Origin of the sequence: Nonomuraea ferruginea (assembly GCF_039540635.1) — a bacterium.
In the GTDB taxonomy this organism is placed as follows: domain Bacteria; phylum Actinomycetota; class Actinomycetes; order Streptosporangiales; family Streptosporangiaceae; genus Nonomuraea; species Nonomuraea ferruginea.
In genome coordinates this window covers 1-57,671 of the sequence record NZ_BAABFD010000021.1, presented here as the reverse complement: position 1 = coordinate 57,671, position 57,671 = coordinate 1, and the positions used below count along the sequence as shown (strand labels likewise).

The 57,671-nt window shown below is 72.4% G+C and carries 50 protein-coding genes (1 of these 50 running past the window's edge); 15 read left to right on the top strand and 35 right to left on the bottom strand.

Annotated features, from left to right (window positions below; genetic code table 11):
- The 7 genes in view from priA to hisD are tightly spaced (each overlapping or abutting the next) and all read right to left on the bottom strand, a layout consistent with a single transcriptional unit that may run on beyond the window.
- Positions 1-117, bottom strand: the beginning of a protein-coding gene (priA, locus tag ABD999_RS33850; RefSeq protein ID WP_148032641.1) for a bifunctional 1-(5-phosphoribosyl)-5-((5-phosphoribosylamino)methylideneamino)imidazole-4-carboxamide isomerase/phosphoribosylanthranilate isomerase PriA. 606 nt of this gene lie to the left of the window's left edge; only the first 117 of its 723 coding nucleotides appear in the window; it begins with the start codon at positions 115-117; the stop codon falls past the left edge of the window.
- Entirely contained in the window at positions 117-446 is a 330-nt protein-coding gene (locus ABD999_RS33845) for a hypothetical protein (protein ID WP_148032642.1), read from the bottom strand. Before ABD999_RS33845 ends, priA begins: the two co-directional genes overlap by 1 nt.
- Positions 439-1,074 (bottom strand): imidazole glycerol phosphate synthase subunit HisH, encoded by a 636-nt coding sequence (gene hisH, locus ABD999_RS33840; protein ID WP_187281248.1) that lies wholly within the window; start codon positions 1,072-1,074, stop codon positions 439-441. Before hisH ends, ABD999_RS33845 begins: the two co-directional genes overlap by 8 nt.
- Entirely contained in the window at positions 1,071-1,226 is a 156-nt protein-coding gene (locus ABD999_RS33835) for a hypothetical protein (RefSeq protein WP_187281249.1), read from the bottom strand. Before ABD999_RS33835 ends, hisH begins: the two co-directional genes overlap by 4 nt.
- Entirely contained in the window at positions 1,223-1,816 is a 594-nt protein-coding gene (hisB, locus tag ABD999_RS33830) for an imidazoleglycerol-phosphate dehydratase HisB (RefSeq protein WP_148032644.1), read from the bottom strand. Before hisB ends, ABD999_RS33835 begins: the two co-directional genes overlap by 4 nt.
- On the bottom strand, positions 1,813-2,883 hold the full coding sequence (locus ABD999_RS33825; protein WP_271280438.1) for a histidinol-phosphate transaminase: 1,071 nt from the start codon (positions 2,881-2,883) through the stop codon (positions 1,813-1,815). Before ABD999_RS33825 ends, hisB begins: the two co-directional genes overlap by 4 nt.
- Positions 2,880-4,187, bottom strand: a complete 1,308-nt coding sequence (hisD, locus tag ABD999_RS33820; protein ID WP_148032646.1) for a histidinol dehydrogenase — start codon at positions 4,185-4,187, stop codon at positions 2,880-2,882. Before hisD ends, ABD999_RS33825 begins: the two co-directional genes overlap by 4 nt.
- A gap of 226 nt (positions 4,188-4,413) precedes the next feature.
- On the opposite strand from hisD, the gene ABD999_RS33815 reads away from it, so the two are divergent.
- Both ABD999_RS33815 and ligD read left to right on the top strand, forming a co-directional pair.
- Complete coding sequence (locus ABD999_RS33815; RefSeq protein WP_148032647.1) at positions 4,414-4,605, top strand: hypothetical protein; 192 nt, start codon at positions 4,414-4,416, stop codon at positions 4,603-4,605.
- A 59-nt stretch (positions 4,606-4,664) separates the two neighbouring features.
- Positions 4,665-5,669: a non-homologous end-joining DNA ligase gene (ligD, locus tag ABD999_RS33810; protein ID WP_148032648.1), complete on the top strand. Its 1,005-nt coding sequence runs from the start codon at positions 4,665-4,667 to the stop codon at positions 5,667-5,669.
- Positions 5,670-5,681: 12 nt separating this feature from the next.
- Here ligD and ABD999_RS33805 read toward each other — a convergent pair whose 3' ends face one another.
- Complete coding sequence (locus ABD999_RS33805; protein ID WP_345483068.1) at positions 5,682-6,821, bottom strand: MFS transporter; 1,140 nt, start codon at positions 6,819-6,821, stop codon at positions 5,682-5,684.
- A gap of 58 nt (positions 6,822-6,879) precedes the next feature.
- Between ABD999_RS33805 and ABD999_RS33800 the strand changes: the two genes are divergently transcribed.
- Together ABD999_RS33800 and ybaK are read left to right on the top strand one after the other, a co-directional pair.
- Positions 6,880-7,623 carry an AraC family transcriptional regulator gene (locus ABD999_RS33800; protein ID WP_148032649.1) on the top strand — a complete coding sequence of 248 codons (744 nt, stop codon included), beginning with the start codon at positions 6,880-6,882 and terminating at the stop codon, positions 7,621-7,623.
- A gap of 18 nt (positions 7,624-7,641) precedes the next feature.
- Positions 7,642-8,136, top strand: a complete 495-nt coding sequence (gene ybaK, locus ABD999_RS33795) for a Cys-tRNA(Pro) deacylase (protein ID WP_148032650.1) — start codon at positions 7,642-7,644, stop codon at positions 8,134-8,136.
- Positions 8,137-8,140: 4 nt separating this feature from the next.
- Here ybaK and ABD999_RS33790 read toward each other — a convergent pair whose 3' ends face one another.
- Both ABD999_RS33790 and murA read right to left on the bottom strand, forming a co-directional pair.
- Positions 8,141-10,351, bottom strand: coding sequence for a transglycosylase domain-containing protein (locus ABD999_RS33790; RefSeq protein WP_271279072.1), 2,211 nt, complete (start codon positions 10,349-10,351; stop codon positions 8,141-8,143).
- 55 nt (positions 10,352-10,406) lie between these two features.
- A complete protein-coding gene (gene murA / locus ABD999_RS33785; protein WP_271279071.1) occupies positions 10,407-11,714 on the bottom strand; it encodes a UDP-N-acetylglucosamine 1-carboxyvinyltransferase in 1,308 nt (435 codons plus the stop codon).
- Positions 11,715-11,776: 62 nt separating this feature from the next.
- On the opposite strand from murA, the gene ABD999_RS33780 reads away from it, so the two are divergent.
- Positions 11,777-12,310 carry a hypothetical protein gene (locus tag ABD999_RS33780; RefSeq protein WP_271279070.1) on the top strand — a complete coding sequence of 178 codons (534 nt, stop codon included), beginning with the start codon at positions 11,777-11,779 and terminating at the stop codon, positions 12,308-12,310.
- Positions 12,311-12,315: 5 nt separating this feature from the next.
- Here the strand turns inward: ABD999_RS33780 and ABD999_RS33775 are convergent, their stop codons facing one another.
- Entirely contained in the window at positions 12,316-13,686 is a 1,371-nt protein-coding gene (locus ABD999_RS33775; protein WP_271279069.1) for an amidase, read from the bottom strand.
- A gap of 94 nt (positions 13,687-13,780) precedes the next feature.
- Entirely contained in the window at positions 13,781-17,308 is a 3,528-nt protein-coding gene (gene dnaE / locus ABD999_RS33770; RefSeq protein ID WP_271279068.1) for a DNA polymerase III subunit alpha, read from the bottom strand.
- A gap of 158 nt (positions 17,309-17,466) precedes the next feature.
- Here dnaE and ABD999_RS33765 point away from each other — a divergent pair, with 158 nt between their 5' ends.
- Entirely contained in the window at positions 17,467-18,855 is a 1,389-nt protein-coding gene (locus tag ABD999_RS33765; protein WP_222709019.1) for an amino acid permease, read from the top strand.
- Here the strand turns inward: ABD999_RS33765 and ABD999_RS33760 are convergent.
- Positions 18,839-19,735, bottom strand: coding sequence for an oxidoreductase (locus ABD999_RS33760; protein WP_271279067.1), 897 nt, complete (start codon positions 19,733-19,735; stop codon positions 18,839-18,841). The two genes, ABD999_RS33765 and ABD999_RS33760, sit on opposite strands and share 17 nt — an antisense overlap.
- A gap of 220 nt (positions 19,736-19,955) precedes the next feature.
- Here ABD999_RS33760 and ABD999_RS33755 point away from each other — a divergent pair, with 220 nt between their 5' ends.
- Positions 19,956-20,984, top strand: coding sequence for an SGNH/GDSL hydrolase family protein (locus ABD999_RS33755; RefSeq protein ID WP_187281250.1), 1,029 nt, complete (start codon positions 19,956-19,958; stop codon positions 20,982-20,984).
- Positions 20,985-21,097: 113 nt separating this feature from the next.
- Here ABD999_RS33755 and ABD999_RS33750 read toward each other — a convergent pair whose 3' ends face one another.
- Entirely contained in the window at positions 21,098-21,916 is an 819-nt protein-coding gene (locus ABD999_RS33750) for a chorismate mutase (protein ID WP_148032655.1), read from the bottom strand.
- Positions 21,917-22,205: 289 nt separating this feature from the next.
- On the opposite strand from ABD999_RS33750, the gene ABD999_RS33745 reads away from it, so the two are divergent.
- The 6 genes from ABD999_RS33745 to ABD999_RS33720 are packed head-to-tail and all read left to right on the top strand — an operon-like array spanning position 22,206 to position 29,246.
- Positions 22,206-23,999: a serine/threonine-protein kinase gene (locus tag ABD999_RS33745; protein ID WP_271279066.1), complete on the top strand. Its 1,794-nt coding sequence runs from the start codon at positions 22,206-22,208 to the stop codon at positions 23,997-23,999.
- A gap of 10 nt (positions 24,000-24,009) precedes the next feature.
- Entirely contained in the window at positions 24,010-26,019 is a 2,010-nt protein-coding gene (locus ABD999_RS33740) for a serine/threonine-protein kinase (RefSeq protein ID WP_271279065.1), read from the top strand.
- Positions 26,016-26,855, top strand: a complete 840-nt coding sequence (locus tag ABD999_RS33735) for an AraC family transcriptional regulator (RefSeq protein ID WP_271279064.1) — start codon at positions 26,016-26,018, stop codon at positions 26,853-26,855. The genes ABD999_RS33740 and ABD999_RS33735 overlap by 4 nt, the downstream gene beginning before the upstream one ends.
- Positions 26,856-26,880: 25 nt before the next feature.
- Positions 26,881-27,543 (top strand): AzlC family ABC transporter permease, encoded by a 663-nt coding sequence (locus ABD999_RS33730; protein ID WP_148032658.1) that lies wholly within the window; start codon positions 26,881-26,883, stop codon positions 27,541-27,543.
- Positions 27,540-27,854, top strand: a complete 315-nt coding sequence (locus tag ABD999_RS33725) for an AzlD domain-containing protein (protein WP_271279063.1) — start codon at positions 27,540-27,542, stop codon at positions 27,852-27,854. The genes ABD999_RS33730 and ABD999_RS33725 overlap by 4 nt, the downstream gene beginning before the upstream one ends.
- Before the next feature lie 9 nt (positions 27,855-27,863).
- Complete coding sequence (locus ABD999_RS33720; RefSeq protein WP_345483067.1) at positions 27,864-29,246, top strand: serine/threonine-protein kinase; 1,383 nt, start codon at positions 27,864-27,866, stop codon at positions 29,244-29,246.
- Positions 29,247-29,250: 4 nt separating this feature from the next.
- On the opposite strand, the gene ABD999_RS33715 is transcribed toward ABD999_RS33720, so the two are convergent.
- The 3 genes from ABD999_RS33715 to ABD999_RS33705 are packed head-to-tail and all read right to left on the bottom strand — an operon-like array spanning position 29,251 to position 31,122.
- The gene (locus tag ABD999_RS33715; RefSeq protein WP_148032661.1) at positions 29,251-30,180 is read right to left on the bottom strand and encodes an RluA family pseudouridine synthase; all 930 of its coding nucleotides are present in this window, start codon (positions 30,178-30,180) and stop codon (positions 29,251-29,253) included.
- Positions 30,164-30,757 carry a signal peptidase II gene (locus ABD999_RS33710; protein WP_378525093.1) on the bottom strand — a complete coding sequence of 198 codons (594 nt, stop codon included), beginning with the start codon at positions 30,755-30,757 and terminating at the stop codon, positions 30,164-30,166. The genes ABD999_RS33715 and ABD999_RS33710 overlap by 17 nt, the downstream gene beginning before the upstream one ends.
- Complete coding sequence (locus tag ABD999_RS33705) at positions 30,721-31,122, bottom strand: TraR/DksA family transcriptional regulator (protein ID WP_148032663.1); 402 nt, start codon at positions 31,120-31,122, stop codon at positions 30,721-30,723. The genes ABD999_RS33710 and ABD999_RS33705 overlap by 37 nt, the downstream gene beginning before the upstream one ends.
- Before the next feature lie 465 nt (positions 31,123-31,587).
- On the opposite strand from ABD999_RS33705, the gene ileS reads away from it, so the two are divergent.
- Complete coding sequence (gene ileS, locus ABD999_RS33700; protein ID WP_271279025.1) at positions 31,588-34,737, top strand: isoleucine--tRNA ligase; 3,150 nt, start codon at positions 31,588-31,590, stop codon at positions 34,735-34,737.
- A 50-nt stretch (positions 34,738-34,787) separates the two neighbouring features.
- On the opposite strand, the gene ABD999_RS33695 is transcribed toward ileS, so the two are convergent.
- Both ABD999_RS33695 and ABD999_RS33690 read right to left on the bottom strand, forming a co-directional pair.
- Entirely contained in the window at positions 34,788-35,411 is a 624-nt protein-coding gene (locus ABD999_RS33695; RefSeq protein WP_271279026.1) for an MBL fold metallo-hydrolase, read from the bottom strand.
- Positions 35,412-35,449: 38 nt separating this feature from the next.
- The gene (locus ABD999_RS33690; RefSeq protein WP_271279027.1) at positions 35,450-36,346 is read right to left on the bottom strand and encodes a LysR family transcriptional regulator; all 897 of its coding nucleotides are present in this window, start codon (positions 36,344-36,346) and stop codon (positions 35,450-35,452) included.
- Between the two features lie 199 nt (positions 36,347-36,545).
- On the opposite strand from ABD999_RS33690, the gene ABD999_RS33685 reads away from it, so the two are divergent.
- Entirely contained in the window at positions 36,546-37,607 is a 1,062-nt protein-coding gene (locus ABD999_RS33685) for an SDR family oxidoreductase (RefSeq protein WP_148034741.1), read from the top strand.
- 381 nt (positions 37,608-37,988) lie between these two features.
- On the opposite strand, the gene ABD999_RS33680 is transcribed toward ABD999_RS33685, so the two are convergent.
- The 16 genes from ABD999_RS33680 to ftsL form a co-directional block, all read right to left on the bottom strand.
- Positions 37,989-39,932: a hypothetical protein gene (locus ABD999_RS33680; protein ID WP_271279028.1), complete on the bottom strand. Its 1,944-nt coding sequence runs from the start codon at positions 39,930-39,932 to the stop codon at positions 37,989-37,991.
- Positions 39,933-40,014: 82 nt separating this feature from the next.
- Entirely contained in the window at positions 40,015-40,890 is an 876-nt protein-coding gene (locus tag ABD999_RS33675) for a DivIVA domain-containing protein (protein WP_148032668.1), read from the bottom strand.
- Positions 40,891-40,994: 104 nt separating this feature from the next.
- Positions 40,995-41,285 (bottom strand): YggT family protein, encoded by a 291-nt coding sequence (locus ABD999_RS33670; protein WP_148032669.1) that lies wholly within the window; start codon positions 41,283-41,285, stop codon positions 40,995-40,997.
- An 81-nt stretch (positions 41,286-41,366) separates the two neighbouring features.
- Positions 41,367-41,867 (bottom strand): cell division protein SepF, encoded by a 501-nt coding sequence (locus ABD999_RS33665; protein ID WP_148032670.1) that lies wholly within the window; start codon positions 41,865-41,867, stop codon positions 41,367-41,369.
- Between the two features lie 138 nt (positions 41,868-42,005).
- On the bottom strand, positions 42,006-42,698 hold the full coding sequence (locus ABD999_RS33660) for a YggS family pyridoxal phosphate-dependent enzyme (RefSeq protein ID WP_271279029.1): 693 nt from the start codon (positions 42,696-42,698) through the stop codon (positions 42,006-42,008).
- A gap of 187 nt (positions 42,699-42,885) precedes the next feature.
- On the bottom strand, positions 42,886-44,388 hold the full coding sequence (gene ftsZ / locus ABD999_RS33655; RefSeq protein ID WP_271279030.1) for a cell division protein FtsZ: 1,503 nt from the start codon (positions 44,386-44,388) through the stop codon (positions 42,886-42,888).
- Positions 44,389-44,755: 367 nt separating this feature from the next.
- Positions 44,756-45,418: a cell division protein FtsQ/DivIB gene (locus ABD999_RS33650; protein WP_148032673.1), complete on the bottom strand. Its 663-nt coding sequence runs from the start codon at positions 45,416-45,418 to the stop codon at positions 44,756-44,758.
- A gap of 12 nt (positions 45,419-45,430) precedes the next feature.
- Positions 45,431-46,840, bottom strand: coding sequence for a UDP-N-acetylmuramate--L-alanine ligase (murC, locus tag ABD999_RS33645; RefSeq protein WP_271279031.1), 1,410 nt, complete (start codon positions 46,838-46,840; stop codon positions 45,431-45,433).
- On the bottom strand, positions 46,837-47,913 hold the full coding sequence (gene murG, locus ABD999_RS33640) for an undecaprenyldiphospho-muramoylpentapeptide beta-N-acetylglucosaminyltransferase (protein WP_148032675.1): 1,077 nt from the start codon (positions 47,911-47,913) through the stop codon (positions 46,837-46,839). Before murG ends, murC begins: the two co-directional genes overlap by 4 nt.
- A gap of 12 nt (positions 47,914-47,925) precedes the next feature.
- The gene (gene ftsW / locus ABD999_RS33635) at positions 47,926-49,218 is read right to left on the bottom strand and encodes a putative lipid II flippase FtsW (protein ID WP_219543413.1); all 1,293 of its coding nucleotides are present in this window, start codon (positions 49,216-49,218) and stop codon (positions 47,926-47,928) included.
- The gene (gene murD, locus ABD999_RS33630) at positions 49,215-50,579 is read right to left on the bottom strand and encodes a UDP-N-acetylmuramoyl-L-alanine--D-glutamate ligase (protein WP_271279032.1); all 1,365 of its coding nucleotides are present in this window, start codon (positions 50,577-50,579) and stop codon (positions 49,215-49,217) included. Before murD ends, ftsW begins: the two co-directional genes overlap by 4 nt.
- Positions 50,579-51,634, bottom strand: coding sequence for a phospho-N-acetylmuramoyl-pentapeptide-transferase (gene mraY / locus ABD999_RS33625; RefSeq protein WP_148032678.1), 1,056 nt, complete (start codon positions 51,632-51,634; stop codon positions 50,579-50,581). Before mraY ends, murD begins: the two co-directional genes overlap by 1 nt.
- Positions 51,631-53,049, bottom strand: coding sequence for a UDP-N-acetylmuramoyl-tripeptide--D-alanyl-D-alanine ligase (locus tag ABD999_RS33620; RefSeq protein ID WP_345483066.1), 1,419 nt, complete (start codon positions 53,047-53,049; stop codon positions 51,631-51,633). The genes mraY and ABD999_RS33620 overlap by 4 nt, the downstream gene beginning before the upstream one ends.
- Positions 53,046-54,578, bottom strand: a complete 1,533-nt coding sequence (locus tag ABD999_RS33615) for a UDP-N-acetylmuramoyl-L-alanyl-D-glutamate--2,6-diaminopimelate ligase (protein ID WP_271280481.1) — start codon at positions 54,576-54,578, stop codon at positions 53,046-53,048. Before ABD999_RS33615 ends, ABD999_RS33620 begins: the two co-directional genes overlap by 4 nt.
- A 37-nt stretch (positions 54,579-54,615) precedes the next feature.
- Complete coding sequence (locus ABD999_RS33610; RefSeq protein WP_449289669.1) at positions 54,616-56,346, bottom strand: peptidoglycan D,D-transpeptidase FtsI family protein; 1,731 nt, start codon at positions 56,344-56,346, stop codon at positions 54,616-54,618.
- Between the two features lie 902 nt (positions 56,347-57,248).
- A partial coding sequence (ftsL, locus tag ABD999_RS33605) for a cell division protein FtsL (protein ID WP_486348712.1) occupies positions 57,249-57,671 on the bottom strand: 423 nt, incomplete at its 5' end.

The following is a 57,671-nucleotide window of genomic DNA, read 5'->3' as shown; positions in this document are numbered from 1 at the left end:
GGCCAGCGCGGCGGCCAGCGGCTCGCCGTAGCCGGTCTCGGTCCCGGCCTCACCCTGGACGAGGCGTACGGCCTCGCCGTACGCGACGTCCACGGCGGGGAGCAAAACGAGCGACATCAGGTCCTCCGGTCGAAAGCGAGTGTGACGAGTACGGGGAGCAGGAGCAGGGAGCAGACGAACACGCCGAAGGTCACCAGCGGCGAGCCCCACATCAGCCAGGCCAGCACCTGCACGAGGAGGAAGCCCAGCGCGACCGCGGCGTTCTGGGCGCGGTGGCGGCGGGCCAGCAGCCCGCCCTGCCGCGCGACCCGGACCGGGCGCGGCACCAGGCGGGCCAGTGCCGCCCTGCGACGGGCGCGGCGGGCCTGGCGCTCCTCGTTGAGGCGGATGGCCCGCGCCCGCGCGGCCTCGCGCTCGGCGCGGCGGCGCGCCCGCTCCTTACTCAAGGGTGCCGAGCCAGTTGCTCAGCAGCGCGGCGCCGGCGTCGCCGGACTTCTCCGGGTGGAACTGGGTGGCCATCAGCGGGCCGTTCTCGACCGCGGCCACGAACGGCACGCCGTGCTCGGCCCAGGTGACCACCGGCTCGGCGAAGCCGTCGCCGGTGCGCAGCTCCCACTCGCGCACCCCGTAGGAGTGCACGAAGTAGAAGCGGGTGGCGGGGTCGATCCCGGCGAACAGCACGCTGCCCGCCGGCGCCTTGACGGTGTTCCAGCCCATGTGCGGCAGCACCGGCGCGTCGAGCCGCTCGACCGTGCCCGGCCACTCGTCGCAGCCGGCGGTCTGCACGCCGTGCTCGACGCCGCGGGCGAACAGGATCTGCATGCCGACGCAGATGCCCAGCACCGGCCGGCCGCCGGCCAGCCGCCTGCCGACGATCTGGTCGCCGCGCACGCCTTTGAGACCGGCCATGCACGCGGCGAACGCGCCGACGCCCGGCACCACCAGGCCGTCGCACTCCAGCGCGGCGTCGAAGTCGGAGGTGACGGTCACATCGGCGCCGACCCTGGCCAGCGCCCGCTCGGCCGAGCGGAGGTTGCCGGACCCGTAGTCGAGCACCACGACGTTCTTGCTCACCACCACATCACCCCCGCGAACAGTGCCATCGCCGCGCCCAGCCCGCACACGGCGGCCCCGACCTTCATGCCCTGCTTGATCAGCGAGACCACGCCGCCGATGAGGAACAGGCCGAGGAACACCATGATGACGGCGATCGCGTTTTCGGTCATAGCACGCCCTTGGTGCTCGGCACCCCGGTCGACCGCGGGTCACGCTCCGACGCCGCGCGCAGCGCCCTGGCCAGCGCCTTGAACTGCGCCTCCACGATGTGGTGGGCGTTGCGGCCGTACGGGACGCGGACGTGCAGGCAGATGGCGGCCTGGGCGACGATCGACTCCAGGATGTGGCGCGTCATCGTGGTGTCGTAGTCGGGGCCGATCATCGGGGCCATGCCCTCGGGCTCGGAGTGGACCAGGTAGGGGCGGCCGGACAGGTCGACGGTGACCTCGGCGAGCGCCTCGTCGAGCGGGCACGACGCGCTACCGAACCGCCTGATGCCCGACTTGTCGCCCAGCGCCTCGCGGAGCGCGGCGCCCAGCGCGAGCGCGGTGTCCTCGATCGTGTGGTGGGAGTCGATGTGCAGGTCGCCCTCGGTCTTGACGGTCAGGTCGATCAGCCCGTGCTTGCCGATCTGCGCCAGCATGTGGTCGAAGAAGCCGACCCCGGTGGACACGTCCACGGCGCCCGTGCCGTCGAGGTTGACCTCGACCAGGACGGACGTCTCCTTCGTCGTGCGCTCGACGCGGCCTACGCGACTCACAGAACTCCCTCCATGGCGGCGCGGAACGCCGCCATTTCCTCACCGGTGCCGATCGACACCCTCAGCCATTCGGGCGGGCCCACCTCGCGGATGAGCACGCCCCTCGCCAGCAGTCCCTCCCACACCGCGCGCCGGTCGGGGAAGCGCCCGAACAGCACGAAGTTGGCGTCGGAGTCGGCGACCGCCAGCCCCTTGGACCGCAGCCAGTCAACCGTAGCGTCACGCTCCCGCCGCAGCGCGTCGACGGTGCCCAGCAGCTCCGCGCGGTGGCGCAGCGCCACCAGCGCCGCCGTCTGGGTGAGCGTCGACAGATGGTACGGCAGCCGCACCAGCAGCAGCGCCTCCACCACGGCGGGGTGGGCGGCCAGGTAGCCCAGCCGGGTGCCGGCCATGGCGAACGCCTTGGACATGGTGCGGGTGACGATCAGCCTGGGGTGGCTCGGCAGCAGGGTGAGCGCCGACGGCGTGCCCTCGCGGGCGAACTCGGCGTAGGCCTCGTCGACCACGACCATGCCGGGCGCCGCGTCCAGGATCGCCTCGATCGTCTCCAGCGGCTGGGCGGTGCCCGTCGGGTTGTTGGGCGAGGCCACGAACACGACGTCGGGCCGGTGCTCGCCGATCGCCGCCACGACCTTGCCCGGGTCGAGCGAGAAGTCCTCCTCGCGGGCGGCGTGGATCCACTCGGTGCTGGTGCCGGTCGTGATGATCGGGTGCATCGAGTAGGAAGGCTCGAACCCCAGCGCGCTGCGGCCGTGGCCGCCGAACGCCTGCAGGATCTGCTGGATGATCTCGTTGGAGCCGTTGGCCGCCCACACCTGCGCGGTGGTCAGGCCGTGGCCCAGGTAGTCGGCCAGCGCGGCGCGCAGCTCGACGGCGTCTCTGTCGGGGTAGCGGTTGAGCTCGCCCGAGACCCTGCCGACCGCCTCGGCCAGGTCGGCGACCAGCTCGGCGGACGGAGGATGCGGGTTCTCGTTGGTGTTGAGCCGCACGGGGACGTCGATCTGCGGCGCCCCGTAGGGGCTCTTGCCGCGCAGGTCGTCGCGGATGGGCAGGTCGTCCAGGTTCATGACGGCACCTGCCAGTCGAAGCGGGCGCGGATCGCGGCGCCGTGGGCGGGCAGGTCCTCGGCGTCGGCCAGCACCGACACGTGGGCGGCCGCCTCGGCCAGGGCCTCACGGGTGTAGTCGACGACGTGGATGCCGCGCAGGAAGGTCTGCACCGACAGCCCGCCGGAGTGGCACGCGCAGCCGCCGGTGGGCAGCACGTGGTTGGACCCCGCGAGGTAGTCGCCCAGCGAGACCGGGGCGTACGGGCCGACGAAGACCGCGCCGGCGTTGCGTACCCGGGCGGCCACGGCGGCGGCGTCGGCGGTCTGGATCTCCAGGTGCTCGGCGGCGTAGGCGTCGACCACCTTCAGGCCGGCGTCGAGGTCGTCGACCAGCACGATCGCGGACTGGCGGCCGCGCAGCGCCTCGGCGATGCGCTCGCTGTGGCGGGTGGCGGCCACCTGGGCGGGCAGCTCCTTCTCCACGCCCTCGGCCAGCTCCTCGCTGTCGGTGACGAGGACGGCGGCGGCGATGACGTCGTGCTCGGCCTGGCTGATCAGGTCGGCGGCGACGTGCACCGGGTCGGCGGTGGCGTCGGCCAGGATCGCGATCTCGGTGGGGCCGGCCTCGCTGTCGATGCCGATGCGGCCCTTGAGCAGCCGCTTGGCCGCGGCCACCCAGATGTTGCCGGGGCCGGTGACCATGGTGGCGGGCGGGCACTCCTCGGTGCCGTAGGCGAACATGGCCACGGCCTGGGCGCCGCCCGCGGAGTAGACCTCGTCGACGCCGAGCAGCGCGCAGGCGGCCAGGATCGACGGGTGCGGCAGGCCGCCGAACTCTCGCTGGGCGGGGCTGGTCACCGCCAGCGAGGGCACCCCGGCCTCCTGGGCCGGGACGACGTTCATCACCACCGACGACGGGTAGACGGCGCGCCCGCCGGGCACGTAGAGGCCCACGCGGTCGACCGGCACCCACCGCTCGGTGACGGTGCCGCCGGGCACCACCTGGGTGGTGACCTCGGTGCGGCGCTGGTCGCGGTGGACCAGCCTGGCGCGGCGGATGGACTCCTCCAGCGCGGCCCTGACCTTCGGGTCGAGCCCGGCGAGCGCCCCGGCGATCGCCTCGGCGGGCACCCGGGTGGTGGAGATCTCGACACCGTCGAACCTGGCGGTCAGCTCCCGTACGGCTGCCGCCCCGCGATGGCGCACGTCCTCGCAGATGGGCCGCACCTTCTCCAGGGCGGCCTCGACGTCGAGCTCGGCGCGGGGCAGCACGTCGCGCAGGTCCGCAGGAAGGGACCCGCGCATGTCGATACGGGAAATCACCCCCACAGTCTACGGAGTCCAACCCCTGAATCCGCTTCCGTCCAGCATGCGGACACTCCGGGCGAGCCCAAGAGGGACGGCCGGGTAAAACCCGGCGCTGACGCCTCCCCATGATCCGAGGGAACTGACACACCCGCCCTTTGACGAGCCTTTCCCTCCGGCCATCGGACTTTATGTCTACTTTGTCATTACTTGTGCTTTACCTACATCTTTGTACGATCCTGGCATGGCGATCTGGCGTGCCCCGGGCGGCATCGTGGTGGAGGCCATCGTGCTCGACGACCGGCCGCTCCTCCGCATCTCACACGACATCGGCGGCCGCCTCTACCTGCAGGGATACTGCGCCAGCGTGACCGAGCTCGCCCTGCACGGGGTCGACCTGGGCCAGCTCGTCGAGGACGGCCACGCCCCGGCTTGACCGAACTGTCAGGTTATTTCGGGTTACGTCCACGACCCAGCCGGGGTATGGCACCGGTCATGGCGCCGCTGCCCACCTATGCGCCGATGCTGGCCCAGGCCGGCGCGCTGCCCTCCGCCGACCAGGACGAATGGGCCGTCGAGATGAAATGGGACGGCGTCCGCGCGATCGCCTACATCGCCGGCGGCACCGTCCGGCTGATGTCGCGCAACGCCAAGGACATCACCTCCGCCTATCCCGAGCTCCAGCTCATGGCCGGCGCCACCGGACGCCGCCAGGCCGTCGTCGACGGCGAGATCGTCGCCTTCGACGAGGCCGGCCGCCCCAGCTTCGGCGCGCTCCAGCCGCGCATGCACCAGCGCAACCCGGTCAGCGTCGCCGAGCTCGCCCGTACCGTGCCCGTGACCTTCATGGCCTTCGACCTGCTGCACCTCGACGACGACCCCGTCATCCAGCTGCCCTACACCGAACGCCGCGAGCTGCTGGAGACCGTCTTCACCCCCGGCTACCGCTGGCAGGTACCCGTCCGCTTCCACGACCACGCCGAGGACGCCTTCGCCTCCTCCCGCCGCCTCGGCCTCGAAGGCGTCGTCTGCAAGCGGCTCGCCTCCCCCTACCGGCCCGGCAGGCGGACCGGCGAGTGGACCAAGGTCAAGAACGTCAGCGCCGTCGAGGTCGTCATCGGCGGCTGGAAGCCCGGCTCCGGGCGGCGCTCAGGCACCATCGGCTCCCTGCTGCTCGGCTCGTACGACGACGCCGGGCGCCTGCTGTTCATCGGGCACGTCGGCACCGGCTTCACCGAGTCCATGCTGGGCGACCTGCGCCGGCGCCTGGCCCCGCTGGAGCAGGACGACCCGCCCTTCGCCGAACCGGTCCCGCGCGAGCACGCCCGCGACGCCCACTGGGTGCGGCCCGTCATGGTCGGCGAGGTCCAGTACGCCGAGGTGACCGGCGACCACCGGCTGCGCCACCCTTCCTGGCGCGGCCTGCGCCCCGACCGGCGGCCGGGCGAGGTCCGCCTGATCGGCCCCGGCTCGCCGGGCGGCGCCTCCGCCGTCGGCTGACCGCGGCGGCCGTCAGGTCTCGCTCGTGACGGCGGGCCTGGCCGGCTCCGCCAGCGTGCGCGACAGCAGCCAGGCCGGTATCGCGACCAGCGCCAGACAGCCCAGCGCCACCCGCAGCGACACCGTCTCCGCCACCCAGCCGACCAGCGGGCTGGCCAGCCCGCCCGCGCTCACCGCCAGCCCCAGCGTCACCCCGCCCGCCGTGCCCACCCGCCGCGGCAGATAGTCCTGGCCCAGCGTCACGTGCAGCGAGAACGGCGCGTACAGGGTGATCGCCGCCGCCGCGACGAACACGTACATCAGCGGCCCCGGCGCCAGCACCACCCCGGCCACCGCCGGCACGCTCGCCGCGTACGCCGCCCGCATCGCCCGCACCCGGCCCCACCGCGCGGCCAGCCTGCCGCCCAGCACCGTGCCCACGGCCCCGCCCCCGAACAGCACGAACAGCGCCACCACCCCCGCCGCCCCGCCCCCGGCGTACAGGGCCACGAAAGCGCTCAGCCCCACGTACACCACCGACCGGAAGACGATCACCAGCGTCAGCCGGGCGAACGACGCCCAGTCGTCGCGCCCCGACGCCTCCGCCGCCGCGCCGCGCGCCGCGCCGCGCCCCGACAGCGCCCGGATCACCGGCAGCGTCACCAGCGCGCCCACCACCCCCGGCACCACCAGCCACGGCGAGGCGCCCAGCCCGCCCACCGCCAGCAGCGGCGTCACCAGCACCGGCGCCGACGCGAACCCCAGTGTCCCGCCCAGCGAGAACCAGCTCATCCGCACGTGGCTGCCCGCGCTGGCGATCCTCGCCAGCCGCGCCGACTCCGGGTGGTACGCGGCCACGCCCAGCCCCGACAGCGCCACCGCCAGCCAGGTCAGCGCGTACGAGTCCGTCACCCCGCTCAGCGCCACCCCGAGCCCCGCCGTCACCATGCTGGCCGGGATCAGCCACGGCATCCGCCACCGGTCCGCCAGCGCCCCGAACACCGGCTGCACCACCGACGACAGCAACGTCGCGGCCAGCACCACGCCCGACACCGCCACGTACCCGTAACCCCGCTCGGCCACCAGGAACGGCACCAGCGCCGGCACCGCCCCCTGGTAGACGTCCACCCCGGCGTGGCCGGCCGCCAGCATCCCCACCTTGTTCGCCCGCACGCCCCCGATCATCGCCGGGGCCCGGGATGGCGCGCTTCCGATAAAGTGCCAACTTGTCATGGAAATCCGCCATCTGCCGCAGGCGCCCACCGGCCTCCGCCCCCTGGCGCCGGGAAGCGGCATCGACGCCCACCGCCACGACACCCACCAGATCGTCTACGCCCGCCACGGCGTCCTCTCCGTCACCACCGGCGCCGGCACCTGGGTCGCCCCGGCCAACCGCGCCATCTGGATCCCGGCCGGCACCGTGCACGAGCACCGCGCCCACGGCGCCACCGAGGTGCGGCTGGTCGGCCTCACCGCCAACCCGCTGGGCCTGGGCCGCCCCGCCGTCCTCGCCGTCGGCCCGCTGCTCCGCGAGCTGATCATCGCCTACACCGGCGAGGCGGCACAGGCCGGCCCGGACGGCGGGGAGCGCGGGCGGCTGCTCGCCGTGCTCCTCGACCGGTTGCGCCGCTCCCCCGAGCAGCCGCTGCACCTGCCCACGCCGCGCGACCCGCGCCTGGCGGCCGTCTGCGCCGCGCTGCACGCCGACCCGGCGGACCCGCGGACGCTCGCCCGGCACGCCGCCGACGCGGGCACCAGCGACCGGACCCTGGCCAGGCTCTGCCGGGCCGAGCTCGGCATGACGTTCCCGCAGTGGCGCACCCAGCTCAGGCTGCACCACGCGCTGCTGCTCCTGGCCGAGGGCGGCGCCGTCACCCAGGTGGCGCACCGGTGCGGCTGGTCGTCGGCGAGCGCGTTCATCGACGCGTTCCGGCGGGCGCTCGGGTACACCCCCGGCCGCGCTTTTACATTGTAGATTCGCTACACTCGTCCTGTGGGCAAGTCGAAGACCAAGGGCGGCACCCCCGCCACCGTCGCGCTGGAGCGGGCCAAGGCGGAGTTCACGCTCCACCCGTACGATCACGACCCCGCCGCGCAGGCCTATGGCGAGGAGGCCGCCGACGCGCTCGGCGTCCCCTACGAGCGGATCTTCAAGACCCTGGTGGCCGAGACCGAGGGCGGCCTGGCCGTCGCGGTGGTGCCGGTGGCGGGCAAGCTCGACCTCAAGGCGCTGGCCTCGGCGCTCGGCGGCAAGCGCGCGGCGATGGCCGACGCGGCCAAGGTGGAGCGGGTGACGGGCTACGTGGTGGGCGGCATCAGCCCGCTCGGGCAGCGCAAGCGGCTGCCGACCGTGGTCGACTCCTCGGCACTGGAGTTCGAGACGGTCTACTTCTCGGCCGGCAAGCGCGGGCTGCAGATCGAGACCGCGCCGGCCAGCCTGATCGAGCTGACCGGGGCCGTGACGGCGCCCATCGGCAAGCCCGCCTGACGCCTCACCACCGGTCGCGCGGCGGGTGCCGCCGCTCGCCGAGCAGCCATTCGATGATCTTGCGGTGCCGCTTGGAGATCGGGTGGTCGCGACCGCGGCGGTCGCCCCTCTCGCGCGTCTCCCCCAGCTCCTCCGCCAGCGCCTCCTCCAGGCCCGGCGTGTGACCGCCGCCGAAGCGCGACATGTCGGGGCCGTGGAAGCCCCGGTTCTCCTCGCCCCGCAGCGCCCGCCGCATCGAGTCCACCCAGATCGGGCCCGGCAGCGAGGCGCCCTGCACCGAGCCGTAGTACTGGCCGCCGATCTCCACGTTCCTCAGCGGGTGGCGGTAGGAGCCGCGGATGTCGCCGACGCTGACCGCGGCGGCGAGCCGGGGCGTGTAGCCGGCGAACCAGGCCGAGGTGTAGCCGTTGTTGGTGCCGGTCTTGCCGGCGGCGGGCATGCCGGGGTCCTGGCCGCGCATCGTGCCCTTGTCGAACACGCCGGTCAGCACGTGGCTGACCGCGTCGGCGACGGGCCGCTCGATCGCCTGGTGGCAGTCGGGCCGCACGCGGGTGCGCCGGTCGTTCCTGTCGGCGATCTCCACGATGGCGAGCGGGCGGCAGTACCGGCCGCGGGCCCCGAGCGCGGCGAACGAGGCCGCGACCGTGAGCGGGTCCATCTCGTTGACGCCCAGCGTGAACGTCGGCACCTCGCGCAGCGGCCGCCCGTCGGCCCTGACGACGCCGAGCTCCCTGGCGGTCTTGACCACGTCGCACAGGCCGACCTTGCGCTCCAGCATCATGTAGAAGATGTTGACCGACTTCCAGGTGCCGGTCTCCAGGCTGTGCGGGCCGCCGTCGCTGCCCTCGCCGCCGGCGTTGAACACCTGCGCCGACGGGTCGTTGACCGGCTTGCCCGCGCAGTCCCGGTAACCCTTCGAGGGCACCAGCGACCCCGGGGTGTCGAACCCGTCGCCGAACCGCCAGCCCTCCTTGAGCGCGGTGACCAGCGTGAACACCTTGAACGTGGAGCCCGCCTGCAGCCCCTGCCCGCCGCCGTGCCGGACGTCGGCGACCAGGTTGTAGGTGGTGCGCGGGCCGCCCTTCTTGCCCGGCCCGACCTTCTTGCTGGCGGCCATCGCCCGGATCCAGCCGGTGCCGGGCTCCACCATCGCCTCGGCGGCCACCTCGGTGTCGTCGGGGTTCACCCGTTCCCTGATGGCCCGCTCCGCGGCCTTCTGCGCCTTCGGGTTCAGGCTGGTCCTGATCACCAGCCCGCCGCGTTCCATGCGGGCCCGCCGTACCGCCGCCGTGCTGCCGAAGACCTCGTTCGTCAGCAGCTCGCGGTGCACGTACATGCAGAAGTACGGATGCTCGCTCTGCGAGCAGCCGCCGGGCTCGGGCTTCAGCTTCAGCCCGAGCGGGCTGGCCTTGGCCTCGGACGCCTGTTCGCGGGTGATCAGCTTGAGTCCCGCCATGCGGTCGAGCACCAGGTCGCGGCGCTCCTTGAGGCGCGCGCGCTGCGCGCGGCCGATGGACGGGTCGGTCGAGTACGGGGTACGCACGGCGCCGGCCAGGGTGGCCGCCTCGGTGAGGGTCAGCTCGGCGGCGGAGGTGGAGAAGAAGCGCCTGGCCGCCGCCTCGACGCCGTGCGCGCCGGCGCCGAAGTAGGCGATGTTCAGGTACTTCTCCAGGATTTCGCCCTTGCGGTACTTGCGTTCCATCGCCAGCGCCAGCCGCAGCTCGTGGATCTTGCGGGAGACGCTGGGGGCGCGGGCCCGGTCCCGTTCCTCCTCGGTCTTGGCGCTCTCCACCAGGATGTTCTTCACCAGCTGCTGGGTGAGCGAGGAACCGCCCTGCTTGATGGAGCCCGCCCGGGTGTTGGCGATGAGCGCCCGGAGGGTGCCGATGACGTCCATGCCGCCGTGCTCGTAGAAGCGGGCGTCCTCGATCGCCACGATGGCCTGCCGCATCACCGGCGCCACCTGGTCCAGCCGCACCGTGGTCCGGTTGGCCTGGTAGAACTGGGCGAAGGTGTGCCCGCTCGCGTCCACCAGCCGCGTCACCTCGCTGAGCGGCTCCTCGCGCGGCGCCGGCGGCAGGTGCGTGAAGGTGTCGGCGGTGCCCTTCGCGGCCAGGCCCGCCCCGGCGACGACGGGCGCGGCGAACGCCGCGACCAGCACCCCGCCGAGGGCGCCCACCATGCCGAGCGTGGCGATGGATGTGCGGACAGTCACGACATTGATGTGCGACCGCCCGATCCCCGGCAAACGCCCGATTCCTGTCTCTTTACTAACCTCTGCTGATGTTCAGACCAAGTGACTGGAACTGCTCGAACGGGTGGTGGTAGCCGCGCTCGATGTGGTGCACGCCGCGCAGCGTCGAGCGCCCGTCGGCCACGGCTGCGGCCAGCACCGCGGAGAACCCGGCCCGGATGTCGGGCAGCGTCACGTCGGCGCCCCGCAGCTGGGACACCCCGCGCACGACGGCCGAGTGGCGCGCGTTGGTGTCGTGGTAGCGGCAGGCGGGGCCGCCGAGGCACTGGTCGAACACCTCGATCTCGCAGCCCATGCTCTTCAGCGCCGGCACGTACACCAGACGGTTCTCGAACACCGTCTCGTGCAGCACCGACATCCCCTGGCTCTGCGTGAACAGCACCATGAGCGGCGTCTGCCAGTCGGTCATGAACCCCGGATGGGTGTCGGTCTGCACGGCCGCCGCCCGCAGCCCTTCCGGCGGCGCGGTGGCGCACAGGTACTCGTCGTTGATGTCGAACCGGGCGCCCATCCTGGCCAGCGTGGTGATCGCGGTGACCAGCCGGTCCTGCGGGCAGCCGTGCACGCGCACCTCGCCGCCGGTGATCAGTCCCGCCGCGAGGTACGAGAACGCCTCGATGCGGTCGCCGGCCAGCCAGGTCGAGGCGCCGCGCAGCCGCTCCACGCCCTCGATGACGATCCGGCGGTCCGGCGACAGCTCGATCATGGCGCCCATCCGCTGCAGGAACAGCGCCAGCTCCACCACCTCGGGCTCGGTGGCCGCGTTCTTCAGCACGGTCTTGCCCTCGGCCAGGACCGCGGACATGAGGATCGTCTCGGTCGCGCCCACGCTCGGGTACGGCAGCTCCAGGCGAGTGCCGTGCAGCCGTCCCGCCTTGGCGAACACGCCGGTGTCACCGACCTCCACCTCGGCGCCCATCGCGCGCAGCGCCTCCACGTGGAAGTTGATCGGCCGCCGCCCGATCGGGTCACCGCCGACCAGCGGCACGAACGCCTCCCCCGCCAGGTGCAGCAGCGGGCCCAGCATGAGGATCGGGATACGGTTCAGCCCGGTGAACGCGTCGGGCACCCGCGGCCTGATCTCTTGACCCCGCCCGATGCGGATCTCCGTCTTGCTGATCTCGACGTGGATGCCGAGCGCCTCCAGCATGGCGGCGGTGATGCCGACCTCGCCCACCTCGGGGGCGTTGTGGATGGTGCTCTCGCCGCCGCCGAGCATGGCGGCGACCATGTGCTTGGAGACCCCGTTCTTCGACCCGCGCACCACGACATCGCCGCGAAGCGGGCCAGAGGGTTCTATCACCCAGACCTTCTCTTCAATCACGAAGTGAGCCTAACCGGGAGATACCATCGATCTGGTCCTGCCGGCGATTGAAGGGGCGTGGCGTGACGAGGGAAGTACGCGCGTTCGCGATCACTGTCCTCGCACTCGCCGCCCTCGGGCTTCCCGCCGGCCTCCTGTGGTCCGCCCTGTCGCCGCGGCCCCCGTACCGGGTCTTCGACCAGGCGCCGGCGCTGGCGGACCCGTCCACGCAGGCGCTCATAGCGGCGGACGGCTGGTTCGCCACGATCACCGGCGGGCTGGGGCTGGCGTGCGGGGCGCTGGCCTGGTTCCTCAGCCGCCGCGTCCAGCTGCCGGTCCTCCTGGGGCTCTGCCTGGGCGGGGCCGCGGGCGCCCTGGCCGCCTGGTGGATCGGCACGACCGTCACCGTGGGCGTCGTCACCGTCGAGGCCTCGGCCTTCCCCGGGGTCACGTTCGTCCCCGGCCCGCTGGACCTGACGGCCAAGGGCGTCCTGGTGTCGTGGCCGATGCTCGCGGTGGGGCTCTTCGGGTTCCTGGAGGGCATGCACGGCTACCGCGAGTCCCCCCTCCGCAAGCCCCACCCGCCCACCGGGGACGGCGCTCCCCCGCCCGGCTGAGGCCGTCAGAGGGGCGGGTGGTGCGAGGCGTGGCCGGTGGCCTGTTCGAAGGCGCGGGCCACCCGCAGGACGCGGGCGTCGGCGAACGGACGGCCGATGATCTGGACCCCCACCGGCAGCCCCGACGGCGTGAACCCGGCGGGGACGGACGCGGCCGGGGCGTGCAGCACGCTGACCCAGTAGGCGGACCGCATCCACGCCAGGTAGTCGGGCAGCTCCACGCCGTCGATCGCGCGCACGTACGGCTCCTCCGCCGGGAACGGCGGCACCTGGCTGACCGGGGCGATGAGCACGTCGTAGGAGTCGAAGAAGTCCGCCATCCGCTGGTAGAGACGGCTGCGGGCGCGCTCGGCGCGGGCCAGGTCGGCGCCGGTGACCTCGCGCCCCCGCTCGACGTTCCACGCGGTGTTGGCCCCGAGCCCGTCGAGTTCGCCGTAGGCCAGCGCGTAGAACCACGCGCGGTAGGTGCGGAAGGCCACCTCGGCGTCCTCCAGGTCCAGCTCGACCTCCTCCACGCGGGCGCCGAGCCGCTCGAACACCGCGGGCGCGGTCGCGGTGACCGCCGCCGTCGCGGCGTCGACCGGCAGCCCGCCGAGGTCGGGGCTCCACGCCACGCGCAGCCCGGCCACCCCCTCCTCCGGCTCGGGCGCGTACGCCTCCTTGATCGCGTACGGCGAGCGCGGGTCGAACCCGGAGATGACCGACAGCATCAGGCTCAGGTCGTCGACGTTCCTGGCCATCGGCCCCTGCACCGAGAGCGTGTACCAGGCCGCGATCTCGGAGACCGCCGGCACCCGCCCCGGCGTGGGCCGCAGCCCGGCCACGTTGCAGAACGACGCGGGGTTGCGCAGCGACCCGCCCATGTCGGAGCCGTCGGCCAGGGGCACCATCCCGGTGGCCAGCGCCGCCGCCGCGCCGCCGCTGCTGCCGCCGGCGGACCTGGTCAGGTCGTACGGGTTGCGGGTGAGGCCGAACACGTCGTTGACGGTGTGGGAGCCGGTGCCGAACTCGGGCGTGTTCGTCTTGCCCACGGTGATCGCGCCCGCCGCCTTCAGCCGCCGCACCACCAGGTCGTCGCGCTCCGGCACGTGGCCGGCGAACAGCGGCGAGCCGTAGGTGGTCCGGATCCCCGCGGTGTCGGTGAGGTCCTTGTGCGCGACCGGGACGCCGTGCAGCGGGCCGACCGGCTCGACGGCGTCGGCGGCCTTGGCGGCGTCCATGGCCTGTTCGGCGACGAGGGTGACGACGGCGTTGACCCGGGGGTTGACCTGCTCGATGCGGTCGAGGTGGGCCTGGAGCACCTCGACCGCGCTCACCTGGCGGGTACGGATCAGATGGCTGAGCTCGGTGGCGCTCAGGTAGTGCAGTTCGCTCACCCCGTGATCCTCCCCCACCCGGGGGCGGCCCACGATGGCGAGGTCTGCCCAGGCAGCGGCCCCGGCCTGGTCGAACTCCGCCACCGGGGACGGGTCAGGCCCCCAGGCAGGCCGGGCCGAGCAGCTGCTTCAGATCGCCCATCAGCGCCGGTGACGGCGCCACCCGCAGCCGGTCGTCGACCCGCAGGACGGTCGTCTTGGGGCCGTTGTGGACCTGGAGGTGGACCTCGGAGGTGCCGGGGTGGGTGGTCAGGATCTCCTTGAGCCTGCTCACCACGGGGGCGGTGCAGCGGTTGAGCGGCAGGCTCACCAGCAGCGGCCCGCCGGCCTCCTGGGTGAGGTCGGGCGCCGTCACCTCCATCGCGATGATCTTGCCGATGTCCTCGCGCTTGTCGATGCGGCCCTTGACGAACACGATCGCATCCTCGGCCAGGATCGTCGAGCAGAGCTGGTAGGCCGACGGGAAGATCATCACCTCGATGGCGCCCTCCAGGTCCTCAAGCTGGGTGAGCACCCACGTGTCGCCCTTCTTGGTGACCTTGCGCTGCACGCCCGACAGGATGCCGCCGACGGTGACCACCTGGCCGTCGGGACGGCTGTCGTCCTGCAGCGCCGCGATCGAGCAGTCGGCCCCGGCGGCGAGGATGTGCTCGACGCCGAACAGCGGGTGGTCGGACACGTACAGGCCGAGCATCTCCCGCTCGAACTGCAGCAGCGTGGTCTTGTCCCACTCGCCCACCGGGATCTGCACGTCGAAGGTCTGGTCCTCGCCGCCCTCGATCGCGCCGAACAGCGAGTCCTGGCCGATGGCCTCGTTCTTCTTGATGTCGATGATCGCGTCGACGGCCTGCTCGTGCACCATGACCAGGCCCTTGCGGACATGGCCGAGCGAGTCGAACGCGCCGGCCTTGATCAGCGACTCGATGACGCGCTTGTTGCAGACGAGCGCCGGCACCTTGCGCAGGAAGTCCTTGAAGTCGGCGAAGCGGCCCTTCTCCTTGCGCGCGTTGATGATGCCGTCGACGACGTTGGCGCCCACGTTGCGGATCGCCGACAGGCCGAAGCGGATGTCGGTGCCGCGCGGGGTGAAGTCGAAGTCGGAGTCGTTGACGTCCGGCGGGAACACCTTGATGCCCATCCGGCGGCACTCGTTGAGGTAGAGGGCCGACTTGTCCTTGTCGTCCTTGACCGACGACAGCAGCGCGGCCATGTAGGCGGCGGGGTGGTTGGCCTTGAGGTAGGCCGTCCAGTAGGACACCAGGCCGTAGCCGGCGGTGTGGGCCTTGTTGAAGGCGTAGTCGGAGAACGGCAGCAGGATGTCCCACAGCGCCTTGATGGCGGCGGCGGAGAAGCCGTTGTCCTTCATGCCCTGCTCGAAGGTCACGAACTGCTTGTCGAGCTCGGACTTCTTCTTCTTGCCCATCGCGCGCCGCAGCAGGTCGGCGCCGCCCAGCGAGTAGTTGGCGACCTTCTGCGCGATGGCCATGACCTGCTCCTGATAGACGATCAGGCCGTGGGTCGTGGACAGGATCTCCTTGAGCGGCTCTTCGAGCTCAGGATGGATCGGCGTGATCTCCTGCTGGCCGTTCTTGCGCAGGGCGTAGTTGGTGTGGGAGTTGGCGCCCATCGGGCCGGGGCGGTAGAGCGCGAGGGCGGCGGAGATGTCTTCGAAGTTGTCGGGGCGCATGAGCCGCAGCAGCGAGCGCATGCCGCCGCCGTCGAGCTGGAAGATGCCCAGCGTGTCACCGCGGGCCAGCAGCTCGTAGGCCTTGCGGTTGTCGAGCGGCAGCGCCAGCAGGTCGATCTGCTCGCCGGTGGTGGCCTCGATCATCTTCAGGCAGTCGTCGATGATCGTGAGGTTGCGCAGGCCCAGGAAGTCCATCTTCAGCAGGCCGAGCGTCTCGCAGGTCGGGTAGTCGAACTGCGTGATGATCACACCGTCGGAGTCGCGGCGCATGATCGGGATGTGGTCGGTCAGCACCTCGGCGGACATGATCACACCGGCGGCGTGCACGCCGGTCTGCCTGATCAGGCCCTCCAGGCCCTTGCCGAGGTCGATCGTCGCCTTGACGTCGACGTCCTCCTCGTAGAGCCTGCGCAGCTCGCCCGCCTCGGCGTAGCGGGGGTGGTCGCTGTCGAAGATGCCCGACAGCGGGATGTCCTTGCCCATCACGGCGGGCGGGAACGCCTTGGAGACCTTGTCGCCGAGGGCGTACGGATAGCCCAGGACGCGGCCGGCGTCCTTGATGGCGGCCTTGGCCTTGATGGTGCCGAACGTGGCGATCATCGCGACCTTGTCGGCGCCCCACTTCTCCGTGACGTAGCGGATCACGTCGCCGCGCCTGCGCTCGTCGAAGTCGATGTCGACGTCGGGCATGGAGACGCGCTCGGGGTTGAGGAACCGCTCGAAGATCAGGCCGTGCGGGATCGGGTCGAGGTCGGTGATGCCGAGCGCGTACGCCACCAGGGAGCCGGCCGCGGAGCCACGGCCGGGACCGACGCGGATGCCGTTGTTCTTCGCCCACATGATGAAGTCGGCGACCACGAGGAAGTAGCTCGGGAAGCCCATCTGGACGATGACCCGCAGCTCGTTCTCGACCCAGGCGCGGTGCTCCTCGTCGACGCCCTCGGGGAAGCGGCGCTCAAGCCCTCTCCAGACCTCCTGGCGGAAGAACTCCTCCTCGGTCAGGCCGTCGGGCACGGGGAAGGTCGGCATGAGGTTCTTGTGCTCGAAGAACCCGGCGGGGTCGACCTTCTCGGCCACCAGCAGCGTGTTGCGGCAGCCCTCGGCCCACAGGTCGGAGGAGTCGACGGCGCGCATCTCGTCGGCGGTCTTGATGTAGTAGCCGCTGCCGTCGAACCGGAACCGGTCGGGGTCGGACAGCTGCTTGCCGGTCTGGATGCAGAGCAGGGCGTCGTGGGAGGAGGCGTCGGACTCGTAGGTGTAGTGGGAGTCGTTGGTGACCAGCGGCGGGATGCCCAGCTCCTTGCTGATGCGGGTCAGCCCGTCGCGGACGCGGCGCTCGATGTCGAGGCCGTGGTCCATGACCTCCAGGAAGAAGTTGTCCTTGCCGAAGATGTCCTGGAACTTGGCGGCGGCCTTGACCGCCTCGTCGTACTGGCCGAGCCTGAGCCTGGTCTGCACCTCGCCGGAGGGGCAGCCGGTGGTGGCCATCAGCCCGTCGGCGTGCTCGGCGAGGATCTCGGAGTCCATTCGCGCCCACTTGCGGACGAAACCCTCGGTGTAGGCGCGCGAGGACAGCCGCATCAGGTTGTGCAGGCCGGTCTTGTTGCGCGCCCAGATCGTCATGTGGGTGTAGTAGCCGCCCGCGGAGACGTCGTCCTTCTTCTGGTGCGGCTCGCCCCACAGCACCGGCTTCTTGTTGAAGCGCGAGGCGGGGGCGACGTAGGCCTCGATGCCGATGATCGGCTTGACGCCCGCGCCGGTCGCCTGCCGGTAGAAGTCGTAGGCGCCGTGCATGTTGCCGTGGTCGGTGATCGCGATCGCCGGCATGCCCAGCTCGCCGACCTGCTTGAACATCTGCTTGAGCCGCGCGGCCCCGTCGAGCATGGAGTATTCGGTGTGCACGTGCAGATGGACGAACGAGTCGCTGGACGACATGGAGCGGCGCCTCCCGGTCTGAACGTGTGGTGTGCGCTCCGACTCTAGTGGTCCGCACCGACACTCCGGGGCGTGGCAGGGGACGGCGTGCCGGATCCCTCTCCCTCGATCAGCGCCTATACCCTCTCCGTGACGGAAAGTCACGAAGGAGACACTCAGTGCACACGGAGTCCGACGAGGGATACCGGCCCGCCCTGGGCAACCGCCAGGTGCAGATGATCGCCATCGGCGGCGCGATCGGCGTGGGGCTGTTCCTGGGCGCCGGCGGGCGGCTGGCCGCCGCGGGGCCGGCCCTGGTGCTGTCGTTCGCGGCCGCGGGGGTGGCGGCGTTCTTCGTCATGCGGGCGCTCGGGGAGCTGGCGCTCTACCGGCCCGCCTCGGGCTCCTTCGTGGTGTACGCGCACGAGTTCATCGGGCCGTGGGCCGCCTTCGCCAGCGGGTGGATGTACTGGTTCAACTGGGCGTTCACCGGCGTCGCCGAGCTGGTCGCGATCGCCACCTACGTCCACTACTGGGCGCCGGCGTTCCCGCAGTGGCTGACGGCGCTGCTCGCGCTGGCCTTCGTGCTCGTGGTGAACCTCCTGTCGGTGAAGCTCTTCGGTGAGCTGGAGTTCTGGTTCGCGCTGCTGAAGGTGCTGGCCATCGTCACGTTCCTGGTGGTCGGGCTGGTGCTGGTGGTGTTCACCGTCGGCCAGGCGACGCCGGCGAACGCGGTGGCCCACGGCGGGTTCTTCCCGACCGGGTTCCCGCTGGTGCTGATGAGCCTGCAGTCGGTGGTGTTCGCGTACGCGTCGATCGAGCTGGTCGGCATCGCCGCGGGCGAGACGGCCCGGCCCGAGAAGGTGATGCCGAAGGCGGTCAACGGCGTGGTGTGGCGGATCGCGCTGTTCTACGTGGGCTCGGTGCTGCTGCTGTCGATGGTGCTGCCGTGGACCGCCTACGAGGCCGGCACGTCCCCGTTCGTCACGGTGTTCGCCGGTCTGGGCGTGCCGTGGGCGGCCGACGCCATGAACCTCATCGTGATCACCGCCGCGCTCTCGTCGTGCAACTCCGGCCTGTACGCGACGGGCCGCATCGTCCGGTCGATGGGACTCAAGGGCGAGGCGCCCGGCTTCACCGCCGCGCTCAGCCGGCGCCGCATCCCGATCGGCGGGGTGCTGTTCACCGCGTCGATGTTCCTGGCGGGCATCGCCCTGTTCTCCTTCGTGCCGGAGCGCGCCTTCAACATCGCCACCGCGTGCGCCTCGCTGGGCGTGGTCACCACCTGGGGCACGCTGGTCTACTGCCAGCTCCGCCTGCGGCGCACCGGGCACCGCTCCGCCTTCCCGATGCCCGGCACCCCCTACACCAACTGGCTCACCCTGGCCTTCCTCGCCCTGGTGGTCTTCCTGATGCCGTTCGCCGACCAGGACCAGCGGGTCGCCTTCTACCTGCTCCCGGTCGTCGCCGCCGGCATCGCAGCCGGGTGGTTCCTGCTCCGCCTCCGCAGGAAGCGCCTCGCGGCCGCGGCCGATCCGGCCTCCCCCGCGGTCAGTCCAGCCGAGTGACACCGGCCAGGCGTGCCAGGTCCTCGCCGGACAGCCGCAGCGCCCCCGCCGCCACGTTCTCGGCGAGGTGGTCCGGGTTCCCGGTGCCGGGGATGGCCAGCACGTGCGGCCCCTGCGCCAGCGTCCAGGCCAGCCGGACCTGCGCGGGCGTCGCACCGTGGGCGCTCGCGACGGCCCGCACGGACTCCTGCTCCCCGGCGACCGCTCCCCGCTCGCGCCCCGCGCCGGCGATCGCGAAGAACGGCACGTACGCGATGCCCTGCTCGCCGCAGGCCCGCAGGAACTGCTGCTCGGCGGCCGGCGCCCCCACGGTGTAGGCGTTCTGCACGCAGACCACCGGCGCGATGGCCACGGCCTCCGCCAGCTGGGCCGGTGTGGCGTTGGACAGGCCCAGATGGCGTACGAGCCCGGCGTCGCGGAGCTCGGCCAGCGCGCCGAAGTGCTCGGCGATCGAGCCGGTCGCGCGGCTCCGCGGGATGCGCAGGTTCACCACGTCCATGTGGTCCCGGCCGAGCTGGCGCAGGTTCTCCTCCACCTGGCCGCGCAGCTGTCCGGGCGTGGCCCAGATCCACTCGCCCGACGGGTCCCTGCCCGCCCAGACCTTGGTGGCGATGACCAGGCCCTCCGGGTAAGGAGACAGCGCCCGGTTGATCAGCTCGTTGGCGGACCGCGTCGAGGAGAAGTAGAACGCGGCGGTGTCGATGTGGTCGACCCCGAGGTCGATCGCGCGGCGCAGCACGGCGATCGGACGGTCGCGATCGCTCGGCGCGCCGAGGCCGAAGTCGGCGCCGCCCGTGAGCCGCATCGCGCCGAAGCCGATGCGGTTGACGGTCAGGTCGCCGAGCTTCCAGGTGCCGGCGGCGGGGGTCTGCGTGGTCATGCGGGGCCTCACGTCGTCGAAAGGGGATCCGGACATGAAAAAAGCCTCCCCGGCGGACGTGGTCCGCGCCGGGAAGGCTCAGGCGATCACCGGAATCTTAGCAGTCCGGGCGGCCGAAGATCACCGCGGGGCCGGAACGTACGCAAAACGACCGTGACCGTAAGCCGTCCCCTGATCTACCCTCGAAGGCGGAGTCTCGGGGGAGGTCGCGCTGACTGGGGTGAGGAAGGCGGCGGGCGTCGTCGCGGCGGTGCTGCTCGGCGTGGCGCTGGCCGTCGCGGGGCTGCCGGCGGGTGTCTACACGGGGCTCGCGTGCGCGCTGCTGGACGCCGGCTGTCCGGCGACCGGGGAGCCGGCGGGCCGGCTCCCGCAGGTGACCAGGCTGACCGCCGCCGAGGTCGCGCTCGGCGGGGCCTACGTGGCGCTGGGCGACTCGTACTCGTCCGGCGAGGGCGTCTACCGGCGCGGAGAGGCGCCGTTGGACGGCGGCGCCGACCGTTGCCACCGCGCCGGCGGCTCGTACGTGCCGCTCGTGGCGGGCGCCCACGCGTTCGGCGGCGAGACGGGGTTCTGGGCGTGCAGCGGCGCGACCACCGGCAACCTGCTGCGGGGCCAGCACGGCCAGCAGCCGCAGATCGAGCGCGTCGGCGCCGGCACGAGCCTGGTGACGCTGAGCATCGGCGGCAACGACGCGGGGTTCGCGCCGGTGCTCACCGAGTGCATCGTCAAGTTCCCGTGGTCGTCGGCCTGCGTCGACCAGGACGCCGAGGTGCGGCGCCGGATCGGGGAGCTTCGCGGCAGCATGCGGGCCGTGCTGGCCGAGATCAGGACGCGCGCGCCCGAGGCGAGGGTGGTGCTGCTGGGCTACCCGCGGCCGTTCCCCGCCTCGCCGCCGGGGCGGATCGACAACCTCGGCGTCGCCGACCAGCGCTGGCTCAACTCGATGACCGAGCGGCTGAACGGCGTCGTGCGCGAGGTGGCCGGCGAGTTCGACCGGGCGATCGTCGCCTTCGGCGGGCCCGGCAGCGTCGAGTACGTGGACGCGTACGAGGCGTTCGACGGCCACGAGGTGGGCCGGCCGCGCCCGTACCTCAACGGGGTGATCGTGGACATGGAGCAGCTCACCGTGGACCCGCGCAGCTTCCACCCGACGGCCGACGGCTACCGCCGCTTCGCCGAACTCATCAACGCCCAGATCACGACCGGCCCCGGCCGCCCGCTGAACAACTTCCACCTCACCACCCCCTGAGGGAAGACCCTCCCGGCATCGCCCACCGGAGGTCCTCCCCTCCTGGCGCTCGGCGGCCGGGGTCTCCCCGGGAGCGTCGCGGACCGTCTGCGGGGAGCGGGCCGGGCGGCTGCTCATCCGGCCGCGCGTTCCTCCGCGAGGTGCAGCCCGGCCTCGATGACCGCGTTCATGACGGGAGCCAGCCTGGCCTCGCCCAGGCTGGGGGCGCGTTCGGCCATCCGGGCCACCAGGGCGCGCTCGCGGCCGGGGTCGCGGCCCGCGAAGCCGCCGACCGGCTTGAGCCGCTGGACGCGGCCCGCGAGGGCGGCGCGGCGCTCCAGGAGGGTGGCCAGGGCGGCGTCCACGCGGTCGATCGCCTGACGGCACTCGGCCAGCGTGGCCGGGTCCTCCGGCCGGAGCAGGGCGCCGACGAGGGCGGCCGCCTCCTCCGCCTCGTGCCGCCCGTCGGCGGACACGATCAGGCCGTCGGCGCCCGCCGCGACGGCGGCCGTCGACAGGCCGGGGTCGGCGGTGACGTCCGCCAGCACCGGGCGGCCCGACACGGCGCGCGCCTCGCGCAGCAGCCCCAGGTCGGCGTGCTCGCACAGGATCACCTGGACGCCGCCCTCCGCCTCGCAGTAGTCGGCCACGCCCAGCCACTCCTCCAGGGTGGCCGTGCGGCGGCGTTCCACCACCACCGGCAGCCCCAGCCCCGCCACCGCGCGCACCAGCGGGATGTCCCTGGTCCACGCGCCGCCGATGACCACGCCCTGCGCGCTGGCCGCGATGGCGGGCAGGTCGGCGGCGCTCGCGGGCTCGGCGAGCGTGACGGCGGCGGGCAGCACCGCGTCAGGCTCGCGCAGGCTCACCCGGTCACTGATCACCACGGCGGGCCCTTCGCCCACGGGATGGCCGCCCAGCGGGACCACGTGGCGTTCCAAGGTCGATGACATCTCGGCTCCCCACTCGGCCGGCTCACCGGGAGCCGGCAAAGAACGTGAAAAGGCAGAGACGAGGCGTCTCTGCCTTTGTTGCCGGCTCCAGGTGGTCGCTAGCTGACGACCGGCCCTCCCGGAGCCGGCTCGGTAAACACGTAGCGACGAGTCATGTTCGCACTTTACACGGCTCACTCCACCTAGTGGGACGGGCTTCTCGAATAGCGGACTGTCCTCGCGGCGAGTCGCCGTTGATCCCCGGCTATGGGAGTATTTCTTGGCCTAGAGGGAGGGTTTGAGGCCGTTGATGTCGGATCACAAGCCGGGCGGACGCCGCATCGCCGGTCGTTACCACCTGCAAGAACCCATTGGCAAGGGTGGCATGGGCATCGTGTGGCGAGCCCATGACGAACTGCTCGACCGCACCGTCGCGGTCAAGGAGGTCAGATACGCGGCCGCTCTGGGCGACGAGGTGCAACTGCTGAACCGGCGCACGATGCGTGAGGCGCGGGCCGCGGCCAGGTTCGAGCATCCCAACGTGATCGTCGTGCACGACGTGATCGAGGAGGACGGCCGGCCCTGGATCGTCATGCAGCTCGTGCAGTCACGGTCGCTCGGCGCCGTGATCAAGAACGACGGGCCGCTCCCTCCCAAGCGGGTGGCCGAGATCGGCCTGGCGGTGCTCGACGCGCTGCACCGCGCCCACGAGGCGGGGGTGCTCCACCGCGACGTCAAACCGGAGAACGTCCTGCTGGCCGACGACGGCCGCGTGGTGCTGACCGACTTCGGCATCGCCACGCTGGAGACCGAGACGCAGCTGACGGTGACCGGGCTGGCGGGCACGCCGGCGTTCATCGCCCCCGAGCGGCTGAAAGGGCTGCCCGCGCGGCGCGAGTCCGACCTGTGGGCGCTGGGCGCGACGCTCTACACCGCCGTCGAGGGCCGCTCGCCGCACGAACGCGGCAACGCCCTGGCCACCATGCACGCCGTGCTCACCGACGAGCCCGACCCGGCCACGCACGCCGGGCCGCTGGCGCCGGTGATCGACGGGCTGCTGGCCAAGGAGCCGGTGCAGCGGCTCATGTACGAGGAGACGGAGCGGCTGCTGCGGCAGACGATCGCCGCGTCGAGCGAGCCACCGGCCGTGCGGACGGCGAAGATGCCGAAGGTGCCGCCGGTCGAGGACGACATGCCGACCGACCCCAACCTGATGCCGGTGCCCCCGCCCCGTCCCGCTCCTCAGCCGGTGTCCAAGCCCGCGCCCCGGCCCGCCGTGGCGCCGCCGCCCGAGACCGGCGCGCGGATCACGCCGGCGACCGAGCACCCACCGACGCCGCCTTACGACGCCGAGTCCACGATGAACGCCGACTCGGCCGGCAGGCGCCAGGCGCTGCCCGTGATCGCGGCCGTGACGGCCGTGCTCCTGGTCGCGGGCGTCGGCGGCTACCTCGGCCTGCGGGCCACCCCGGAGGACCCGTCCGGCGGCCCCGGCCCCACGACGGCGGCCAGCACCGCCGCCACCTCCGAGCCGACCGGCGCGGCGACCACGGACGCGGCCGAGCCGTCGTCGAGCCCTTCCCCCACGGTCAGCGAGTCCCCGTCGGCCACGCCCTCCCCCACGCCCACCGAGGAGGAGACGGCACAGGCCGCCACCCTGCCCTCGGGCTGGAAGTGGTACAAGGACAAGCAGCTCGACTTCACCATAGGGCTGCCCAAGGGCTGGGACGTCTACAAGCGTGAGGGTTCCCAGGTGTTCTTCCGCGGCCCCGGCGCGGGCTCCAACGCGTTCGTGTCGGTCGACCGGGCCTCTAAGCCTGGCAGCGACCCGGTCAAGGACTGGCGGAAGCAGGAGAAGACGGCCAAGTACGGGTTCGGCGGCTACCAGCTGATCGACATCAAGGCGGTCGACTACCAGAAGGCCGCCGCCGACTGGGACTTCACCTGGAACACCAACACCGGCAAGACGAGGGTGCGCAACCGGGGATTCATCACCGACAACGGCCGTGGTTACGCCATCTACTGGCACAACCTCGCAAGTCGCTGGAAGAAGGACTACCACTTCTTCGAGACGTTCTGCGCGACCTTCAAACCCGACCAGTAGGCTGCCCCGCGTGGACAGGCAGGTCGGCAATCGCTACCGCCTCGTCGAGCCGCTCGGTGAGGGCGGCATGGGCGTGGTGTGGCGTGCCTACGACGAGCTGCTCGACCGTACGGTCGCGATCAAGGAGGTCCGCTACAGCGGGGTCGGCGAGCGGCAGCGGGCCGAGCTCAACCGCAGGACCATCCGCGAGGCCAGGGCCGCGGGCCGTCTGGACCACCCTTCGGTGGTGGTCATCCACGACGTCGTCGAGGAGGACGGGCGGCCGTGGATCGTCATGCAGCTCGTCCGTTCCCGCTCCCTGGCGGAGGCGATCCGCGCGGACGGGCCGCTGCCGGTGGCGCGGGCGGCGGCGATCGGCGCGCGGGTGCTCGACGCGCTCCGCGCCGCGCACGCCACCGGGGTGCTGCACCGCGACGTCAAGCCGGAGAACGTGCTGCTGGCCGACGACGGGCGGGTGGTGCTGACGGACTTCGGCATCGCCACCATGGAGTCCGAGGCGGGGCTGACGGCGACGGGCAGTCTCGTGGGCACGCCAGCGTACATGCCTCCCGAGCGGCTGAACGGCGAGCCCGCCAGGCCTGAGTCCGACCTGTGGTCGCTGGGGGCGACCCTGTACGCGGCGGTGGAGGGCGGGCCGCCGTTCCGGCGCGACTCGTGGGCGGCGACGGTGGCGGCGGTGCTCCGCGACGCGGTCGAGCCGCCCCGCCGGGCCGGGGCGCTGACACCGGTGATCATGGGCTGGCTCCAGCGGGACCCGGGCACCCGCCTGCCCGCCGGCCAGGCCGCCCAGCTCCTCGACGCCGCGTCCATGGACCGGCCCTTCCCCGGCCACGGACACCAGCCGCCCAGCCCGTACGGCGCATTCCACCAGCAACCGGCACCCCTCACCCCCGACAACCGATACGCAAGCCCACCGGCAGACCCCGCACCCCACGCCCCCGCAGCCCAACATGGCGCGGGCCCAGCGCCCCACCACGCCAGCACCCCGTACGGAACCTCGGGCCCTCACGACGTGGGCTCGGGACCCCACCACGCCGGCGCCTCGGGGCCCCACGGCGCGGGCCCAGCGCCTCATCACGCCGGCGTCCCGCACGGGCATTCGGGTCCGGGCGGAGGGGGTCCCGCCCTGCTCGACTCTCACGGAGGCTCTGGCTCGTACGGGACGCCACCGCAGGGGACGGGCCCGCAGAGGTCCCCGCATGGGACGGTGACCGGCGGTGGGCGGTCGGGCGGGAAGCGGTGGGTCGTGGTGGCGGCGGCCGTGGCCGCGCTCGTGGTGGTCGGCGGCGGAGGCGTGGTGCTCGTCAATCTGCTGGGGAGCGAACCGGGCATCGGTGCCGTCGGGCCGACGGAGAGCACCCACGGGCCGTCCGGAGAGCCTCCGCGCCAGCCGACCCGGGAACCTGGTGGGGACCCGACAGCGGGCGGTACAGGGGAGCCGACGGGCGAGCCCACCGGGAATGCGAGCGGCGAGCCGACCGGGAACACGACCGGAGAGCCCACCGGGAACGCGACCGGAGAGCCCACCGGGAACGCGACCGGCGAGCCCACCGGGAACCCGGTCCCCGCCGGTTGGCGGGCGTATCGGAACGCGGCCGGCGGGTTCTCGGTCGCCGTGCCGCGCGGCTGGCGCGCCGTCAAGAACCCGCAGCGCGACAGCGTCACCTTCAGCGGCCCCGGCACCCCCGGCGTGATGATCGTCGAATGGACCGTCCCCGAGGGCGACCACGCGACCCCGGCCGACCACTGGCGGGCGCTGGAGCGGGAGATCCTCCGCAAGGGCGAGTTCCCCGGCTACGAACGCGTCGCCATCCGCGCGATCGAGTACCAGGGCCGCCCCGCCGCCGACTGGGAGTTCACCCGCTCCCGCGACGGCACCGCGATCCACGTGATCAACCGCGGTTTCACCACCGCCGGCGGCCGCCCGTTCGCGCTCTACTGGGAGACCACCGGCGCCCGCTGGGAGCGCGACAGGCGCTTCTTCGAGACGTTCACCGCCACGTTCCGGCCGGCGCGATGAGCGGCCGGCCACAGGAGCGGGCCCGCTTCTGGCGTCATCCGACGGTGCCCGAGGTGGACCTGCTCAAGGCCCGCTACGTCACCCACCGCTTCTCCCGCCATGTGCACGAGGGGTACGCGATCGGGATCATCCTCGACGGCGTGGAGGAGTTCGAGTACCGGGGCGACCTGCACCGGGCCGCGGCGGGCGAGGTGGTCCTGGTGAACCCGGACTCGGTGCACACGGGCCAGGCCGGTGTGGACGGCGGGTGGGCGTACCGGATGCTCTATCCGTCGGTCGCGGCGGTCGGCGAGGTGGCGGCCGAGCTGGGCCTGCCGAAGGGCACTCCGTACTTCCCCGAGCAGGTGGTGCGCGACCCCGAGGTGGCGGCGCTGATGGCGCGCGCGCACCAGGCGACCGAGCGCGGCGACGACCTGGCGGCGTCCACGCTGACCCGCACGCTGTTCGGGCGGCTGCTCGCCCGGTACGCGGTGCCGCGCCCGGCGGTGACGCTGTCGCCCGAGGGGCGGCGGGCGGTGCGGCAGGCGATGGAGGTGCTGCACGAGCGGCTGACCGACCCGCCGGCGCTGGACGACCTGGCGCGGATGGTCGGCGCGCGGCCGTTCCCGCTGCTGCGGGCGTTCAAGGCGGCGACCGGGCTGCCGCCGCACGCCTACCTGAACTCGCTGCGGGTGCGGCAGGCCCGGCACCTGCTGCGCGCCGGCGTGCGGCCCGCGGACGTGGCCGCCGAGGTGGGCTTCACCGACCAGGCACACCTGAACCGTCACTTCAAACGCGTGGTAGGGGTACCACCGGCTGCCTATCAACGCACCGCAGGAACGTACAAGAAACGGTAGTGACCTGCGCATATCCTCATATCCCATGGAACAGACGACACTCCGTTCCGCCGCCATCCGGGACGGTCTGGGTGTGGGTCTGGCCGTCGGGCTGTCCGGGGTCGCCTTCGGCGCCGCGGCGGTCACGGCCGGGCTCACCGTGCCGCAGGCGTGCGTGCTGAGCCTGCTGGCGTTCACGGGCGCCTCGCAGTTCGCGTTCGCGGGCGCGGTGGGGGCGGGCGGCGACCTGGTCTCGGCCGCGTCGGGCGCGCTGCTGCTCGGCGCCAGGAACACGCTGTACGGGCTGCGCATGGCCGACGTGCTGCGGGTGCGCGGAGCACGCAAGCTGGGCACCGCGCAGGGGGTCATCGACGAGACGACCGCCGTCGCCCTGGCCCAGCCGACCCCCGAGGCGGCCAGGGCGGGCTTCTTCACCACCTTCGCCGCGGTCTACGTGGGCTGGAACGTGACAACGCTGCTCGGGGCGATCGGCACGAGCTCGCTCGGCGACCCGGGGATGCTCGGGCTGGACGTGGTGGGGCCCGCCACGTTCCTGGCGATCCTGTGGCCGCGGCTGAAGGAGCGCGCCGAGCTGCGCGCGCTGGCGGCCGGCGGCATGGCCATCGCGCTGGCGGCGACTCCGTTCTTCCCGCCGGGCGTGCCGGTGCTGCTGGCGGCCGTGGCGGTGCTGGTGGTGATGCTGCGATGACCGCGCTGTGGTGGGCGATCGCCGGGGTGTGCCTGGGGTGTTACGCGCTCAAGCTGGCCGGGCTGGCCGCGCCGCGCCAGGTGCTCGACCACCCGGTGGTGAGCCGCTTCGCCGAGCTGGTGCCGGTGGCGCTGCTCGCGGCGCTCATCGGGGTGCAGATGTTCACGCAGGACGGCGCGCTGGCGTTCGACCTGGCCCGCACGGCCGGTCTGGGGGCGGCGGTCGTCGCGTTGCTGCTGCGTGCTCCGTTCCTGGTGGTTCTGGCGGCGGCCGCCGCCGTGACAGCGGTTGCCCGGGTCTTTCTGGGGTAGTCGCCCCGCATGTCCGATTCTGTGGGGATTGTTGGGGGCCGTTACCGGCTGGTCAGGACGATCGGGCGTGGCGGCATGGGTACCGTCTGGCAGGCCCACGACGAGGTGCTCGGCAGGGACGTGGCCGTCAAGGAGGTCCTCCCGCCCCCCGATCTGACAGGACCGGAACGCGACCTGTTCACCGTGCGCACCTTCAGGGAGGCGCGCGCGGCCGGCCGGGTCGCGCACCCGTGCGTGGCCGCCGTGTACGACGTGCTGGAGGAGCACGGGCACCCGTGGATCGTCATGCAGCTCGTCCGGTCGCGGACGCTGGGCGAGCTGGTGCGCGAGAACGGGCCGATGCGGCCGGCCGAGGCCGCGAACGTCGGTCTGCAGCTGCTGGAGGCGCTGCGCGCGGCGCACGCGGCCGGGGTGCTGCACCGGGACGTCAAGCCGGACAACGTGCTGCTGACGGACGACGGCAGGGCCGTCCTGACCGATTTCGGCATCGCCACCACCGAGGACGAGGCGCCGGTCACCAGGACCGGGATCCTGATCGGCACCCCCGCCTTCATGGCTCCCGAGCGGGCGGCGGGCGGCCCCGCCGAGACGGCCTCGGACCTGTGGTCGCTGGGCGTGACCCTGTACGTGGCGGTCGAGGGCCATTCGCCTTTCCACCGGTCGAACGCGCTGGCCACGCTGGGCGCGGTCATGCACGCCGAGCCCGCCCCGCTGTCGCGGGCGGGCGTGCTGGGGCCGGTGCTGCTGGGGCTGTTGCGGAAGAACCCGGCCGACCGGATGACGGTGGACGAGGCGGAGCAACGGCTGACCGCGATCATCAGGGGCATCGGGCCGGAGCCGACCGGGCCGGTGCCGATCGCGGAGGTGACCGGCGGCGACGCGGCGGCGATCGCGCCGGCGGCGCGGACGCCGCCCGGCAGGCGCAGGCAGCCGCTGCTCGCCCTGGGCCTCGGCGCGCTGGTCACGGCCCTGGTCACGGGCGGCGCGGCGTGGTGGTCGCACCGGCCGCCCGAGACGTCGGGCCCGCCGGCCGTGGTGCACACGCCGCAGCAGACCGCGACCGTCTCCGGCCCGCCGCCCAGCACCGGGTCCAAGGACGGCGACGGGCGCGAGGCCGGGGACCCGCCCGGCCGCTCCGAGGCCCGCCGTGACGACTCACCGCCCGCCACGTACGAGACGTCGCGCCCCGACCGGGACTCTGGCCCCGACCGCCGCGCCCAGAGGCGGGCCGACCCCACGCCCGAGGAGAGGCCCACCAGGTCGGCCGCGCCCACCCGATCCGCGGAACCGGAGCCGGAGCCGGAGCCCGAGCCGGACGAGGACGGGCCCGGCGAGGTGGAGCCGTCGCGCGGCGGCGGCGCGCAGGCCGAGCACTGGCACGCCTGGGAGTAGCCGGTCAGGACTCGGCGCGGACCAGGTCCAGCGCCTTCTGCAGGTCCTCGGGATAGTCGGTGCCGAACGACATCCACTCCCCCGTCGACGGGTGCTCGAAGGCGAGCGAGACCGCGTGCAGCCACTGGCGGGTGATGCCCAGCCGGGCGGCGAGCGTCGGGTCGGCGCCGTACAGCATGTCGCCCACGCACGGGTGACGCAGCGCGGACATGTGGACCCGGATCTGGTGGGTCCGGCCGGTCTCCAGGTTGATGTCGAGCAGCGACGCCGCCCGGAACGCCTCGATGGTGTCGTAGTGGGTGACGGACGGCTTGCCGCCCGCGACCACCGCGAACCTGCCGTCGCCCGACGGGTGGCGGTCGATGGGGGCGTCGACCGTGCCCCTGAACGGGTCGGGGTGGCCCTGAACCAGCGCGTGGTAGCGCTTGTCGACGGTGCGCTCCTTGAAGGCGCGCTTGAGGTGGGAGTAGGCGTGCTCGCTCTTGGCGACGGCCATCGCGCCCGTGGTGTTGGCGTCGAGCCGGTGCACGATGCCCTGCCGCTCGGCGGCGCCGCTGGTGGCGATCGTGTGGCCGGCGCCGAGCAGCCCGCCGATCACGGTGGGGCCGGTCCAGCCCACGGTCGGGTGGGCGGCCACCCCGATGGGCTTGTTGACCACGATGATGTCGTCGTCCTCGTAGACCACCCGCATGCCGGGCACCGGCTCGGCGACCGGCATCGGCGTGACGACCGGCGGCGGGAGCGTCACGTCCAGCCAGGATCCGCCGCGCACGCGGTCGGACTTGGCCGGTTGCCTGCCGTCGACCATCACCTCCCCGGCGGCGATCAGCTCGGCCGCGCGGGTGCGCGAGAATCCGAACAGCCGGGAGAGCGCGGCGTCGAGCCGCTCTCCCTCCAGCCCGTCGGGCACGGGCAGGCTACGCTGCTCGGCCACTCTTGCCCTCCCTCGTTCCGTCGATCTGGTAGCCGCGCCAGGCCAGGATCACCGCCAGGATGCCGCCGCACACGATGGCCGAGTCGGCCACGTTGAACACCGGGAAGTAGTCGATGACCGGGAAGTTGCCCGGCAGCACCTCGACGAAGTCGACCACGTGCCCCTGCAGCTGGGTCGGCCGGCCGAAGCCGGACGGGTAGCGCAGCAGCCGGTCGGTGAGGTTGCCGAGCGCCCCGCCGAGCAGCAGCCCCAGCGTGATCGCCCACGGCATGCTCACCAGCTTGCGCGCGGTGCGGATGATGGCGGCGACCACACCGGCGGCGATCAGGGTGAAGACGAACGTCATCCCGGTGCCGATGCTGAAGGCGGCTCCGGAATTGAAGATCACCCTGAACTGGAGGACGCCGGGGATCACCACCAGCGGCGGCTCCCCCTCCAGCGCCTCCAGCACCACGGTCTTGGTGACGAGGTCGGCCACGTAGATGACGGCCGCGAGTGAGGTGAGGACGGCGAGGACCCGGCCCCGCCGTCCGCCCGCCGCTACCGGCGTTCCTCCCTCTGCTTGCACGTCACGCACAGCGTCGCCCTCGGGAACGCCTGAAGGCGTTCCTTGCCGATCGGCTTGTGGCACGATTCGCACACTCCATAGGTCCCTGCGTCGATCCTGGCGATCGCACGTTCGTTCTGCGCGACCAGGTCGCGTGCATTCAGGGTAAGGGCGATCTCGCGTTCCCGCTCATACGTCTTGGCGCCGGCGTCCGCCGTATCGTCGCCGGCGCCCTGGGTGACGTCTCCGGACGCGATCTCGCTCTCGTGGCGCAGGATGTCCGCGTTCAGCTCGTCTATCTCGGTTCGCAGGCTGCCGCGTACCTCGGCCAGCTCCTCGTCCGACCACATCGACGGGGTCGCGGTCTGCGTGACTGCCGCCATGGTTGCCTCCATGCTGTTGGGCGATGCCGATCTCGGGCTGGTCAAGGCCGTGATTGGTGCGGGCAGCCTAGGTTCCTCATAACGGAACGGCAAACGACCCGCCGGACGGATTACCCCTCCCGTACTATCCCGCCTCGCCCTTCTAACTCCTGCCCAGGCGACTCCATTCCCACAAATTTGTCACTTCCAGGACTTCTCCCCCTTGCCTGGTGCGCAGCCTCGAAACCCGGAAGCTTCCGTCTCCGCTCTGCGTTATGGTGTGAACCTGCAAGGCGTTGATGGGGCCCTCTCGCGAGGGGCATCACCCCGGAGCCGCCGGAAGAACGGCTCGATCGAGCTCACTAGACCCGGCAGCAGCCAGAAAGAAGAGGGTCTCACCGAGCGTGAGGCCAAGAAGGGTGGTACCGCGGGGCCGTCGGCCTCGTCCCTTCACGCAACCTGTCTGCAGATCAGAGACGCGTGGAGGTCCCGCCCGACATGTCTTCGCCACCGTTCCGCTCCCTTCCCGCGCAGGTCGACCTGCCCGCGCTTGAGCGTGAGGTCCTGGACCGCTGGCGCGATGGGAAGATCTTCGAGCGCTCCGTCCAGCAGAACGAGGGCAACCCCGCGTGGGTGTTCTACGAGGGCCCGCCCACCGCCAACGGCCTGCCCGGTGTCCACCACGTCGAGGCCCGCGTCTTCAAGGACATCTTCCCCCGCTACAAGTCGATGCGCGGCTTCAGCGTGCCGCGCAAGGCCGGCTGGGACTGCCACGGCCTGCCGGTCGAGGTCGGCGTGGAGAAGGAGCTCGGCCTCTCCGGCAAGCGTGACATCGAGTCCTACGGCATCGCCGAGTTCAACGCCCGCTGCCGCGAGTCCGTGCTGCGGCACGTCGACGCGTTCGAGCAGCTCACCGAGCGGATGGGCTACTGGATCGACCTGTCGACCGCCTACCGGACGATGGACCCCGACTACGTCGAGGCCGTCTGGTGGTCGCTCAAGGTCATCTTCGACAAGGGGCTGCTGTTCCGCGACTTCCGGATCACCCCCTACTGCCCGCGCTGCGGCACCGGCCTGTCCGACCACGAGCTGGGCCAGCCGGGCGGCTACGAGACCGTGACCAGCCCGTCGGTGTTCGTGCGGATGCCGGTCACCTCAGGGCCGCTGGCCGAGCTGGGCGCCAAGCTGCTCATCTGGACGACCACGCCATGGACGCTGGTGTCCAACACGGCCGTGGCGGTCCACCCCGACGTGACCTACGTCGCCGCCCGCACCGGCGACGGCGAGGTGCTGGTGGTGGCCGAGCCGCTGCTGGCCGCGGTGCTGGGCGACGACGTCACCGAGGTGGCCCGCTTCACCGGCCGCGAGCTGGAGCGCACCCCGTACGAGCGCCCGTTCGAGCTGGTCGACATCCCCGGCGCCCACTACGTGGTGCTCGGCGACTACGTGACCGTCGAGGACGGCACCGGCCTGGTCCACCAGGCGCCCGCGTTCGGCGCCGACGACCTGGCGGTGACCAAGAAGTACGCGATGCCGGTGGTCAACCCGATCGGCCCCGACGGGCGCTTCCTGGACGACGTGCCCATGGTGGGCGGGGTGTTCTTCAAGGACGCCGACGAGCGGCTCACCGACGACCTGCGCGAGCGCGGGCTGCTGTTCCGCGGCGGCCACTTCGACCACAGCTACCCCCACTGCTGGCGCTGCCACACGCCGCTGCTCTACTACGCGCTGCCGTCGTGGTACATCCGCACCACCGCGGTCAAGGACCAGATGCTGGAGGAGAACTCCAAGACCAACTGGTTCCCCGACACGATCAAGTGGGGCCGCTACGGCGAGTGGCTGCGCAACAACGTCGACTGGTCGCTGTCGCGCTCCCGCTACTGGGGCACGCCGCTGCCGCTCTGGGTCTGCTCGGCCGACGAGTCCCACGTGACCTGCGTCGGCTCGCTGGCGGAGCTGGGCGAGCTGGCGGGCCGGAACCTCTCGTCGCTCGACCCGCACCGGCCGTTCGTCGACGACGTGACCTTCCCCTGCCCGTCCTGCTCGGCCGAGGCGCGCCGGGTGCCCGACGTGATCGACGCCTGGTACGACTCGGGCTCGATGCCGTTCGCCCAGTGGGGCGAGGCGGGCAAGCCCGAGGGCGTCTACCCGGCGCAGTTCATCTGCGAGGCGACCGACCAGACGCGCGGCTGGTTCTACTCGCTGATGGCCGTGGGCACGCTCGTGTTCGGGCAGTCCTCGTACGAGAACGTGCTCTGCCTCGGGCTCATCCTGGCCGAGGACGGCCGCAAGATGAGCAAGCACCTCGGCAACGTGCTGGAGCCGATGCCGCTGATGGACCAGCACGGCGCCGACGCGCTGCGCTGGTTCATGGCCTGCGCGGGCTCGCCCTGGTCGGCCCGCCGGGTGGGGCACGGCGCGCTGGAGGAGATCGTCCGCAAGGTCCTGCTGACCTACTGGAACACCGCCTCCTTCTTCACGCTCTACGCCAACGCCGAGGAGTGGTCGCCGGCCGATCTGGCCTCGGCGCCGCCCGCGGCCGAGCGGCCGCTGCTCGACCGGTGGGCGCTGGCCGAGTTGCACCGCACGGTCGCCGAGGTGACGGCCGCGCTCGACGTGTACGACACGCAGCGGGCCGGGCGCAGGCTGGCCGACTTCCTCGACGACCTGTCCAACTGGTACGTGCGCCGCTCGCGCCGCCGGTTCTGGCAGGGGTCGCGGGAGGCCTTCGCCACCCTGTACGAGTGCCTGGAGACGGTGACCCGGCTGATGTCGCCGCTCACGCCGTTCGTCACCGACTACCTGTGGGACGTCCTGCGCGCCGAGGACCAGCCGTCCTCGGTCCACCTGACCTCCTGGCCGGCGGTGCGCGAGGAGCTGCTGAACCCGGCGCTGTCGGAGCAGATGGCGCTGGTGCGGCGGCTGGTGGAGCTGGGCCGCTCGGCCCGCGCCTCCTCCGGCGTCAAGACCCGCCAGCCGCTGCGCCGCGCCCTGGTGGGGGCGCACGGCTGGCCGGCGCTGCCGGGCGAGCTGCGCGGCCTGGTCGCGGACGAGCTGAACGTCCAGGCGCTGGAGGACATGTCGGGCTTCAGCGCCGACCTGGTCTCCTACACGGTCAAGCCGAACTTCCGGGCGCTGGGCAAGCGGTTCGGGTCGCAGACCAAGCTGGTGGCCGCCGCGGTCGGCGCCGCCGACGCCGCGTCGGTGGCGCGCACGCTCCGCTCCGGCGCGACCGTGACGCTGGCGGCGGGCGAGCTGGGCGAGGTGACGCTCGGCCCGGACGAGGTGATCGTCACCGAGCAGCCGCGCTCCGGGTGGGCGGTGGAGACCGGCGCGTTCGACACCGGCACCGGCGAGACGGTGGCGCTCGACCTGGAGCTGACCGACGAGCTGCGCCGGGCCGGTCTGCTGCGCGAGGTGATCCGCCTGGTGCAGGAGGCCCGCAAGGCGACGGGCCTGTCGATCACCGACCGGATCTCCCTCTGGTGGCGCTCGTCCGACCCCGACCTGGCCGAGGCGCTGCGCGCGGGCTCCCAGGTCGTCGCCGACGAGGTGCTGGCCACGTCGGTGACGGAAGGCGACGAGCCGGGCCTTCCGGAGCACACCGACGCCGATCTCGGCCTCACCTTCCAGCTCCGCCGCGCCTGACGGTGCAGGACCCAGTCCGGCGGGGAAGGTGTCCTTCCCCGCCGGGCGCGTCAAATCTCGGCGGAGCCGCCGACGGGCAGCCGCCGGAACTCGGCGGCGGCCCGCTCCCCCTCGCCGGCGAGCACGCCGTCGAGGACCTTGAGCCCCCACTCGTTGAGCAGCCCGTCGTGGATCGCGTACGCGCGCCGCGGCTTGACCGCCCGCAGGTAGCGGATCAGGTCGGGCACCGTCATCCACGGCGCCTGGCCCGGCACCAGCAGCGTCGGCACCTCCACGACGGTCAGCGCGTCGCCCGGGTGGAACACCTCCCCGTCCACCAGGAACCCCACGTTGTCGACCGGCGGCATGTCGGGATGGCTGACGTGGTGCTTCTCCCCCAGGACCGCCACCCGGAACCCGGCCACGTCCAGCACGTCGCCGTCCTTGACCACCCGCACCCGGTCCCCGAGCTCCGTCAGGTGCCGCGCCACCCCCGGGCAGGTGTACACGGGCAGATCGGGACGCTCACGCAGCCGCTCGGGGGCGAAATGGTCGAAGTGCTCGTGCGTGATCAGCACCGCCTCGGCGCCCTCCAGCGCCTCGGGCTCGGGCGTCATCACCCCCGGGTCGATGACCAGGGCCCGGGAGCCCTTCTCCAGCCGTACGCAGGCGTGACCGTACTTGGTGATCCTCATCGACCCATCCTGCCGCCCTTTCACCCTGGTCGCGTCCGCTACCAGGGGCGGGCCAGCCGCTCGCGCGTGGTGTCGAGCAGCAGGTCGAGGAAGGCGGCGCAGAGGGCGTCGGGAGCGGCGCGGGTGTAGGCGGTGAGCTCGCGAGTAACCCGGGGCACCGGCTTGAGCGTGTGGCCGTCGTAGCCGGCCGGCACCACATTGGCGGGGATCAGCGCGGGCCCGAGCCCCGCGGCGGCCAGGATCGGCGCGGACGCCGTCTGCTCGGCCCTGACGGCGATCTTCGGCTGGAAACCCGCCGCGGCGCAGGCGCGGTCGAGGATGTCGGCGAGGCCGTTGCCGGGCGCGTAGTGGACCCAGCGCCGCTCCCGCAACTCCTCCAGGCGGGCCTCGGCCGCCTGGAGGCCGGCCAGCGGGTCGTCCCGTGAGACGGCGATGACGAACTCCTCCTCGCCGAGGGTGTGCACCGGCCCGGCCCAGCCGTGCGGGCGGGGGCCGATGGCCAGGTCGGCCTGCCCGCCGGCCATCGCCTGGGCGAGCTCGTCGGCGTGCCGGTGCTCGAACAGCCGCACGTCGACGCCCGGATGGCGGCGGCTCCAGACCCGCAGCGCGGCGGGCAGCACGCCCAGGCTGACCGAGTAGACGGCCGCCAGCCGCAGCTCACCCGCGCTGAGCCCGGCGGCCCGGCGCACCGCGGACACCGCACAGGCCGCGTCGGCCAGCGCGGCCCGCGCGTGGGGCAGCATGGCACGCCCGGCCGGGGTGAGGGTGACGCCGCGCGGCGACCTTTCGAGCAGCGCGGCCCCGATCGCCCGCTCCAGCGCCTGCACCTGGTGGGACAGGGCGGGCTGCGTGACGTGCAGGAGCTCGGCGGCGCGGGTGAAGGACCCTTCGTCCACGACCGTGACCAGGTATTCGAGCTGCCGCAAGCTGATCATGCACAGAACTTATCAGGACGATAGAAACTATGAGTTGGCCCTATAGAGGACACTCGCCCCAGACTTGTACCGGACAGGCGGAATGGGCCCATGACGGCACCGACGCGGCGGCCGGCTCACACCCAGCGCGAGCACGGCCTAGGGCCGCTGCTCCGAAAGGCCGCCAAGGGCGGCGACACCATCATGAAGAGGAGAAAAGATGAACAGCGTCCAGCGGAAGGTCGCCCTCGTCGTCGGCGCCCAAGGGGTGATCGGCCGCAACCTGGTCGAGCATCTCGACGCCCTCGGCGACTGGGAGGTGATCGGGCTCTCGCGTCGCGGTGGCGAGACCACCGGCCGGGTCCGCCAGGTCTCCGTCGACCTGCTCGACCGGGACGACACCGCCAAGAAGCTCAGCGGGCTCACCGAGGTGACCCACGTCTTCTACGCCGCCTACCAGGACCGCCCGACGTGGGCCGAACTCGTGCCGCCCAACCTGGCGATGCTGGTCAACGTGGTCGACGCGATCGAGCCGGTGGCGCCCGGTCTGACCCATGTCAGCCTCATGCAGGGCTACAAGGTGTACGGGGCGCACCTGGGTCCCTTCAAGACCCCGGCCCGCGAGTCCGACCCGGGCCACATGCCGCCGGAGTTCAACGTCGACCAGCAGGCGTTCCTGGAGAGGCGGCAGCGAGGGGCGGGCTGGACGTGGAGCGCGCTCCGCCCGTCGGTCGTGTGCGGATTCGCCCTGGGCAACCCGATGAACCTGGCCATGGTGATCGCCGTCTACGCGGCCGTCTCCAAGGAACTCGGCCTGCCCCTGCGCTTCCCCGGCCGCCCGGGCGCCTACGACAAGCTGCTGGAGATGACCGACGCCGGCCTGCTGGCCAAGGCCACCGTCTGGGCGGCGACGGACCCGCGCTGCGCCAACCAGGCGTTCAACATCAACAACGGCGACCTCTTCCGCTGGAACGAGATGTGGCCGAAGATCGCCCGCTTCTTCGACCTGGAGGTGGCCGATCCGCTGCCCATGTCACTCCAGGTGGTCATGGCGGACAAGGAGCCGCTCTGGCGTGAGATGACCGGGAAGTACGGGCTCGAACCGCACTCCTACGAGGAGGTGTCCTCATGGGCGTTCGGCGACGCCGTCTTCTCCTGGGACTACGACGTGATCGCCGACGGCTCCAAGGCCCGCCGCTTCGGCTTCCACGAGTTCGTCGACACGGAGAAGATGTTCCTCGACATCCTCACCGACCTCCGCACCCGCAAGATCATCCCCTGACCCGACAGGTCCCGCAGAATCAGCCCTGAGCCAACCGGTCCCGCAGGATCACCCCCAAGCCGACCAGTCCCACAGATCACCCCCAGCCAACCGGTCCCGCAGGATCACCCCCCAAGCCGACCAGTCCAGCAGGATCATCCCTGAGCCAGTCGGTTCCAGATCACCCCCGACCGGTCCCGCAGGATCACCCCGGAGCCAACCTGTCCCGCAGATCACCCCTAGCCGACCGGTCCCGCAGGATCGGCTCTGCCAGTTCAAGGCCCGCACAGCGCCGCGCCGTCCGGACTCCCCCGACACGGGCACTGCGCGGACAACGCCCCGACTCACTCCGGGGCACCCCGTCGGAGCGGTCCGGACCGTTGTCGCGGGGATGACCTACGGTCAGCTGACGGTCTCGTGAGCGTGCTGGCAGACGGAGCAGGGGGTCAGACCCGCGGCCTCCGCCTGGTTGCGGGTCATGGTCTCCACACCCGAGTCACCCGCCCCCTTGATCAGCGGGCAGGCGGTGCTGTGGTAGCGGCGGGTGCCGACGATGACCTTGACCGTGCCGGACCCCTTGGCCCCGCTGTCACCGTTCGCCGCCTCGGCAGGCTCTTGGTCGCGCGCATCGTCGACGTCCGAACTGTCACCTGGCGCGGTCCTGCCGTTCTCCGCCTTGTCTTCGGACGGACGGGTGTCACGAGAAGCGGCGCCCTTGGGCAACGGCCCCTGGGCCTTGGCGGACTCGGCCGACGACGGCGGCCGCTGCGCCCCAGCCGGGGACGCGGGCTCGAACAGGGAACGCGTCCTGACACTCTTCTCCGTCGCGGAAGCCGACTCCCCCTCGGAGGAACCCGCTACGGACGAGTCGCCTCCGCCCTTCTCACGTGACACGCCCTTCTCACCCTCATCGTCGCGAGACGCGCCCCGATCACCCTTGGCGGAACCACCCACAGCCGAGGCACCAGGCTTCTTCTCCCGAGACTCGGCCCGATCATCCCGGCCGGCACCGGTCACAGACGAGGCACCGCTCCCTGACTTAGGAGACGCAGCCCGATCACCCTTCACAGAGCCACCGCTCCCGGACTTCTCCTCACGGGGTGCGGCCTGGTCCCCTCTCGCCGACGGGGTGCCGCCCGTGGCGGGATCCCCCGTACCGGAGGGCTTCCCCTGTGCGGGCCGATCACCCGAGCCCTCACGGGTACCCGACGCGGGCGCGGGAGGCACTGGCGTGCCGGCGGCGGTCACGCGGGGTTGCGGGCGGGTGTCAGGCCCGGAGTCCGGCTCGTCCGCCCGTGCGGAAGCCGCGTACGGACGCTTGCCCTGCTCCTGGGACGACCGGCCCGCGCCCTGGGCACCACGACCGGGCCCTTGCGGCGAGGAGCCGGATTCCGACGCCGGACGACCCGGCTCGTACGGGGACCGGGAACCGCGCCCGGGCTCCGGGTCGTCGCGCTCCGGACGGTCCTGCCTGGACGAGCGGCTCTCCGCAGACGGACCAGAAGGACGACCTCCGGACGAGCGGCTCTCCGCGGACGGACCAGAAGGACGACCTCCGGACGGGCGGCCGCGCTGCTGGACCGGGCGGGTCTGCTCGGCGGTGGGGGCGCCGGGACGGGAACCCTCAGGCTCCGGCGCGGCGGCGGACGGCTCGCCCTTGCCCGCGGGCGGCGGCGCGTCCTCGGTGGTGCGGCCGAACCAGCCCGCTTCGGCGGGCGAGGCGGCGGACTCCTGAGCGGGGGTGGCGGGCTCCGGCGGAAGCACCGGCGGCCGAAGGTCGCGGGTCGGCTCGGAGGGGTCGGCGAGGCTCTCAGCGGGGACCGCGGGCGCCGAGTCGTCGGCGGGGGGCAGTTGCCGCCCGCCGAGCGCGGCGTCGGGCAGGCAGGCGGTGCAGGGCGTGAAGCCCTCTTCGCGAGCCTCCTCGTAGGTGAGCTCCTCGTGATCCCGTCCGGCCAGCTGGCGGCAGCCTCGGACGTGGTATCGCTTGCGCCCGGGGATCACCAGCACGATCGCGTCGGGGGAGATCCCCCCGGCCGCGGGCCGGTGCGGCGTGGGGACGCCGGGCGCGGGCGACGGCACGGTCGCCGTCCGCGGGTAGGGCTGCGGACGGGACGGCGGCGCGCCCATGGGGCCGGTCTGGGCGTACGGCGGGACGCCGGGAGGCACGAGCCCTGCCGGCGGAGGAGGGGTGGCCGGCATCGCGGCCTGCCCACCACCGGGAAACAGCTCGTGACGCCGCAGCAGCGCTCCGATCACGAGGAACAGCGCGGACAGCACGCTGACCACGATGGACCACATGATCAGGAACGGCTTTGCCAGTACGAAGCCCGCGATCAGCAGAATCACTGCCGCGAGCACCAAACCAGCACTGATAAGGATCACTAGGGGCTCTTTCGAGTGACGGGTCCTTGGTGTGACCCGCTACACCTTACCGGCGCTCGTTGTGGGGACCGTCGCTGCCGGGGAAGGCGCCCTGCGGGGCCTCGCCGCCGAACGGGTTGGGGTTGCCGGGCAGAGGCTGCTGACCGCCCTGGGGCACGGCGTGCGACATGGCCGGCGCGCCGGAGGGACCGCCCGACATGACCGGGAACCCGCCGCTGCCCTCCGCTGAGACGTTCAGCTCGGCGAGCTGGTTCTCCAGGTAGAGCTTGAGGCGGCTGCGGTACTCGCGCTCGAAGCTGCGCAGTTCCTCGACCTTGCGCTCGAGCTCGTCGCGGGTCTGGACGAGGGAGCCCATCGCCTGACGGTGCCGCTCCTGGGCGTCGCGCTCGAGCGTCTCGGCGCGGGCGCGGGCGTCGCCGATGACCTGCTCGGCCTGGCGGCGGGCCTTGGTGAGGATCTCGTCGGCCTCGCGGCGGGCGCGGGTCACGGTCTCGTCCGCCTCCCGGCGGGCGTCGGCGATCGCCTGGTCGGCCGTCTGCTGGGCGAGGGCGAGCACGCGGGCGGCGGTGTCCATGTTGTCTTCGGCGGGCGGCATGTTCATGCCCACCGGCACCGGCTGCGGCTGCTGATGCTGCGGCGGCTCCGGCGCGCGCATGGGCTCCGGCTGGGGCGGCGCCATCATCTCAGGCTTGGGCTGCTCCTGCACGGGCGCGGAGGCCATGGGCATGTTCATGCCACCAGGCACTTTGCCGCGCATGCACTCGGAAAGCTTGGCACGCAGCTCTTCGTTCTCTTGGATCAAGCGGTCAAGCTCAGCCTCGACTTCGTCGAGGAAGGCGTCGACCTCTTCCTCGTCGTAGCCCGGTCGGAGCCGGGTGGTACTGAACTGCTTGTTCCGCACATCAGCGGGCGTAAGCGGCATTTTGGTCTCCTTGGCGCGCTTGGAGTCTGTCCGGAGGGACGGTCACCCGAATCACTTCAGCGCGGACACGAGTTGGATCATGACCGGGTGCCCTGCAGACCTCGTCACGGACCGAACGATCCTACGACGTTGATCAAGATCAACACGACGATGAAGAGGACTGTGAAGCTTAGGTCAAAGGCCACCGTACCCAACCGCAGTGGGGGAATGAAACGGCGGAGGAACTTGAGAGGCGGGTCGGTCGCGGTGTACGTGACCTCCGCCAGCACGAGCACGACCCCGGTGGGCCGCCACGAGCGGGCGAACGCCTGCACCGTCTCGAAGATCATCCTGCCGATGAGAAGCACCAGGTAGAGAGACAGGACTACGACCAAGATCTGGCTGACTATCCCCACGGTCCGGCCGCGCCTCCACTTCTGATGCACTCCCCCGGTCTCGGCGAGACCCGGTTGAGTCCGATTGACATACAGAGCACTCTAACTCTGGTTGAAGAACCCGCGTTCCGCGATTCGAGCCTTGTCCTCGGCGGTCACCTCGACATTGGCAGGGGACAACAGGAACACCTTGTTGGTAACACGTTCAATGCTTCCATGTAGGCCAAAGACCAGACCTGCCGCGAAATCGACGAGCCGTTTTGCGTCGCTGTCGACCATCTCAGTCAGGTTCATGATGACGGGGGTGCCGTCACGGAAGTGCTCGCCGATGGTTCGGGCTTCATTGTACGTGCGGGGATGCAGGGTGGTGATCCGGGCCAGGTCGGTGGTACGGCGCTCAAGGACAGTGGTGGCCGGCCTGGGGGCGGGGACGGACGGATCGGTGTCCTCCTCCCGGTCCTGGACCGTGACAGGCCGGTCCTCGCCCGCGCGCTGGACGTCGTCCTCGTACGGGTAGTCGTCGGGGTAGGTCTCGTACCTCTCGTAGCGGTCGTCCTCCACGAGACCGAGGTAGACCGCCATCTTGCGCATCGCGCCGGCCATCGCTAAGTCGTCCTCCTGCTCATGGTCGCACTCGCTCGGGCCTGTCGCCGGGTCCGAGGCGGTAGCCGTACCCCCTTGGAGCTCACCGCTGATCGACCTCTACCGGATCATGGGCCTGAAGACCCACTTGAGGGGACATTACCTGACGAAGAGCTTCCGACGGCCGAGCAACGCCGTACCGACCCGCACGTGTGTCGCGCCGTGGGCGATGGCCTCCGTCAGATCGTCGCTCATCCCCGCGGAAATCATCGTGGCACGTGGGTGCCTCTCCTGTACGGCCACCGCGACATCACGCAGCCTCGCGAACGCCTTGGCCGGATCCTCGCCCAGCGGCGCCACCGCCATGACCCCGCCGAGCCGCAGACCGGGAGCGCCGGCGATCAGGTCGGCCAGCGCCGGCACGTCGGCCAGGACGGCGCCGCCGCGCCCCGGGTCGTCGTCGAGCGCCACCTGCACCAGGCAGCAGACCTCCCTGCCCCGCTTGACGGCCTCCCCGCTGATCGCCCTCGCCAGCCGGGGCCGGTCCACCGAGTGGATCACGTCGGCGTACCCCACCACGGAGCGGACCTTGTTCGTCTGCAACTGACCGACGAAGTGCCAGGTCAGCGTCAGGTCGGCGCACTCGCGCGCTTTCGGCGCGGCCTCCTGGTCGCGGTTCTCGCCCACGTCGCGCAGGCCCAGCCCGGCCAGGATCCGCACGTCGTCGGCCGGGTACGTCTTGGTCACGGCGATCAGCGTCACCTCGTCCCGGTCCCGCCCCGCCGCCCGGCACGCCTCGGCGATCCGCTCGTCCACCTCGGCCACGCGCGAGGCGATCTCTTCCTTCCGCACGCCTCTCCTTCCTGTCAGCCCATTCTCCCCCGCACACCACGCACCCGCCTGAGGGGAGGACCCCCGGGACGCCCTGTCGCCCCGCCCTCCACCGGCAGCCCCGCGAACGGGGCCTGACATGGCGGCGCCGCTCCCGTACCGCGTCACGGGGTGCGCAGGCGGAGGGAGCGGCGGCCGGGTGGAACGGTTACTTGAGGAAGTCGGGGACGTCGAGTTCCTCCTCCTGCTCCTCGAAGACCACCGGACGACGTTTGCCGGGCTCCGACATGCGGGAGGTGATGGGCGTGGGCGGATTGGCAGGCTCCGGAGCGGGGCGCGGGATCGACACCGGGCCGGAAGGCCCGTCAGCCGGCGTCTCGTCGGCGGAGGAGGCCGGGGCGGGGTCCTGGACGCTCTCCGCCGGACGCACCGGCTCGGGGCGGGGCTCCGGGCGCGGCTCGGGGCGTTGTTCCGTACGGGGCTCCTGGCGGAAGTCCGTGCGGGGCTCCGGCCTGAAGTCGGAGCGCGGCTCGGGACGGGGCTCGGGACGCGGCTCCTGGCGGAAGTCGGAGCGCGGCTCCTGGCGGAAGTCCGTACGGGGCTCCGGCCTGAAGTCGGAGCGCGCCTCGGGGCGCGCGGGCTCCGGCTTGGGCGGCGTCGGCGCGCTGGAGCGCAGCCCGGACGGCGGCACGCTGGAGGCGGCGCCGGTGCCGCTCGCGGCGGCGGGGCGGGTCTGCGGGCGCGGCGCCTGCTTGTCGTTCTGCGGCACGTCGTCGAACCCGGCGGCGATCACGGTGACCCGCACCTCGTCGCCCAGCGCGTCGTCGATGACCGTGCCGAAGATGATGTTGGCGTCGGGCGCGGCCGCCATGGACACGAGCTGCGCCGCCTCGTTGATCTCGAACAGGCCGAGGTCGGAGCCACCCGCGATCGACAGCAGCACGCCGTGGGCGCCGTCGATGCTGGCCTCCAGCAGCGGGCTGGAGACGGCCATCTCGGCGGCGGCCACCGAGCGGTCGTCGCCGCGCGCGTGGCCGATGCCCATGAGCGCCGAGCCGGCGCCGGACATGACGGACTTCACGTCGGCGAAGTCGAGGTTGATCAGACCGGGCGTGGTGATCAGGTCGGTGATGCCCTGCACACCGGAGAGCAGCACCTGGTCGGCGGCCTTGAACGCGTCGAGGACGCTGACCTGCCGGTCGGAGATCGACAGCAGCCGGTCGTTGGGGATCACGATGAGGGTGTCGACCTCGTCGCGCAGCGTCTCGATGCCGGCCTCGGCCTGCATGGCCCGGCGGCGGCCCTCGAAGCTGAACGGCCGGGTGACCACGCCTATGGTCAGGGCGCCCAGGGAGCGCGCGATGTTGGCCACGACGGGGGCGCCGCCCGTGCCGGTGCCGCCGCCCTCACCCGCCGTGACGAAGACCATGTCGGCCCCCTTGAGGACCTCCTCGATCTCCTCGCGGTGGTCTTCGGCCGCCTTGCGCCCCACGTCGGGGTTGGCCCCCGCGCCGAGGCCGCGCGTGAGCTCGCGGCCCACGTCCAGTTTGACGTCGGCGTCACTCATCAGCAGCGCCTGGGCGTCGGTGTTTATCGCGATGAACTCGACGCCCTTGAGTCCCTCTTCGATCATCCGGTTGACGGCGTTGACTCCGCCGCCGCCGATGCCGACGACCTTGATGACCGCGAGGTAGTTCTGCGGTGCTGCCACGACGAGGGGCCTTTCCGCTCGTTGACTTGCCATTTCGGTGCGGATTGTCTCCGCGTCTTGTCAGTTCGGGTAACTCTCAACCTCAAGTTGAGATTTAGATTTATGTCAACCTGAGGATTGATACGGACAGTAGGAGTTACGCTCCGGGCGGGTCAACTAACCGCGCCGCAAGCACGTCCGGCGTGTCGCGGGCTGTCCGTTTCGCTCTGACGTCTTGCCTGGTCGGGTACTCCCTGCCGCTCTACCCGATCTACAGGCTCTCACGTCGCGCCTGCTGCCCGGCACAGGCTCGGCGACACGCCTGGCGGGAAGTCGCCGTGTTTCCCGGGTACGCGCGATGCTTCGCGGCGTCTTATCCGGAATTGGATCACTTGAGGGTCACCACGTCCGGAGAGCTCACGTCGTACACCTCGGCCTTGCGCTTCAACAGGCTCCGCAGGATGCGCGCCTTGGCCTCGGGCCGGTCGGTGCCGCCCCAGACGACGGTGCGCCCGTCGGACAGGCCCAGGGTGACGTCCTCCCCCGTCGTGGCGCTGACCTGGCGAACCCGCCCCGAGATGCTCGCCGGCAGGCCGCGCACCACGTCCAGCGCCGCCATGGTGGCGGGGTCGCCGACGGCCGGACTGGCCACCTTCAGCACCGGCAGCATGGGCGGCGCCACGTCGCGCAACTCGATGACCGCCCCGGTCTTGTCGATGACGGCGATCTTGTCGCCGGCCGGGATCTGCGCGACCGGCTCCCGCTCGACCACCTCTATGCGGAGCGTGGCGGGCCAGACGCGGTCGACCTTCGCGGAGGCGACCTGACGGATGCCGCGGACCCGGTCCTCGACCTGTGCCAGATCGACGGTGGCGAGCGGGTGCAGATCGGGCACCGCCGCGGCTTTCCTCACCACATCGGGCGCTAGTGTGACATTTCCCACGATCTCCACCGTCCGGACTCCGAGCACCGGCGAGAAGAACACCAGCCACGCCGCCGTGCCCACCACGCCGGCGGTGAGCAGCACCAGGAAGACCTTGCGAGCGGTCACCGCGCCCCCGGCTCAGCGCGACAGGGCCGCGACGATCCGCGGCCCCAGCTCGGTGACGTCTCCGGCGCCCATGGTGAGCACGAGGTCGCCCGGTCTGGCGCGGCCCGCGACGAAGTCGGCCACCGCCGACCGGTCCGGCACGTACGCCACCCGCTCGGCGGGCAGCGGGACCAGACCGGCCACCAGGGCCCCGGACACGCCCGGCTCGGGATCCTCGCGGGCGCCGTACACGTCCAGCACGATCGCCTCGTCGGCCAGCCCGAGCGCGGTGCCGAACTCGTCGGCGAAGAACCGGGTGCGCGAGTAGAGGTGCGGCTGGAAGATCGCGATGACCCGGCCGTTGCCGGAGTAGGAGGCGACCACGTCGCGCGCCGCTCTGAGGTCGGCGGCCAGCTCGGTCGGGTGATGGGCGTAGCTGTCGAACACCACGACTCCGCCGGCCTCGCCCTTGGCCTCGAAGCGCCGCTTGGCCCCGGTGAAGGCCGCCAGCCCGTCTCTGATCTCCTCGAACGGCAGGCCCAGCTCGTCGGCCACGGCGATCACCGCGGTGGCGTTGAGCGCGTTGTGCGCCCCGGGGACGGCCAGCCGCACCTCGCCCTTGCTCGCGCCCGGCCCCTCGACGGTGAAGACGGTGCCGAACCCGTCGGGCCTGACCCCGGAGATCCGGTAGTCGGCGGCGGTCCCGTACGTCACCACGCGCTTGCCGCGGCGGCGGGCCACCTCGGCCACCTCGGCCGCGCCCGGGTCGTCGGCGCAGACCACGAGGAGCTCGCCGACCCGGTCGACGAACCGCGCGAAGCTGTCGTGCACGGCGCGCGGGTCGCCGTAGTTGTCGAGATGGTCGGCCTCCACGTTGGTGACCACGGCGATCTCCGGGGCCAGCATGAGGAACGAGCCGTCGCTCTCGTCGGCCTCGGCCACGAACACCGTGCCCGAGCCCTCGTCGGCGCCCAGGCCGGTCGTGACGAGCTGGCCGCCCACGCAGTAGGACGGGTCGGCGCCGCACTTCTGCAGGGCGACGGTGAGCATCGAGGTGGTGGTGGTCTTGCCGTGGGTGCCGGCGATCGCCACGCCGGTGCGGCCGGACATCACGGCGGCGAGCGCGGCGGCCCGCGGGATGACCCGCAGCCGCTGCTTGAGCGCCTCGCCCAGCTCGGGGTTGGAGTCGCGGATGGCGGTGGACACGACCACCGTGTCGACGTCCTTGATGTGCGAGGCGGCGTGGCCGATGTGCACGGTGGCGCCCAGCTCGCGCAGCTCGGTGACCAGCTCGCCGCTGCGGGCGTCGCTCCCGGACACGCGCACGCCGCGCTTGAGAAGGATGCGCGCGATGCCGGACATGCCCGCACCGCCGATGCCGATGAAGTGGACCCTGCCCAGTTCTTCCGCGGCGACGGGATCGACCAGCTTGACGAGACTCATCGGACTATCTCCAACACTTTCCTGGCGAGCGTGACGTCCGCGTCCTTCATGCCCAGCGCCGAGGCCGCCTCTGACATGACGGCGACCCGTTCGGGGTCGTGGAGAAGGGGCAGCACGTGATCAATGATCCAATCAGATGACAGTTCGGCGTCGTCCACCAACATGCCGCCCGCGCCCGCCGTGACGCGCTCGGCGTTCATCCGCTGCTCGCCGTTGCCGTGCGGCAGCGGCACGTACGCGGCGGGCAGGCCGACGGCGGTGAGCTCGGCGCAGGTGAGCGCGCCGCTGCGGCACAGCGCCACGTCGGCGGCCGCGTAGGCGAGGTCCATCCGGTCGAGGTACGGCAGCAGGACGTACTGAGGGTCGCCGGGCGGCGGCTCGTGCTCGACGGTGTTCTTGGCGCCGACCACGTGCAGCACCTGCACCCCCGCGGCGCGCAGGGCGGGCGCGGCCGCCAGCGCGGCGTCGTTGATCGACCTGGCGCCCTGGGAGCCGCCGAACACCAGCAGCGTCGGCCGGTCGGTCTGCAGCCCGAACCAGGAGCGGGCCCTGTCGCCCATGGACAGCCGGTCGAGCTCGACGATCTGGCGGCGCAGCGGGGTGCCGATGTATTCGGCCTTGGCGATCGAGGCGTCGGGGAAGCCGGTGAAGACGTGGTCGGTGAGCTTGGCGCCGAGGCGGTTGGCCAGGCCGGGCTTCGGGTTGGCCTCGTGGACCACGATCGGCAGGCCGCGCCGCTTGGCGGCGAGGTAGGCGGGGGTGGCGACGTAGCCGCCGAAACCGACCAGGATGTCGGCCCGCGTCCGGTCGAGGACGGCGGCGACCGCGTTGACCGCCCCGGCGAGGCGGCCGGGGACGGTCAGCAGCTGCGGCGTGAGCGCCCTGGGCAGCGGCACGGCGGGCACCAGCTCCAGCTCGTAGCCCCTGGCCGGGACGAGACGGGTCTCCAGCCCCCGCTCGGTGCCCACGCAGGTCACGCCGATGCTCGCGTCGAGGCGGCGCAGCGCGTCGGCCAGGGCGAGCGCCGGCTCGATGTGCCCGGCCGTCCCGCCACCGGCGAGGACCACCCTCATGTCGGTCACTCCCTAACGTCTTCCTCGGCCTCTGGTCATACCCCCCAGGCCAAGCCAGCTTAGGGCCCGCACGGCCGGTCCGGGGCCACGCGCGGCCAGAGCCTCACGCGCCCCCGGCTCCCGCTTGGCGAACGACAGCAGCATGCCCAGCGCCGCCAGCGTGGGCAGCAGCGCGGACCCGCCGTAGGAGACCAGCGGCAGCGGGATGCCGGTGATCGGCAGGACCCCGAGCACCGCGCCCATGTTGACGATGGCCTGCCCGACGACCCAGGCCACGACCGCGACGGAGACCAGCCGGACGAACGCGTCGTTGACCCGGGAGGCCACCCGCAGCCCGGCGTACCCGAGCAGGCCGAACAGCGCGACCACCAGCAGCGTGCCCATCAGCCCGAGCTCCTCGCCGAGGATGGCGAAGATGAAGTCGCTCTCGCCGTGCGGCAGCCAGTCCCACTTCTGCCTGCTGCTGCCGAGCCCGAGCCCGAACCAGCCGCCCGAGCCCATCGCGATCTGCCCCTGCACGGCCTGGTAGCCCGCGCCCTGCGCGTCGGCCCACGGATCGAGGAAGGCGCCGACGCGGGCCAGCCGGTAGGGCTCCACGGTGATCATGATGACGGCGGCCAGCACGGCGAGCGAGAGGATGCCGCCGAACAGCTTGACCGGCGCCCCCACCACCCACAGCAGCGCCAGGAAAATCAGGAACAGCACGAGCGTGGTGCCGAGGTCGCTGCCGAGCATGACCAGGATGGCCAGGATGGCGGTGCCGGGCAGCAGCGGGATGAGCATCTGCCGCCACTCGATGCGGCCCTTGCGCACCCGCCGCGCCAGCAGGTCGGCCCCCCACAGCGCCAGCCCGAGCTTGGCCGGCTCGGACGGCTGGACGGTGAACGGGCCGAAGTAGATCCACCGCTGCGCGCCCAGCTCGGACGAGCCGATGAACAGCACCAGGACCAGCGCGATGATCGACAACGCCATCAGCGGGTAGCCCATCCACCGGAAGAACCGGTAGGGCAGCTGCGTGAAGAACCACATGATGGGCAGCCCGACGGCCGCCGACAGCGACTGCTTGATGAACCAGTAGAACGGGTTGCCGGTCTCCTGCATCGCCTCGATGCTGGAGGCGGAGAGCACCATCATCAGCCCGAGCGCGAGCAGCAGCAGGCTGCACCCGAGGATCAGGTAGTAGGTCGCCAGCGGCTTGTCGAGGAGCTCCTTGAGCGTGCCGAGCCGCTCGCGGGCCCAGGTGGACGGCTGCTGCGTGGCGGCCGGGCGGGCGGGCTCGGCGCGTTCGCCGGTGGCCGTGCTCACGTGCCCGCCTCCAAGGCGCGTACGGCTCGCGCGAAGGCCTCCCCTCGGGCCGGGTAGCCGGGGAACATGTCCAGCGAGGCGCCCGCCGGGGCGAGCAGCACGGTGTCCCCGGGGGAGGCGAGGCGGGAGGCTTCGGTCACGACACGGTCCATCACACCAGTGTCCTGACCTTCGATGTCCACGACGGGGACATTCGGCGCGTGTCGCGCGAGAGCTTCGGCGATCCTGGCCCGGTCGGCGCCGAGCAGGACGGCTCCGCGCAGCCGCGGCGCGGCCTGGCTGACCAGGTCGGCCACGTCGGCGCCCTTGAGCTGCCCGCCGGCCACCCACACGATCGACGGGTAGGACGCCAGCGCGGCCGCGGCGGCGTGCGGGTTGGTGGCCTTGGAGTCGTCCACGTAGTCGACCTCGGCGACCCTGGCGACGTGCGCCAGCCGGTGCGGGTCGGGCGTGAAGTCCCGCAGGCCCTGCCGCACCGCTTCCGCCGGCACGCCGAACGCGCGGGCCAGCGCGGCGGCGGCCAGGGCGTTGGCGACGTTGTGGGGCGCGAGCGGCCGCACGTCGGCGAGCGTGGCGAGCTCCTCGGCCGCCTCCACGGGGTCGCCGACGAAGGCCCGGTCGACCAGCAGGTCCTCGACCAGGCCGACCTGGCCTGGCTTGGGGACGCGCAGCGTGAACCCGACCGCGCCGGGGTACGGACCGGCCAGCCTGGCGCACTCCGGGTCGTCGGCGTTGTAGATCACGGTGCCGGCCCGTTCGAAGACGCGTCCCTTGGCGGCCGCGTAGGCGTCCATCGAGCCGTGCCAGTCGAGGTGGTCGGGCGCCACGTTGAGCACGGCCGCGGCGTGCGGGGCGAGCGTGGCCGACCAGTGGAGCTGGAAGCTGGACAACTCGACCGCGAGCACGTCGTACGGCTCGCGCACGGCTTCGACGACGGGCACGCCCACGTTGCCGACGGCGGCGGCCTTGTGACCGGCGGCGGTCAGCATGGCGGTGAGCATGCGCACGGCGGTGGTCTTGCCGTTGGTGCCGGTGAGCGCCAGCCAGGGGGCGGGCTCGGCGGGCCGCAGCCGCCAGGCGAGCTCCACCTCGCCGATCACCTCGACGCCCGCCGACAGGGCGGCGGCGATCAGCGGGTGGTGCGGCGCCCAGCCGGTGGTGACCAGCCGGGTGGTGCCCTCGGGCAGCGACAGCGGGCCGAGCCGGACCTCCACGCCGCGGCCGGACAGCTCCGCCGCCGCGGCCAGCTGCCGCTCTCCCCCGCCGGACTCCACGACCACCACGCGCTCGCCCCGCCCGGCGAGGGCCCTGGCGACGGCGGTGCCGGACACGCCCAGCCCGGCGACGCAGGTGAGACTCATCAGCGGGGCATCCATTCGACGTAGAACAGGCCGAGCCCGAGCGCCGCGCACAGGCCGGCGATCAGCCAGAAGCGGACCACGATCGTGGTCTCGGCCCAGCCCTTGAGCTCGAAGTGGTGCTGCAGCGGCGCCATCCGGAACACCCGTTTGCCGGTCATCTTGAAGAAGCCGACCTGGATGATCACCGACAGGGTGATGACCACGCAGAGCCCGGCGAGGAGGATGAGCAGCAGTTGGGTGCGGGTGGCGATGGCCAGGCCGGCCAGCACGCCGCCGAGGGCCAGCGAGCCGGTGTCGCCCATGAAGATCTTGGCGGGCGGGGCGTTCCACCACAGGAAGCCGACGAGCGCGCCGAGCACCGAGGCGGCGACCACGGCCAGGTCGAGCGGGTCGCGCACCCAGTAGCAGTTGGGGCCGAGCTGGTCGATGCAGTTGTTGCGGAGCTGCCAGTTGCCGATGAGCACGTACGCGCCGAGCACCACGCCGGTGGCGCCGCTGGCCAGGCCGTCGAGGCCGTCGGTGAGGTTCACCGCGTTGGAGAACCCGACGATCATGATGAGCACCCAGATGGTGAACCCCACGATGCCGATCGACGGGCCGAAGTCGCGCAGGAAGGAGAGCCGGGTGTCGGCGGGGGTGATCTGGTAGATGTTCGGCTGCTGGGTGACCAGCACGGCGAAGATCGCGCCCACGATGAGCTGGCCGAACGCCTTGGCGCCGCTGCGCAGGCCGAGGCTGCGCTGCTTGTAGATCTTGATGAAGTCGTCGAGGAAGCCGACGGCGCCGAGCCCGGTCATCAGGAACAGCACGAGCAGGCCGGAGGCGGTGACCGGCTCCAGCGTGGCCAGGTGGGAGGCGCCGTAGGCGAGCAGCGAGCCGAGCACGATGACGGTGCCGCCCATGGTGGGGGTGCCGCGCTTGCCGTGGTGGCCGGACGGACCCTCCTCGCGGATCTCCTGGCCGTAGCCGCGCCTGGAGAACACCCGGATGGCCAGGGGGGTGCCGAGCATCGACAGGACGAGCCCGACGGCGCCGGCGATGATGATGTTGGTCACCGGCCTGCACCTCCCAGCAGGAGCTCGGCGGTGCGCTCCAGGCCCATGGCGCGCGGGCCCTTGACGAGCACGACGTCGCCGGGGCGCAGCCACGGGCCGAGCTCGGCGGCGGCGGCCTGGGCGTCGGGCACGTGCACGATGCGGGGCAGCGGGGTGCCCGGGGGCCCGCCCCGCTGCGCCTGCTCGGCGCCGGCGTGGGCGCCTTGGAGCACCGGGCCCGCGTCGGGGCCCGCCACGATGAGCCCCGTCAGGCCGCCCGCGCCGGCCAGGCGGCCGACCTCGGTGTTCAGCGCCTCGCTGTCTTCGCCCAGCTCGCGCAGGGCGGCGATGACCGCGAACCGCCGCCGGTCGCGCCCGAGCACGGCGAGCGTCTCGAACGCGGCCCGCATCGAGTCGGGGTTGGCGTTGTAGGCGTCGTTGACGATCGTCACGCCGTCGGGGCGGTCGGTGACCTCCATCCGCCACCGGCTGCGCGGCTCGGCCGCCGACAGCTCCTCGGCGATGGCGGCGACGGGCAGGCCCAGCTCGTAGCCCGCGGCGGCGGCGGCCAGCGCGTTGTCGACCGCGTGTGCTCCGTACAGCCTGAGCCTGACGGGGGCGGCGCCGGAGGGGGTGCGGAGCGTGAACGAGGCACGCCCGCGCTCGTCGGCGGTGACGTCGTCGGCGCGGATGGCCGCGTGCTCGCCGCGCCCGAACAGGGTGACGCGCGCGTCGGTGCGCGTGGCCATGGCGTGGACCAGCGGGTCGTCGGCGTTGAGCACCGCGACGCCGGTGCGCGGCAGCGCCTCGACCAGCTCACCCTTGGCCTTGGCGATGGCCTCCTTGCCGCCGAACTCGCCGATGTGGGCGGTGCCGACGTTGAGGACCACGCCGATCGTGGGCGGGGCGATGCGGGCCAGGTCGGCGATGTTGCCGATGTGGCGGGCGCTCAGCTCCAGCACCAGGTAGCGGGTGTCGAGGCCGGCCTTGAGCACGGTGAGCGGGTGGCCGATCTCGTTGTTGTGGTTTCCGGCCGGGGCGATCGTCGGGCCGATCCTGGCGGTCAGCCGCGCGAGGAGGTCCTTGGTGGTGGTCTTGCCCGCCGAGCCGGTCACCCCGATCACGGTCGCGTTCGGCAGCGACGCGGCCTGCGCGGTCGCCAGCTCGGCCAGCGCGGCCGTGGTGTCGGGCACGATGACGGCGGGCGCCTCGACCGGGCGGCCGGCCAGCACCGCGACGGCGCCGGCCCGCACGGCCTGCGCCGCGTAGTCGTGCCCGTCGACGCGGGCGCCTCTGAACGCGACGAAGAGGGATCCCGGCTCGACGGCCCGCGAGTCGATCACGACGGGGCCGCGCACCACGGCGCGGGGGTCGGCCATGCCCGACAGCGCGCCCGAGGTTATCTCGGCGATCCTGGCCAGAGGCAACGGGATCATTCGTACTTCCTGCTTTCCTTGCGTGCGTCGATCGCTGCGGCGACCACCTCCCTGTCGTCGAAGGGGATCACCTCGCCTGAAACGTACTGGCCCTGCTCGTGGCCCTTGCCTGCCACGACTATGACGTCACCGCGCAAGGCGCGGTTCACCGCGAGGTCGATGGCGGCCGCGCGGTCGGGCTCAATGATCACATGAGCGCGCTCCTCGCGGGGCACGCTCAGCGCCCCTTCCATCATCTCGGCCAGGATGGCCAGCGGATCCTCGGAGCGGGGGTTGTCGCTGGTGAGAACCGCCACATCGGCCAGCCGCGCGGCGGCCTCGCCCATGAGCGGCCGCTTGCCCCTGTCGCGGTCGCCGCCGCAGCCGAGCACGACGGTGAGCCGGCCCGCGGTGACCTCGCGGAGCGAGCGGAGCACCGACTCCACGGCGCCGGGTTTGTGCGAGTAGTCGACGACGGCCTGGAACTCGTCGCCGGCGCCGGTGACCCGCTCCATCCGGCCGGGCACCCCGGTGAGGGTGCCGACGCCGTGGACCGCGGTCTGCAGCGGCACGCCGGCCTCGACCAGGGTGACGACGGCGCCGAGGGCGTTGGCGACGTTGAACGGGCCGGGCAGCGCGATCTGCGCGTCGGCCTCGACGCCGCCGGGGCCGACGATCCTGAAGGCGCTGCCGTCGGCGCCCAGGCGGGCGTCGAGCGCCCGCCACTCGGCGCCTGGGTCGCCCTGGGCTGAGAACGTGGTCATCGGCACCTTGGCCAGGCGCAGCAGCTCGCGGCCGTAGGGGTCGTCGACGTTGGTCACGCCGATCCGGCTCAGCTCGGGCTGGAAGAGCTTGGCCTTGGTGGCGAAGTAGTCGTCGAGGTCCTTGTGGAAGTCGAGGTGGTCCTGCGACAGGTTGGTGAACAGCGCCACGTCGTAGAAGACGCCGTCGACGCGGTTGAGCGCGAGCGCGTGGCTGGAGACCTCCATGGCGGCCGCGGTGACGCCCTGCTCGCGCATGAGCGCGAACAGGCCGTGCAGATCCGACGCCTCCGGGGTGGTGAGCCCGGCCTCGAAGCACAGGTCGCCGGCGTGGATCTCGACGCCGCCCACCAGGCCGGTGCGCAGGCCCGCCGCGCGCAGCCCCGCCTCCAGCAGGAACGTGGTGGTGGACTTGCCGCTGGTGCCGGTGACGCCGAGGACCGTGATGTCGCGGGCCGGGTGACCGTAGACCCAGGCGGCGACCTGGCCGAGCAGGGCGCGCGGATCGGGCACGACGAGCACCGGCAGGCCGGTGGCGACGGCCGCGTCGCGGCCCGCGGCGTCGGTCAGGACGGCCACGGCGCCGCGCGCCATCGCCTCGGCGGAGAAGTCGGCGCCGTGCGCGCGCGCACCGCGCAGCGCGACGTAGAGGTCTCCGCGCCGCGCCTGGCGGGAGTCGTGGGTGACGCCGGTGAGCGCGGCGTGCGGCGACCGCGCGGTGCCGGTCTCGGCATCGAGCATGGTCGCCAGCGCGGTCAGCGGGCGCGGCGGGCTGTCGGTGGGACGCATGGACGGGGGACGCACGGCGGCAGCGTACCCTCCCCTCTCACTGCTCCGCGCCCGCGCGCGCCGGAGACGCGGCAGAGCCTGTAGGCGGGATCTTCCTGCTCTTGAGAGCGAACGTCATCACATCCTTGAACACCGGGGCCGCGATCTGACCGCCGTAGTGGCCGTTCTTCGGGTTCTGCAGCACCGACAGCACCACCAGGCGGGGCGCGTCGGCGGGCGTGAAACCGGCGAACGAGGCGGTGTAGCCGTCGTAGCGGCCGAGGTCGGCATCGTAGCGGTTCGCGGTGCCGGTTTTGCCCGCCACCCGATATCCCGGGATGGCGGCCAGCTCGCCGGTGCCCTGCGCGCCGACCGCGTCCTCGAGCATGGCGGTGATCTCCTTGGCGGTGGCCGTGCTGATGACCCTGGTCTTCTTTCCGGGCTTGGCCGGCGTGAACGTGCCGTCGGGGGCGGTGGTGCCGGCGACGATCCTGGGCTCGACCTTCACGCCGCCGTTGGCGATCGTCTGGTAGACGCTGGCCATCTGCAGCGCGGTCACCGACACGCCCTGCCCGTAGGCGATCGTGCAGCTCTGGCTGCCCGACCACTTGTCGTGGTGCGGCAGCAGACCGGCCCCGGCGCCCGGCATGTCGCCGCCGGGTTTGGTGCCGAACCCGAACGCCTTGAGCATGTCGTACAGGCCCTCGCTGCCGACCCTGCGCGCCGCCATGACCGTGGCGACGTTGCTGGACTGCGCCATGGCCTGGGCGAAGGTCATGTCCTCCGGCGGGTGGGCGTGGGCGTCACGCAGCACCCGGTCGTAGCACTGGATGTTGTCCTTGACGTGGAAGACCGTGTCGGAGTCGACCACGCCGGCCTCCAGCGCGGCCGCGGCGGTGATCACCTTGTTGGTGCTGCCGGGCTCGAACACGTCGGCGGCGGCGCGGTTGAGGTAGTGAGACTCGGGGGCCTCGCGCCAGTTGGCCAGGTCGAGCTCGGGGGCGTTGGCCATGGCGATGACGTCGGCGGTGCGCACGTCCATGACGATGACGGTGCCGCTGCTCGCGCCGGCGGATTCGACCTGCTCGCCGATCGCCTTCTGGGCGGCCCACTGGATGTCGCGGTCGATCGTCAGGCGCACGTCGCGCCCGTCGACGGGGGGTGTGCGCTGGCTGCCGGTCATCGGGATGCGCTGCAGGTCGCGGCCGGTCTCGATCTGCAGCTCGCCGTCGGTCCCGGCCAGCGCGGTGTTCTTCACCTGCTCGATCCCGGTCAGGCCGTCCTTGTCGTCGCCGACGAAGCCGATCAGGCTGCCCGCCAGGTCGCCGCCCGGGTAGACGCGGCGGAAGGTGCTGGTCGCGTTGAGCGACGGCACCGGCTCCTTGAGCAGCCGGTCGGCCACGGGCGGGGCGACGCCCCTGGCCAGCAGTTGGTAGCGGGTGTCGGTCCTGGCCAGCTTGGCGGCCATCTCCTCCACGGGCCTGCCGAGGGTGCGGGCGAGCAGCGAGGCCACGCCCTGCCTGACCTCGGCGGGGATCTTGGACGGGTCGATGGAGATGTCGCGAGCCTCGACCGTGAGCGCCAGGTTGTGCCCGTTGACGTCGGTGATGGAGCCGCGCTTGGCCGGGATCTTCTCGACGTGCAGGCGCTGCTTGGTGGCCGCGGCCTCGTAGACCTTGGAGTCGAGGCCCTGCATCTGGATGAGGCGGCCGGCGAAGATCGACAGGATGAAGGTCATGGCGATGAGGCCGATGCTGATGCGCCGCTTCGGGCTGCCGAGGCGGAGCACGAGCGGCGGTTTCGGCGGCGGGGGCGGCTTGCGGCCTCCGCCGCCCGCGCGCGGCCGCGCCCCGTCCTGGGGGTCGCGCCGCGCGCCTTCGCCGGCGCGGACGCGGGTGCCCCCACGGCCGCCCGCGTCCGTGCCGGCACGTGTCGCCGCGCGTGGCCCTTCCCCGGGGCGCGCGCGTCCGGCGTCCTCGTCCCGGGGACGCCGTACGGGGTTGTGGGCCTGGGTGCGGCGCGCCGAGCCGTCGTCTCGGCCGCGCGCGTCGCCGTCGCCGCGTGATCGGTCGTGCGGGGGGCGCCGGGCGGTGTCGGAGGGCCTGCGGCGGAACGCGTCGTCCTGCCGCGCCTCCGTGTCGCGCTGCCCGGCCCGGCCGCGCGAGGGGCCGGCGTCGCGCCGGTGGTCGCTCTCGTCGCGGCGGAACCGCTCTCCCCGGGCGGACCCCCCGCGCGCGCCTCCGGGAGACGCCTCACCATCACGCTGCCCGGCCCGGCCGCGCGACCGTTCCTCCGCGTGCGGGCCACCCGCCGGGAGGTCGTCCTCGCCCCGGCGGGAACCGCCCCGCTGGGAGGTACGGCCGCGTGACCGTTCGTCGGCGTGCGGGCCTCCAGCGGGGAGGTCGTCATCGCCGCGGCGTGGTCTCCCCTGCCCGGGGCGGGGCCGGCGTGGGCTGCCGGGAGCGGGGTCGTCGTCGGGGACGTCGTCGTCGGCCGGGGAACCGCCCCGGGAGCGGGGAGTGTCGCCGAAGGGGAGGTGGAAGGGGTCGTCCGGGGACGCGGCACGGCCCGTGCCGGGGCGCCCCGCCCGTCCGGGACCGCCCGGCGTACGACGAGCGGCGCCGGGCCCTCCCTGAGAGCCGGCGCCGCCCCCGCCGCGACCGGGGCCCTGCCCCCTGCCGCCGGAGTCTCTCACCGTGCCGGGCCCGCCTGACTGGAGGCGGAGCCGTCGTAGTTGTTGACCGAGTCCCAGTCACGGCGCATGTCGAGGTCCTCGGCCCGCTCGGCGACCCTGCCGGGGAGCTTCTCCTCCTCGATCTTGCGCTGGAGGTCCTCGTTCTGCTGGCGGGCGGTGGAGATCTCGTCGACCAGGTTGGAGGCGGTCATCGAGTCCTGCGCCAGGACGGTGTTGAGGAGCAGCAGGGTGACCAGGCCACCGCACAGCAGCCCGACGACGAGCAGCACGAACGGGGCGCGCTGGCGCCGCGCGGGCCGCCCGGCGGCGGGGCGCCGCGGGCGCGCCTGCTCGGGCCGAGCGGCCTCGGGACGCGGCTTGCGCACGCCGGGACGCGCCCTGCGCGGCTCTGTGACGGTGCGCGACCCGCGCAAAGTCGG

Coding starts and splice junctions, on each gene's coding strand:
- ABD999_RS33835 (WP_187281249.1), bottom strand. CDS start 1,226: ATGACCGAAAACGCGATCGCCGTCATCATGGTGTTCCTCGGCCTGTTC.
- ABD999_RS33825 (WP_271280438.1), bottom strand. CDS start 2,883: ATGAACCTGGACGACCTGCCCATCCGCGACGACCTGCGCGGCAAGAGC.
- ABD999_RS33815 (WP_148032647.1), top strand. CDS start 4,414: ATGGCGATCTGGCGTGCCCCGGGCGGCATCGTGGTGGAGGCCATCGTG.
- ligD (WP_148032648.1), top strand. CDS start 4,665: ATGGCGCCGCTGCCCACCTATGCGCCGATGCTGGCCCAGGCCGGCGCG.
- ABD999_RS33800 (WP_148032649.1), top strand. CDS start 6,880: ATGGAAATCCGCCATCTGCCGCAGGCGCCCACCGGCCTCCGCCCCCTG.
- dnaE (WP_271279068.1), bottom strand. CDS start 17,308: ATGTCGTCCAGCGACTCGTTCGTCCATCTGCACGTGCACACCGAATAC.
- ABD999_RS33760 (WP_271279067.1), bottom strand. CDS start 19,735: ATGACCACGCAGACCCCCGCCGCCGGCACCTGGAAGCTCGGCGACCTG.
- ABD999_RS33750 (WP_148032655.1), bottom strand. CDS start 21,916: ATGTCATCGACCTTGGAACGCCACGTGGTCCCGCTGGGCGGCCATCCC.
- ABD999_RS33745 (WP_271279066.1), top strand. CDS start 22,206: ATGTCGGATCACAAGCCGGGCGGACGCCGCATCGCCGGTCGTTACCAC.
- ABD999_RS33735 (WP_271279064.1), top strand. CDS start 26,016: ATGAGCGGCCGGCCACAGGAGCGGGCCCGCTTCTGGCGTCATCCGACG.
- ABD999_RS33730 (WP_148032658.1), top strand. CDS start 26,881: ATGGAACAGACGACACTCCGTTCCGCCGCCATCCGGGACGGTCTGGGT.
- ABD999_RS33725 (WP_271279063.1), top strand. CDS start 27,540: ATGACCGCGCTGTGGTGGGCGATCGCCGGGGTGTGCCTGGGGTGTTAC.
- ABD999_RS33720 (WP_345483067.1), top strand. CDS start 27,864: ATGTCCGATTCTGTGGGGATTGTTGGGGGCCGTTACCGGCTGGTCAGG.
- ABD999_RS33705 (WP_148032663.1), bottom strand. CDS start 31,122: ATGGAGGCAACCATGGCGGCAGTCACGCAGACCGCGACCCCGTCGATG.
- ileS (WP_271279025.1), top strand. CDS start 31,588: ATGTCTTCGCCACCGTTCCGCTCCCTTCCCGCGCAGGTCGACCTGCCC.
- ABD999_RS33695 (WP_271279026.1), bottom strand. CDS start 35,411: ATGAGGATCACCAAGTACGGTCACGCCTGCGTACGGCTGGAGAAGGGC.
- ABD999_RS33690 (WP_271279027.1), bottom strand. CDS start 36,346: ATGATCAGCTTGCGGCAGCTCGAATACCTGGTCACGGTCGTGGACGAA.
- ABD999_RS33685 (WP_148034741.1), top strand. CDS start 36,546: ATGAACAGCGTCCAGCGGAAGGTCGCCCTCGTCGTCGGCGCCCAAGGG.
- ABD999_RS33675 (WP_148032668.1), bottom strand. CDS start 40,890: ATGCCGCTTACGCCCGCTGATGTGCGGAACAAGCAGTTCAGTACCACC.
- ABD999_RS33665 (WP_148032670.1), bottom strand. CDS start 41,867: ATGGCCGGCGCGATGCGCAAGATGGCGGTCTACCTCGGTCTCGTGGAG.
- murC (WP_271279031.1), bottom strand. CDS start 46,840: ATGAGTCTCGTCAAGCTGGTCGATCCCGTCGCCGCGGAAGAACTGGGC.
- murG (WP_148032675.1), bottom strand. CDS start 47,913: ATGAGGGTGGTCCTCGCCGGTGGCGGGACGGCCGGGCACATCGAGCCG.
- murD (WP_271279032.1), bottom strand. CDS start 50,579: ATGAGTCTCACCTGCGTCGCCGGGCTGGGCGTGTCCGGCACCGCCGTC.
- ABD999_RS33620 (WP_345483066.1), bottom strand. CDS start 53,049: ATGATCCCGTTGCCTCTGGCCAGGATCGCCGAGATAACCTCGGGCGCG.
- ABD999_RS33615 (WP_271280481.1), bottom strand. CDS start 54,578: ATGCGTCCCACCGACAGCCCGCCGCGCCCGCTGACCGCGCTGGCGACC.